This is a genomic window from Amycolatopsis panacis (genome assembly GCF_003600245.1).
GTDB lineage: Bacteria > Actinomycetota > Actinomycetes > Mycobacteriales > Pseudonocardiaceae > Amycolatopsis > Amycolatopsis sulphurea.
The window spans coordinates 1-56,643 of record NZ_QZFV01000090.1 but is presented as its reverse complement, the minus strand read 5'-3'; the positions used below and the strand labels follow the sequence as shown (position 1 = coordinate 56,643).

Sequence of the window (56,643 nt, the reverse complement as noted above, 5' to 3'; positions counted from 1 at the left end):
TGCCTTCGCCGCCGAGTAGTGACGTACCACCGATCACGACGATCGCGATCGCTTCCAGCGCCAAATTCGTACCAAGGCCGCCTTGCCCCACGCCCAGCTGAGAAGCACTGACGACACCCGCAAAGCCGGCCAGGGTCCCGCTGACGACATACGCCCCACCGACGACCACCGTGGTCCTGATGCCGGCGAGCCTGCTCGCTTCGCGGTTGCCGCCTACCGACAGCAGTTGTCGGCCGACTATGGTCCGATTGAGGACGATCCACCCGATCACGAACGTGACTACGACAAAGAGCAGTGGCAACGGAATGCCGGCAATCGTGGACTGCCCGAGGTCGGCGAACGAGGCCTTGTCCACCGTGTAAGGCTGACTGTTGGTTATGAGTAGAATAATTCCGGAGAATACCGTCGATGAGCCCAGCGTCGCGATGAACGGATTTATGTTGAGCTTCGCCACAACGAACCCGTTGATGAGCCCGGCAAACACGCCGGCGGCGACTCCGGCGATCATCCCAACCAGCACGGATCCGTGGATTGAGAGTCCAGCTGCGATCGTACCGGACGCTGCATATACCGATCCGACCGACAGGTCGAAGCCTCCGGCGATAATGACCAAGGTCATCCCTACCGCGACGATACCGAGGGGCGCATTCTGAGTGAGCATAATCTTGATATTGTCCCAGGTCAGAAAGCCATGATAGGCGATCGTCGCCGCGGCTACCACGCCGACGAGAACCGCGTAGATTCCAAAGGCTTGCAGCATTCGGCGAGAACGGCTTCCCGTCGGCGTCTCGACGGTAGGCGCCGACGCGAGGTTGGCCGCGTCTCGAGTGTCGGACCGCGCGGTCATTGTTCAACTCCAAACGCGATATCGAAAATTTCACGTACGGTTGGCTTGTGCTGATGCAGGTCGAAGTGACCGACAACTCGTCCAGCGGAAAGCACCATGATACGGTCGCAAATTTCGAGGAGCTCTTCGGTCTCGGCGCTGGTCACGATCACACCCTTGCCTTGGCCTGCGAACTCACGGATCGCTCGAAGGAGTTCCGCTTTCGCCCCGACGTCAACGCCCCGCGTCGGTTCGTCGACAAGCAGGATCTCGGGGTCGACAACCATGGCGCGCGCGAACGCGACTTTCTGTTGTCCTCCGCCCGAGAGCTGATTCACCGGATACCTACTCACTGTGCGATTGAGATTGAACGCCGCCAAGCGTTCCTGCGCAAAGCCCAGTTGACGCTTCGAGCTGACCAGCCCAGCACGCGAGAACGGGTACAGCCTGGGCAAGGTCACGTTGTCAGGAATACTCATGCCAAGGATCAGGCCTTGCGTTTTCCGATCCTCGGGTAGCAGTGAGATCCCCAGGCGATGCGCTTTGCGCGGCGACACAGGCCAGCTGGCTTCTCGATTATCCCGCAGGTACATGCGCCCTGTCGCCGTGGATTCCGCACCGGCGATCGCGCGCAGAAGGCTGGATCGCCCGGCCCCCACGAGACCGGCTATGCCAAGCACCTCATTGGCGCGCACCTCTAGTGACACGTCGGTGATCGCACCTCCTACGGTGCACCCGGCGATCCGCAGCAGCACCTCGCCGTCCGGGCGCGCGTGGTCCTGTGCAACGAAGTTCGGCATATCCCCGACCATCAGCTTCACCAAGCCAGGCTTGGTATAGCTCCTCGCAGGAGCCGACTGCACAATTTTGGCGTTGCGCATCACCGTCACCGTGTCGCTTACGGCCAGTACCTCGTCGAGGTTGTGTGTCACCAGGACGATCGTCGTTCCGTTGCCCCGAAGACGGCGCATCAGCGTCAAGAGATTCTCACGCTCTCGTTGGGACAGCGCAGCGGTTGGCTCGTCAAGCAGCAGCAGACGGCTGCCACGCTGGACTGCCCGCATGATCTCAATAAGCTGGCCTGCCGCCACGCTAAGATCGCTCGCCCGCGTATGCGGGTCGATATCGACCTCGAGCATGGTGCAAAGCTCGGCATATCGCCGCATCATGGCGCGGTCATCGAGTATTCCTCGTCTCACCCGCTCCGACCCGAGGAATACGTTCGCACAGGCATTCAGATGCGGAACGAGACTCAATTCCTGGTACACGCAGGCGATTCCAGCCGCGTGCGCATCTCGCGGCCGGCCGCCGACGAGGTCGTTGCCGAAGACCTCGATTCGACCGGTGGTCGGTCGCGTGCGGCCGCTCATCATGCCGAGCAGGGTCGACTTACCAGCACCGTTTGCGCCGACCAAGGCGTGAATCGTGCCCTGTTCGATCACCAGACTCAGGGAACGCACCGCCGCTGTTCCCTCATAAATCTTCGAGACATCCACGCATCGCACCGCCACCCCCCGCGGTGCGGCCGTCACGCCGTCCATTGTGCCTCATAGCCGGCCGCGTTCTGCCGGGTCACGTACGGGCCATTTGCAAGTGCGGAGCCCTTCGTCAGGGTGTCGACCTTCGGGTACGGCTTACCCGTCCAGTAGGCCACCAGGTTGTCGACTGACGCCTTACCTTCCGACACTGGCAGCCCGGGGAGAGTCATGGCGACATTGCCGGCCTGGATCTGGCCCACGAGCCAGGTATCGCCTGCCCAGTCATAAACTTTGACTTTTCCGAGAAGCCCGGCTTGCGCCAGGGCTTGCTGCGCGCCGCGGGTGACGACTGAGTAGCTCGACACGATGACCTGTACGTCTGGATGCGCGCGCAGAAGGTCCTGAGTCATCCGAAGCCCATCTTGAGTGCTCCAGTCCGTGTTGAGATAGGACACCAGACTGGCTTGCGGATGATCCCTGAACGCCGTTTCCATCTGTGTTTTCATCGATTGGACCAGGCCAACGGTGGATGGACCTGCGAGAAACGCTACTTTCGCCTGGGAGTTCTGATCGAGGATCGTCTTCCACCACGCGGCTTCAGTCTCCTGGGTCTGCCAGCCCGTAAAACCGACCTGCCCGATATCCGCGCCGTTACACACGTACTGATTGGTCTCCATCACGCGGATGCCGGCGTTGATGGCCGCCTTGACCTGATTGCACACCTTCGCCCCGTCGACCGGCACCACAATCCACGCGTTGTAGGTCTTGCGAGCCACGGCCTGCTGCATCTGGTTGATCTGCGTCTGCAGATCGAGGTTTGAGTCGATCTCGGTGAGCTTCACGCCGGCAGCCTTCGCCGCGGACTGAACCGCGTTGCTGAAGATGGCGGCGTACGGATTCGCAGTCGTGGTCATGAAGAACCCGACATTGAGCTCGGAGAGAGCTTGGGGGCTGGATGGACGGGCCGCCGATGCCGAGGCGGGACCGCCGTCCCTCGAGGGTGAACTGCACCCGACGGCAAGCGCCAGCACGAGTGCCCCAGCGGCTGTAGCTGCAAACGCTTTCAGGAATTTGCTCGCCATTTTGTCCTCTTTGGATCGAGTAGCTGCTTTGCCCTGGTGCCGCGCAGCCGGGGAGGGTGCACGTCGGCCCGATACCCGGAATGCAATCGGTGGCCACATTCACGGCTATGCCATCTAATGGAACGCCGTTCTGTACGTTGGCCTGAAACGATGGCACCGCGGACACAGCACTGTCAAGGTCCGCGCTCGCGCTCGGGGGGCCGTAACCGAAACGTGACGCAGGCGTGTGCGCCTCAGCCTGGAGCCACGGTGTCGCCAGGCCGCCGGCCGGTGGCGCGTAGAGGAACATCCACTGGGCTCCGATGATCGCTGATGCGGGGTGACAATCGTGCAGCGAAGAAGGGCATGGGCCACGTGGCGCAGGGGAATGCGCACGACCGTGGACAAAATGTCGATCTTGCGGGAGTTCGGTTTCAGGCGCCGCATCGAACTCGAGCCGGTCCTGGATACACACGCCAGCCAACTGTGCCCGGAGGTGGATCTGCTGCCACGGCACATCAGCGGGCATTCGGATCCACTACGGGCGTGGGCGGTCGCCCAGGCCACTGACCGCGCGGCCGGAGTCAGCGCCGAGATCCTCGTCCGCAGCTACTGCGGTACGGCACGGACCGTGATCAACGCCGACCACCGCGCGGCGACACGATTGTCGCTGGTATTTACCGAAGACCGCCGTTGGAGAAATCGCCGACGTAAGCGGCACAGCCCATCCGGGTCGGAGTCGAACGTCGTGCCCTCCTCGCAGCTCAACGGAATCGGGCATCAAGCAATCCTCCGCCGACCATGCCGGTGAGTTCGTCAAGCGTCGAAAGCTGCTCGAGCTTCTCGACGAGGGCGACGATCCTGCCGGCGGCCGATGCGCCTAGGACCGGCGTCGTCAAGTCCATGAACTTGGCAACCAGTCGATCCCACTGCCGAGCGATGCCCGCACCCCGCGCCGGGGCACCGGTGTCCACCACCGCGTCGAGGCGCCGCCCGTCGCACAGGGTGATCCGGACCGGTGTGACCATCTGGGAACGCTGCGACTCCCCTTCACGCAGGACGACGCGGCCGGCGAGTTCGCGAATTCCAGGCCGGTGCACGATACCGTCGGTGAACTGCGCCTCGCCTGCCTTCCCTTCGACCAGCGCGATGGCCGCCGCATGCGCGATGCTGAACTTGGCTTCCAGCCCGGTCTCCGGCGCGCTTATCGCGCACGTCGTCCGGTGCACCGGCAGCACCTCGACCTCGATGCTCTCGATGTCGGCCACCGAGAACTTGTGCGTGCGGGCCAATTCCAGCACACCCTCGATGGTGGAATGCGTCAGGTAGCAGGCGGCGTGTGCCTTGAACAGGACCTGACGCACCGCGAAATCCTTTGGCGGCAGCGATGTTCGCCCGCCCGGCGCACCCGGCGTGGTCACATCGAGAAAGCCGCGTGGTATCTCCAGCACGTTCGGTGCGCTCGTCATGCCCCGGGCGGCGAGCGATGCGGCGACATACCCTTGAGCGGCGGCCTTACCGGCGTGAAACGGCTTCCCCATCGTGCCGAACATGCTCTTGAGCCCACCCGCCTGGGTCGCGGCGAGGCCGAATGCCCGGTTCCACGCGTCACGGTCCAAGCCGAGCAACCGGCAGGCGGCGGCGGTCGCGCCGAACGTGCCGAGCGTGGCGGTGGTGTGCCAGCCCCGTTCGTGGTGCTGCGGCTCCACCAGCGCGCCCACCGACGCCTCGACCTGCACACCGGCCACGAACGCCGCGAGCACATCGGCACCGCTGCGCCGGTCGCGCTCGCCCAGTGCGAACGCGACGGGTGCCACCGTGACCGACGGATGTCCCAGCATGATCTCCAGAACGTCGTCGTAATCCTGGCTGTGACTGGCCGCGCCGTTGATGAGACAGGCTTGCGTGGTGTTGACCTTGCCGGGCTGTCCCATGATCGAGCATTCCCGACGCCCGCCGTCGGCGTCGGCCTGGGCCCGCAGTATCTCGGCGATCGGCTCACCGGATCCGGCGACCGCGCAGCCGAGCCAGTCGAGCAGGCAGTGTTTGGCCGCCGTCACGACATCGGGGGGCAGGGTGTCGACCGCGTATTCGCGGACCTGGTCGATGATCGCTGTCGTCAGGGGTGCGGGCATTGTCATACCTTCCGGGGTCGCTCGCGACGCCGGTGCCATGACCGGGGTCGGAGGTTCTGTCAGCGTTGAGTCAGATACACCGTGCGCAGCCGGCTGACGAGCCCGCGTGGCCGGCCCGCGCGGGACGAGGACGGCGGTGACCGAAGATGACCGCGCTGCAGCCACTCGACCTGTTCAGCACATAGCAAAGCAGCACACTCAACGCGGCGCCGATGATCAGCGAGTCCTGGCCGGCGATCGCCGGCGCCAGCAGCACATACAGGCTCATCCTCCTCGCCCTTCTCGCTGTGCGGAACTCGGCGAAACACCTCGGGCGTCCGTACCACTAGCTAGGACGACGTTCTGTTGTACAGTACAACAGAGGTTCGCAGTGCGGTCCGCGCGTGTCAAGACCGCGACTTCCCGCGAGCAGACCGGATCGCGATCGCGGTCCCCGGGTTCGCGACCTTACGAGGCTCCACAGTGGATGGTCGCGGCACAACTGGATTTTCGACCTGGCGGCCGATGACTGCGAGCTGCTTTTGTCCTGGTGTGGATGTGTTGGTGGGTAAGGGATTGCAGATCAGGGGTTGCCGGACAGGCCAGTGGATCGTTGGCGTGTCGCCACCGCGAAGGTGATGAAGCCCTTGGCAGGACAGTCGCGGAGCGCCCGGACACTGCCAACCCGTGCTGCTTGCCGTCCCTGACAGGACAGCCACAGGCCGAGCTCACCCTGGCGAACGAGAGGACACGCGCGGCAGACGGGTGGTCACGCTCCCACGGGCCCGAAACCGGACACTGCGGTCGTCATGAACTCGACGACCCCGAACGGTCGGAGCATCGACACGAACGCGTTGCACTGAGCGGGCGCAGCGGTCAGGTGCAACACCATCACCCCTGCCGTGATCTCGACTGTCTCGGCGTGGAACCACCGGACCAGCTCGCCGACCTGGACCAGATCGGCGCTGTCAGGTCGCAGCCGGACATGGACCGACTGCCTGCGGTGCCCGTCGAGCTCGAGGGTGACGACCCGGAGCACGTCGACGAGCCGGTTCAGACGCTTGGTGAGCAGTTCCAGCCTCTGGGCCGAGGGCAGGGTGTCGGCAAAGTTGGTCGGGGACCCGGCAGTGGGCGATGCGGAGGTGTGTGCGACCACCTCGTGGCGTGCGCCGGACCGGTTTCGGGTCTGTGAAGGGACCCTCCACAGACTCAGAGTCCGTGAAGGGTCCCTTCACGGACCTCTATACCGACTTTGCCGGAACCCTGGGGCCGAGGGGACTCGCACCGTCAGCTGAATCCACCACAGGTCCGACTCCGGCGGATGACTGAATTGCATGCCACTGATCTCGATGTCCGAGGGCATACACAGTCCGGCTACGCGCGCAGGCACCTCGCGTCCCGGCGCCGCGACGACGGCAAGCATGTGCTCCGGCATTCGGATCAGCTCCAGTGGTGAATGGGGTTCCATCTCTTCAATACGATCCGCTGTCGAACGATGCATCGCCCATGTCGAGAACTGGAAGATGCTTGCGACCGGGTATCGAGGACGTCTTTCCGAGCTTCCCAAGGTCACTCGGATCATCACATCGCTCGAATTCTACCCGACTCGGCCGGCGATGAGCACGAATAACGCTCCCTGATCATATCCACCCTGCGTTTCGCCGGAAACGTTGAGCTCTACACGATCCCGTCTTCCGCCGAAGACATTCCGGAAGCCACTGAGGTCTTGACGCTCGCCGAAGATCCCGACGCACTCGTGCGCGTTCGCGCCACGAACATCCACGACTTTGCAGCGAGTGGTCGGCCAGGGTGTCGGCAAAGTTGGTCGGGGACCCGGCAGTGGGCGATGCGGAGGTGTGTGCGACCACCTCGTGGCGTGCGCCGGACCGGTTTCGGGTCTGTGAAGGGTCCCTTCACGGACTCTGAGTCCGTGAAGGGTCCCTTCACGGACCTCTACACCGACTTTGCCGGAACCCTGGAGTGGTCGGCCTGCCGCGCACAAACGGTCAAGTCACCGGAACGAGGATGCTGGTCGTGATGGGTTCCTGGTCCCGGCCGGGTTGAGTCAGGTTTGCGGAGTCAGAGTTTTTGTATCGCCTCGCTGATTTTCGCAGCCGTTTCCAGGGCATGGTCGCCATAAAAGCGGAAGCGTTTACGGTCGAAACGGCTCGATGGAATCGAAATCGCGACCGCCGCGATCGGCCGGCCGGATGACGTGGTGACGGCAGCGGCGATGGCGCTGACGTCAGGGCGCCACATGGATGCGTCGTTGACCGCGTAACCTCGTTTTCGGGTGCGTTCGACCTCGGCGAGCACGCCGGATCGGTCCACCAGCGTTGAGCGGGTGTACTTCTGCAGGTCGGTCCCCAGCACACGATCGAGCTCGTCGTCGCCCATGTGCGCCATCATGGCCAGGCCGGACGCGGTCGCGTGGATGGGAGCCCGGGTACCGATCTCGACGAACGTCCGCACGGGCTGCGGGCTGTCGCGCCGGGCGATGATGATCAGGGAGCCACCGTCACAGACGGTGAGGTGAATGGTTTCCTCCGTGACGTCCCGGAGTTCTTCCAGGAACGGTTGCGCCGCCTCTCGCAGCCCTTCCTCCCCCGCCGCTCGCAGTCCGATACCAAGAGGTTTTGTCGTCACACCCCACCGGGCGCGCTCCGGATCGACCATCCGAAGCCAGCCGACATGCTGCAACGTCATCAGGCACCGCTGCACGCTGCTCTTCGGCATCTCGGTGGCCCGCGCCAGCTCCGAGACTCCGATGGGCTGTCGCCGGGCCACTTCCTCGAGCACGCGGAACGTGTTGAGGACGGCTGCGACCGGCTTGTTCGACTCCGACTGGGCCACGGGACCCCTCTCCTCGCGACAACTCGACCACGACCATTGTTCCACACCGCGAAACGACGTCTCGTTGTGGTCGGACATCCGCGGGCTCAGCTGGTGGTCGACAGGACGACCCTCCCGAAACGATCGGGGGCGTTGAGTCGCTCCTGGGCATCGGCGGCATCGGCGAGCGGGAAGACCGAGTCGACGATCGGCCGCAGCGAGCCGTCGGCGAGAAGCGGCAGGAATTCAGCGATCTCCGGGCGATTGGAGGTGTGGCAGCCGATCAGTGTTACTTCCCGCCGGTAGATGCTCCACAGGTCGAGTTCCGCAACGGAACCGGTGTGCGATCCCATGCCGACCAGGCGCCCGCCATGGCGCGCCGAGAGGATCGACTTCCCGACGGTGGCGCGCCCGACGGTCTCGTGGACGAGGTCCACCCCGAGTCCGCCGGTGAGCTTCCGGACCGCTTCGTGGAAGTCCGGCTCAGCGCGGTAGTTGATCACCTCGTCGGCGCCGAGCGCGCGGACCTGCTGTTCTTTCTGTTCGGTGCTTGTGGTGGCGATGACCGTGGCACCGAGGGCTTTCGCCACCTGCACGGCGGCGCTGGCCACGCCGCTGCCGGCGCCGACGATGAGCACGGTTTCACCCTCCAGCAGCTGACCTCGGGTTTTGAGCATGTGCCATGCCGTCATGTAGGCGACAATGCTCGCCGCGAGCGCCTCGTAGCCGAGGCCTTCGGGCGCCGCGATCATGTTGCGGGCCGGGAGCGCGATGTATTCCGCGTAGGTGCCATCGAAGTGCTCGCCCACGACCTGCAGGCGAGGACACTCGCTGTCGCGGCCCGCGGCGCAAGCCTCACACTCGTCGCAGACCACCATGGGATTGATGACCACCCGATCACCAATGGCGAACCCGGTGACACCATCGCCGACTGCGGCGACCTCGCCGGCGCCTTCCACGCCGAGCACGATCGGCAATGGCGCCTCGGCGAATCTGCCCTCCCGGATATTGAGGTCCGCCCGGTTGAGGCCGGCGGCGTGCAACTTCACCAGGACCTCGCCGGTGGCGGGTCGCGGTGTGGGCACTTCCAGGATTTCCAGGACTTCCGGGCCGCCGAAAGCGCTGATACGTCCTACCTTCATCGATCTCCTTCTGTCGTGCCGGTCCAGCTGAACGGGCCCGCGTCGATCAGCCGGCGCCGGACCTCGTCGTCATGTGCGGCATCGGCGACGGTCCAGGCCAGCGCCAGGCCGCCGTCCCGGACGACCCGGTCACCCTCCGGACCGCATGCGGCGGCGGCGAAAGCGGCGGTGTGGTTGCCCGCCTCCGGCGGGCAGTCGAACGACAGCACGGGGTGGATGGCCGGCATGTGGACCGACACCTCCGCCATGTCGGTCGAGCCGAGGGAACGGTCCGGATAGTCGGGGAAGACCCGGCCCAGCGCTTCCGCATTGGTTTGGAAGAGCGCGGCCAATGCGCTGTCATGTCGGAACCCGTTGAGCGACATAAGCGGTTCGCTGATCTCCATGCGTGCCCCCGCACCGAGCGCACCGGCTTCGAAACACGCGCGAACCCGTGCCCACAGCAGGTCGACCTGGTCGAGAGTGTCGGATCGCACCACGCACTCCACGACGGCCTGGCCGGGGATCACGTTGACCGCCGAGCCGGCTTCCTTGATCACCGTGTGGACCCGGTCGGAGTCCCTGATCTGCTGGCGCAGCAGCCCGATCGCAACCTGGGCGATGGTGACGGCGTCGGCCGCGTTCAACGCGTCGAATGGCCGGGAGGCGTGGCCGGTGCGGCCGTGGTAGGTGATCGACCAGTGCCGCAGCGCCCGGATGTGCGGGGTGGCCATGTCCTTGAGGGTCGGGTGCACCATCATCGCCGCGTGCAGGCCGTCGAAGGCCCCTTCGCGGAGCATGATCGCCTTGCCTGCGCCCCGTTCCTCGGCGGGTGTGCCCAGCAGCCTGACCGTCAGATCGAGGTCATCGGCGACCGCCGCCAGCGCGAGGGCGGCACCGACCGAGGACGCGGCGATGACATTGTGGCCGCACCCGTGCCCGATTCCCGGCAGGGCGTCGAGCTCGGCGCAGAGCCCGATGACGAGTGAGCCTCGGCCCGCCGTGGCGGTGAAGGCCGTATCCAGACCCGCAACGGACTCTTCGATCGCGAACCCACCGTGGGCACGCAGGAGATCGATGATCGCCGCCGCGGTCTTGTGCTCCTCGAACGCCGGCTCGGGTTGTGCGCCGATGCGGCGGGACAGGTCGAGAACCTCGGGTTCGTGCCGCCGGAACTGCGCTGCGATGCGGTCCTTGACCGTGGCGGTCATCGGGACGTCCTCCTTTTCGTGGTCAGGCATGCGGGAGCGCGTCCGGGACGAAGTCCGGGTCGTCGCTACGCGACGGGGCCGGCATGAGGCGGTTTTTGGTCTCCGGCAACGCGACGAGCACGACCACCAGCGCGAGTGCGGCGATGATGGTGATGTACGCGCCAGGGGCGAGCTTCCCGAATTTCGCGGTGATCAGGGCACCGACGAACGGTGCGGTCCCGCCGAACACCGCGTAGCTGATGTTGTAGGTCAGCGCGGTGCTGGTGGCCCGGATCCGTACGGGCACCAGTTCGACCGCGACCATGGTCGCGGTAATGCCGACCACCGCCGCGGGGATGACCAGCAGGATCTCGGCGATGACGGTTGTCGCCAGCGACCCGCCGGCGGCGACCAGGTAGGCGGGCACCGATCCCAGCACGGCGGCGACGACGCCGGCGACGAGCAACGGCTTGCGGCCGAACCGGTCGGCGAGCACGCCGGTCAGCAACGACAGCCCGGTGCACAGGACGAGCGCGATACCGCTCGCGACGAGCACCGTGACCGGAGCCAGCCGCCCGGTGACCGTCAGATAGGTCGGCAGGTACCCCAGGAAGTTCTGCGAAACGAGCGCCAGCAACGCGAAGATCACGAGCAGGAGCAGGAAGACACGCCAGTTCCTCAGCGAGTCGCGCACCGGCGTCGACGTGGTTTCGCCCCGCTCGGCGAGTGTCGTGAAGGCCCGGCTCTCCGCGAGGCGCAGTCGCATGTAAAGCCCAATGAGTGCAATGGCTCCGCCCACGAGGAACGGCACCCGCCAACTCCAGTCCGCGTAGGCTCCCGCGGCGGACAGCTGCAGGCCGAGCAGCAGGAACACCGCCAACGCAGCACCGATGAAGGTCGCGCCGCCGACAGCACTGATCCATCGGCCCCGCCGCGACGGTGGCGCCTGCTCCATGACATAGGAAGCCGCGCTCGTGTACTCCGCGCCCATCGACAATCCTTGCCCGAGCCGGCAGAGCAGCAGGAGCACCGGTGCGACGATCCCGGCGGCCGCGTAGGTGGGCAGCACACCGATAGCCCCGGTCGACACCGCCATGATCAGCACGACGGTGCACAGCGCCGTTCGGCGCCCGAGGCGATCGCCCATGCTCCCGAACACCGCCCCGCCCAACGGGCGCACGATGAAGGCGACGCCGTAGATGGCCAGCGTCGACAGCAGGGCGAGGGCCGGGTTCGCGGAGGGAAAGAAATGCTTGGCGAGAATCGTCGCCGAGTAGCCGTAAATGATGAAGTCGAAGGATTCGACGATGTGTCCGGCCATCGCCGCGCCGAGGGCTTTCTTCTGCATAGCAGTACTCCACAGTGGACGAGCGATGGTGCGATTTTCGGCTGGTTACCAGATCTTCTCGAGCACACGCAGGGCGTTGCCGCCGATCACGGCGGCGATATCCTCGTCGGAATAGCCGTGTGCGACCAGCCAGCGGGTGATGTTCGGGAAGCACTCGCCGGGGTTTTCCAGTCCGGCGACATACTCGACCGGCTCGAACGCGGGCCCGGAAGTGATCGCATCCCGCACGCCGAGTTTCTCGCTCATCGCATGGTGCAGGCCCATGTGGTCGCCGAAGAACGTGTCCGGTCCGAACCCGACGTGCTCGATTCCGACGAGATCCACGCAGTACCGGAAATGGTCCATCACGGACTCGATGGTGTGCCTGCGATGTTCTGGGCTGACCGTGGTGTGCGGGGCTGCCTCGATGCCGATCATGCCACCCGCCTGGGCGCAGGCCCGGATGACTTCGTCGGGCTTCATCCTGGGCGTGTCCCAGAGTCCGCGGGCGCCGGCATGGGTGATCAGCACAGGTTTGTCGCTCGCCTCGATGACGTCCAAGGCGGTGCGGTCACCGGCATGGGAGAGATCGATGGCCATGCCGAGTTGGTTCATGCGCCGGACCGCGCGCCTGCCGAAGGTGGTCAGGCCGCCGTCACGTTTCTCCCGTAGCCCACCACCGAGTGAGTTGGAATCGCTGAAAGCGATGCCCATTTGCCGCACTCCCAGCCCGTACAGCACGTCGATGCGGTCGACCTCGTTCTCGATGAGTGCGGCGCCCTCCAGCCCCGCGACGACGGCGAGCCTGCCCTCGGCGTGCGCGCGACGGATGTCCTCGACCGACTCGGCGCGAATCACGTAGTCCTGGTGGGCGAAATCGCAAAAACGCATGCCCAGGTCGGTGATGACGTCGTCCCACTTCCAGCCCGCGCGTGACTCGCACGCACCCCAGCCGAGGTTGTCGAACACAGCGTCCATGCCGGACCGGCTCAAGCCTGCGTATCCGTAGGCGAGGCGGGCCTCGCGGTTCCACGCCAGCAGTTCGACCTCGGCCTTCTCCGGCAGGCGAACAGGATGGTCATGCAGCGACACGACGATGTTGTCGGCCAGCAGCCGCGCCACACGCGCCTCCTGCTCGGCGGTGAGCCGGAGATCGTGGCCAGGAAGCCGGTCGACGTCCGCAGCCAGCGTGAAGTCCCGGAAGTCCGCTCCCGGCTCCAGATACGAGAAGGATTGATACCCGGAGTAGCGCGTAGATGTCACCTGTACTCCTCCTTGAGCCGATACCGTTCCTCTGTGTGGAATGGCGTCCTGAAGTGTGGCACACATGGTAACGGCTTCCGCGGCGCAAAGCTAGTGCGCCGACGACGCCCCGGCCCTGGCAAAGGCGTAGTCACCGGTGATGAGGGGGTGCGTGGCCAGTGCGGTCACGTCGAAGGAGGCATAAGGGAAGATCGGCAGCGAGCTCAGCACCGTGTGCAACTCGTCGGCATCCCGGGCGGACCAGATCCCGACGTTACGGTGCTTCCCGGGGACCCGCCAGATGCTCTTCAGCGTACCCGCCTTCATCAGGGCGAGACCGGCTCGCTGTTCTCGCGCGACAACCTCCGCGCGCGCCTCGGCCGGCAGCGCGAAGACACCGGCGGTGTCGATCGTGACGAGGAAATCAGACACGGTGTTCTCCCGTCGGAGTCGGTTTTCGGTAGTCAGAAGGAGCGGGGCATACCGAGAACGTGCTCGCCGATGTAGGACAGGATCAGGTTCGATGAGACCGGTGCAATGCGGTAGAGCCGGGTCTCGCGAAACTTGCGCTCGATGTCGTATTCCGCGGCCATGCCGTAGCCGCCGTGGGTCTGCAGTGCGACGTCGGCAGCCTCCCAGGAGGCGTTGGAAGCCAGCAGTTTCGCCATGTTCGCCTCGGCGCCGCAGGGCTGCCGGGCGTCGAACAGGTCAGCGGCCTTCCAACGCATCAGGTCAGCCGCCTCGATGTGCACGTGTGCCTGGGCGATCGGGAACTGGACTCCCTGGTTCCGGCCGATCGGCCGGTCGAACACTTCCCGCTCGGAGGCGTAGCGCGCGGCGCGGCGTACGAACCACCGGCCGTCGCCGACACATTCCGCGGCGATGAGGATGCGTTCCGCGTTCATGCCGTCGAGCACGTACCGGAAACCACGTCCCTCCTCGCCGATCAGGGCGTCGGCGGGAATGTGGACGTCGTTGAAGAAGACCTCGTTGGTCTCGTGGTTGACCATGGTGCGCAGCGGGCGCAGTTCCACCCCGTCGACCTCGCGCAGATCGATGAGGAACAGGGACAGCCCATCGGACTTGCGTTCGACCTCTTCCCGCGGCGTGGTCCGGGCCAGCAGCAGCATCAGATCCGAATGCTGGACCCGGGAGATGAACACCTTCTGCCCGTTGACGACGTATCCGTCCCGCGTGCGCGTCGCGGTGGTCCGGATCTTGGTCGTGTCGCTGCCCGCGGTGGGTTCGGTGATGCCAAATGCCTGCAGCCGGACCTTGCCCGCCGCGATATCGGGGAGGTAGCGCCGCTTCTGCTGGTCGCTCCCGTGGCGCAGCACCGATCCCATCGTGTAGAGCTGGGCGTGAACCGGGCCGGCGTTGCCGCCGTTGGCATTGATGCCTTCGAGCAGCACCGAGGCATCACCGAGGCCGAGCCCGAGCCCCCCGAACTCCTCGGGCACGAGCGCGCCGAGGCATCCGGTACCGGTCAAGGCGTCGACGAACTCCTCCGGGTAGCGACGGGCCTCGTCGACCTCGCGCCAGTAGCTGTCCGGGTAGTCGGCGCAGATGGTGTCGATCAGCTCGCGCAGGTCGCGCCGCAGCTCTGCGCGGTTCTCGCCGGTTGCGGCCGTGGTCATGACGCCGTTTCCTCCGATCGCGGACCGTGCCCGCGCTTGTAGACCAGTAAGGTCCTGCTGAACTCGATCACGGTTTCGCCGCCCTGTTTGACGCCCTCGGTGCGCACCGTGACCACGCCCAGCCCTGGTCGCGAACGGGACTCCCGGGCATCGAGGACGGTGGAGCTCGAATGAATCGTGTCGCCCTCGAAAACCGGCGCGGGCAAGACGATGTCGGTCCAGCCGAGGTTGGCGAAGACGTTTTGCGACACGTCCGTGACGCTTTGCCCGGCCACCAAAGCGAGCGTGAGCGTCGAGTTGACCAGCGGCTTGCCGAACTCGGTCCGCCGGGCATATTCGTGGTCGAAATGCAGCGGCGCCGTGTTCTGCGTCAGGAGGGTGAACCAGATGTTGTCCGTGGTGGTGATCGTGCGGCCAAGCGGATGCTGATAGACGTCACCAACCACGAAGTCCTCGAAGAACCGGCCCTGCCAGCCGAGATGCGTTGTCATCGGGTCTCCCTCCGCCTGTCTGCCAGTTCGGCGAGCACGAATGCGGTGTGCTGGCCCAGGGCCGGGACGGCGCCCCCACCCGCAGTCCGGCCTCCCGGGGTGGCGACAGGGGTCAGCGTGGGAACGTCGCCGGTCGGGGTCGCGGTGGTGAGCCACCGGGCAGGCGACGCCAGTTCCGGGTGCCGCTCCAGGTCGCCGACCTCGTTCAACCGGGCCCACGCGATTCCCGCGGCATCCAGCCTGGTGATCAGTTCAGCCTCGGGCACGGCCCCGCAGGCTCGGTCGAGCCGCTCGTCGAGATAGGAGCGGTTCGCCACGCGCAGCGAATTGGTCGCCAGCCGGGGGTCCCGGACCAACTCGGGAAACCGCACCACGTCCGTACAGAAACGCTGCCATTCTCGGTCGTTCTGCACGGCGATCATCACCCGTGTGCCCTCCCCGGTCGGGACGGCTCCGTAGGGGGCGATGGTCGGATGCGCGGTCCCCATCGGAATCGGGGCGCGACCGCCGTGCGAGGTGTAGTAGAGCGGATAGGCCATCCACTCGGTGAGAGCACCGAAAAGCGGCACATGGACCGGCAGGGCCTCCCCGGTCCGGTCACGATGGCGCAGGGCCGCGAGGACCCCGCTGAACGCGAACGATCCCGCGGCGATGTCGGCGACCGAGATCCCGGTCTTCGCCGGCGCGTCGGCATAGCCTGTCAATGCCATGAGCCCCACCTCGGCCTGGATGAGCGCGTCGTAGGCCTTCTTCTCCGGATGCGGCCCGTCCGGTGCGTATCCGGAGATAGTGCACACGATCAGGTTCGGATGACGTGGTCGAACGGCGTCCGCGTCGAGCCGGAGCGCGGCAAGGGCCCGAGGTGAAAGGTTCGCGACGAGGACGTCCGCGTACGCGAGAATGTCCTCCAGCGCCTCCCAGCCGACGGCGGTCTTGAGATCGAGCTGGACGGACTGCTTGCCCCGGTTCAGCCAGACGAACACACTGGACTGACCCCCGACCACATCGTCGTACGCTCGGGCGAAATCCCCGCCATCGGGATGCTCGACCTTGATCACCCGCGCCCCGAGATCGGCGAGCTGCCGTGTGGCGAGCGGGGCTGCGACGGCCTGTTCCAGACCGACTACCGTGATGTCCTCGAGCGGAAGCCTGTTCATTCCCCCACCTCGGCGAGCAGGGCTTGCGCGCGCGCTACCACCGGCCTGTCCACAAAGGTGCCGTCGGGAAGGCGCAGGCTGCCGGCATTGGATTCGGACGCTTGGACGATCTGCCGTGCGCGGAGGATCTCGTCCGTCGTTGGCGTGTAGGCACGCTCCACAATGTCGATCTGGCGCGGATGCAGGACGACCCGGCCGCTGAATCCCAACGCGCGCGACGCGAGGCTGGTTTCGGCGAGTCCGTCGTCATCGTCGAGGTCCGGATGCGGACCGTCGATCGGTCCGCGAAGCCCTGCGGCTCGTGCGGCGACCGCGACCTGCGCACGCGTATGGTCCAGACCACTTATCGGCGACACGGCGAGCTCGGCGGCCAGGTCGAGAGCACCGAAGATCAGCCCGGCGACCCGAACCGAGGCAGCGATCTCGGGGGCCACGAGCAGACCCGCACACGTCTCGATCACCGGCACGACCTTCAGCGACCCAGGCGCGGACCCGGCCACCCGCTCGAACTCGCCCAGCCTGGCCGCCAGCACCGTGATCTCCTCGCGCGACTCGACCTTCGGCAGGATGATCCCGGTCGTGCGGCCGAGCACCGGGCCGAGCGCGTCGAGGTCCGCGGCATGGTCAGCGGTTCCGGTCGCATTCACGCGCACGAACACCTTGGCACGATCGGTGGTCGACAGCGCGTGTGCGATCGTGGCGCGGCCTCGCGCCTTGGCCTCGCCATCGGCCACGCCGTCTTCGAGGTCGAGGACGACGGTCGCGGCCGACGAGGCCAGTACCCGCTCGACTCGTCGCGAGTGGTCCCCGGGCGAGAACAACAGTGTCCGGCCCAGATTCATCGGGCACCCTCCTGGGTGTTCACCTAGTCGGAACGATGTGCTACACAATAGAACAGAGCCTGACCTGATCGGACGACTTTGTCAAGCAGTGCTCGGACATCGAGAGAAGGACACCGATGAAGCTCGTTGTCACAGGCGGCACAGTGCCGACCAGGAAACCCGATGGCGACCCAGCGGGTCCGCAGCGGGAATGCGCCACGCAGGCGATGGGCCGACGCTGGACGATGCCGATGCCGATGCCGGAACAGTCGTCGAGACGCCTGACGGAAGCAGGCTCATCGTGCTGAGCACCCGCTGCACCCTTCCACCCGGATGCAACGCCGCCTCGGTGCGGCCGGCCATCGCATCCATCCGCGTTGATCAGAGCTTCGCCTTCGACGGCACGACGATGCGGGAACAGCCGGGCACACCCCCGGAACATCCGCACAACCGCGCAGGAGGCACACGTCCGCCGCGCCGAGGCGCGCGTGCGAGCCGCGAAGGCCGCCTCCGATCGCGTCGTGGTGCGCGTTCACTGGGGCGTGCTCTGGTGCTGTCTGCCGGACAACCAGGGCCTGCTCGCGGAATACCGGCAGCCGCTGGGCCGGCGACTGGTCGACGCAGGAGCCGACGTCGTGGCCGGAACGCATCCACACTGCCGGCATCCCGCCCAGATGTGGAACGACGGCCTGATCATCTACTCAGCCGGAAACTTCCTGTCTCACACTGCCGAAATCACAGCCCAAGAGGTCTACTTTGGACTTTCGTACCAGAGTTCCCGCCGGTTCTGCGGCCCCTGGTTCGACAGCGGAGTGTTCGAGATCGACCTCCACGAGAGCGCTACGCCCGCGCTACGGATCACACCGATCACTCTCGATCCCTCGGGCGAACCACTTTTTGACCCCTCCCCCACATTTCACCCGCAGTACCGAACTTGTGTGCACCAGCTTTGCCGGAAAGCATTCGTCTCTGTGAGGAGCCCGATGAGCAGTGCAATGACCAGCCCGCAGAAGGCTGGCGCCGGATTCACAACCTTGCGTGAAGTCGAGAGCCGCGTCTTGTGGCTGTCCTCGGCGATCATCCACCACGCGAACCGTGTCCGGCCGAACCCGTCCGGGCTGAAGGTCGGTGGTCACCAGGCCTCGTCGGCGTCGATGGTCTCTATCATGACCTCGTTGTGGTTCCGGCATCTTCGGCCCGAGGACCGCGTGTCGGTCAAGCCGCACGCCTCGCCTGTACTGCACTCGATCAATTACCTCCTCGGCCGCTTGGACGCGTCCTACCTGCCGCGGCTGCGCGAGTTCGGTGGGCTGCAAAGCTATCCGAGCCGGAGCAAGGATCCCGATCCCGCGGACTACTCCACCGGATCGGTCGGAATCGGCGCGACGGCGCCGATCTGGGGCGCCATTTCGCGGCGTTACGTGGAAGCCCACGGTGGCGGCGCCGGGACCGGACGGCAGTACTCGCTCGTCGGGGACGCGGAGCTGGATGAGGGCGCCGTGTGGGAGGCGGTGCTCGACCCGGCGGTGACGGAGCTTGGTGAGATCGTCTGGATCGTCGATGTGAACCGGCAGTCGCTGGATCGTGTCGTGCCCAATATCGCCGCGGAGAAGCTGCGGGGCATGTTCGGCGCCGCGGGGTGGCAGGTGATCACCCTCAAGTACGGGCAGCTGCTGGAGCGTCTGTTCACCCGCCCCGGTGGAACCGAGCTGCGGCAGCGCATCGACGAGATGACCAACCCGGAATATCAGCGGTTGCTACGCTGCGACGGTCAGGAGTTGCGGCAACGGCTGCCCGGGGCCGGGCCGGGAGCGCCGCGCATCGCCGAACTCGTGGCGGGCCTTGACGACGACATGCTCGCCGAAGCCGTCACCAACCTGGGCGGTCACGATCTGGGGGCGCTGGACACCGCGTTCGAGGGGATCGACGACACCCGCCCGACGGTCATTTTCGCCTACACCGTCAAGGGATACGGGCTGGCGATGAAGGGCCATCCGCAGAACCATTCGGCGCTGCTGACCGACGAGCAGATGCGCGAACTGGCGTCGCGGCTCAGGACAGACCTCGACGATCCGTGGCGGCCCTTCACCGAAGGCAGCCCGGCTCAGCTGCTGTGTGCGCACACCGCGGACAGGCTGAGCCGAGCGGAGAACACCCCGCACCGGCCGCCCGCGCTGCCGGCCGACATCGGGCGCACCCCGTCGGGAACGGCGACCACCCAGGCGGCACTGGGCAGGTTGCTGCTGGATTTGACGCGCGAGGCGCCGGAAGCGGCCCGCCGCGTGGTGACCGTGAGCCCGGACGTCAGCTCGACGACCAACCTCGGTGGCTGGGTCAACAAAGTCGGGGTGTGGTCCTCGGCCGAACGACCGGACTGGTTCGCCGATGACGCGGAGACGATCCTGCACTGGCGGGAAAAACCGACGGGACAGCACATCGAGCTCGGCATCGCCGAGGTGAACCTGGTCAGCCTCATCGGTGAGCTGGGTGCGACCTGGAGCCGGTGGGGCGAGCCCCTGCTGCCGATCGGAGTGCTCTACGACCCGTTCGTCGAGCGGGCACTGGAACCGTGGTCCTACGCGATTTACGCGGGCGGGCAGTCCATTTTGATCGGTACCCCGTCGGGTGTGTCGCTGGCCCCGGAAGGTGGTGCGCACCAGTCGATCAAGACTCCCTCCATCGGGCTGGAGCAACCAGGCTGTGTGACCTACGAACCAGCGTTCGCGATCGACACCGAATGGACACTGCTGGCCAGCCTCGGCCGGCTCGGTCAACCCGGCGGTAGGTCGGCCTACCTGCGACTGTCCACGAAACCGGTCGACCAGTCCCTGGCCGCCGTGCCTGCCGACGCCGCGGCCAGGCAACGCCGGCGCCGCCAGGTCGTGGCGGGCGCCTACCCGCTGCGCCGCGTTCCCGGGGCGCAGGTCACCATCGCCGCGATGGGCGCCGTGGTGCCGGAGGCGCTCGCGGCCGCCGACCGGCTCGCGGCCGCGGGCACCATCGCGGATGTCGTCTGCGTGACAAGCCCCGACCTGCTCTACCGCGCCGTGCGGGCCCGGCAGGGCCACGAAGAGGCGGAGTCGTGGATCCTGGACCAGGTGTTCCCGCAGGAGCGCGCGGCGCCGCTCGTCACTGTCCTCGATGGACACCCGCACACATTGTCTTTCCTGGCCACGATCAACCGCGTTCGCACCACCGCGCTCGGGGTCACCCGCTTCGGCCAGTCCGGATCGCTCGACGAGGTCTACCGCTACCACGGCATCGACACCGACAGCATCATCCGCGCCGCCCTCGACCTCGCCGACTGACGACTGGAGCACCGCACAACATCGACACCGAAGTGCCCGCGCCGTTCGCGGGCACGATCCGCGAAATTCTGGCCCAGGAGAACGAAACCGTTTCGGTGGGGCAGACACCGGCGATCATGGAACCCACCGGAACGCGGGCGCCGCCCCCGTGCGGACATGCCGTCCGCTCCGGCCACGAGCACACCGCCGCCGGTGCCCGCGGCGGGGGCCCGCGCTGACCACGGTGCTTGCTTGAGGCCGGTGTCACGCAGCTCGCGCCTGAGAAGCCGAAGACGAGGCCGCGTACCGCAGTTCGGCCAGGAACTCCTCGCAATCGGCCGAGCTGTCCCGGAACCGCGAGATGTCGATCTGCAGCAGCCGGCCGCCATGGTTCCCGAGCCTAAATCGCCGGGTACGCCCGCCGTCGCGATCTCACATCGCGGACACCGGCGCGGTCGTCGCCGTGCCCGTAGGCCTACGGTCACGGTACTGACAAGGAGGGACGATGGCGGCACGGTCCGGCCTGATTCTGCTCAGCGGCCTTCCCGGCACAGGCAAGTCGACGATAGCGGCGCCACTGGCCCGCGCGCTGCGGGCGGCGTATCTGCGCATCGACACCATCGAGCAGACCCTCGTGGAATCCGGTGAGCTGGCCGCGCCGCCCAGGACAGCTGGGTACCTGACTGGATACGCCCTGGCCGGCGACCAGCTCGGGATCGGCGTCACTGTCGTGGCCGAATGCGTGAATCCCCTGAAGATCACCCGCGACGCCTGGGCCCGGGTCGCCGGCGAGAACGCCGCATGGCTGCTCGAAGTCGAACTGATCTGCTCCGATCCGACCGAACACCGATCGCGAGTCGAGAACCGCCGTATCGACATCCCGGGCCTGACCCCACAGACCTGGCGGCAGGTGCTCGACCGCGAATACGAAGCCTGGGACCGCGAACACCTGATCATCGACACAGCCATCGCGAGCGCGAGACGCGCAGCCGACATCATCGTCGAGCAGGCAGCCGTGAAGGGGCAAACACCACTGTGCGCCGACGACCTGCCGTCTGGTCCGGAGGCGAAGCCCGGATAGCGAACGCTCCGAAGAGATCCGGTGCCCGGCATGAGCCGGGACGGCGCGTTCGTCCAGATGATGAGACATGCTCGACGTTCGAGTATCAAGGTCCTTAACATCGCCGCACCGGCGCCGTCGCGCCGCTCGTTGCCTGGAAGAGGACTACCGTGCCCAGATCGACCGCGACTTTCCCCCGCTCCCGCCGTTTCGCCGCGGGGCTCGCTTCTCTTGTCCTTTTCGGACTGGCCGGCTGCGGGTCCGGTGAGGAGGCCACGACCGCGGCCCCCGCGGGGGTGACCGATCTCTCCCAGCAGGCTCAGCTCCAGCCGTCGTTCTCGCCCGACGACGCGCTGCGCGCCCTGTTGCCGCAGGCCGTTCGCGACTCCGGCGTGGTGAAGACCGCCACCAGTGTGGGGTTGCCGCCGATCAACTTCCCGGGTGCGACAGCGGCCGAGGTCAAGGGGCTCAACGCGGATCTGACGTCGGCCGTGGCGCAGCTGCTGGGCGTGAAGTTCTCCTCCGAAATCTACCCGAGCACCGCCGCTCAGCTGCTGGCGCTCGACTCCGGCCGGATCGACCTCACCACCTCGACCAACGGTGACACCAAGGCCCGGCAGGCGAAGTACGACTTCATCGACACGACACTCTCGCGGAACGTGCTGATGATCAAGTCCGGCAATCCGGCGAAGATCGCCTCGGCAACCGACGTCTGCGGGAAGAAGTTCGGCGAGGTCAAGGGCTCCACCTCGGTGCTGCCGAAGCTGCAGAAGGTCTGCCAGGGCGCCGGCCGTCCGGCACCTGAGCTGTCGAGCTTCGACGACATCCCGTCGATGCAGCTGGCGCTGATCTCCGGTCGCATCGACACCTATGTGGGCAGTGACTTCAACGTGGTCTGGGACAAGTCGCGGGGCAAGCCGGTCGATTCGGTCGCCCTGCCCGAGGCCGGCACGCTCGTGCTCGGCTGGACCCTGCCCAAGGGGCACGACGGACTGCGCGATGCCGTGCTCGGCGCGCTACAGAAGGTGCGGCAGAACGGCTACTACGCGCAGGTCTTCCAGCGTTGGGGAGTGGCGGGCAACCTGCTCGACCCGGGCGTGAACATCGGTGCCAAGGGAACGGGATTCGGCGGGTGAGCGGTCCACTCGCGGGGTTGCGCGTCATCGACTTCACCCGGCTCATCGCCGGGCCGGCCGCGGCCGACCTGCTCGCCGCGATGGGCGCGGACGTGATCAAGGTGGAGGACCGTGCCGGTGACCCGATGCGCAACGCGCGGTCACGCCGTGTCGAGCGCGGGCTGACCGCGCCGTCCTTCGCGGCCTACAACGTGCACAAGCGCTCGGTCGCCGTGGATCTCAAGGCTCCCGAAGGGCTTGCGGCCGCGCTGAGACTATGCGACACGGCCGACGCCGTGCTGTCCTCGTTCCGGCCCGGGGTGATGGAACGGCTCGGGCTGGGCGCGGACGTGCTGCGCGAGCGCAACCCGGACCTCGTCGTCGCCCGCCTGTCCGCGTTCGGCGAGACCGGGCCGGACACCGGGCGCGGTGGCGTGGACATCGTGCTACAGGCCGAGACCGGGCTGATGTCGATCACCGGCGAGGCCGGGGGCAGCCCGGTCAAGGCCGGGATGCCGGTCATCGACGCGGCCTCGGGTTACGTGCTCGCGCTGGGCGTGGTGAGCGCATTGCTGGGCCGCGCTCGCGCCGGCACGGCGGGCGAGGTGGCGGTCTCGATGTTCGACGTCGGCGTGCACCTGCAGGCCCAGCCGATTGCCGAGTTCCTCGACTCCGGGCGGGAACCCGAGCGGGTGGGCAACCGCGCGCCCTACGCGGCACCCGCGGACGTCTTCCGGGCCGCGGACGGCACGCTGGTGCTCTCGGCGCACCTGCCCCAGCACTGGACCCGCCTGTGCGAACTGCTCGACCGTCCACAATGGATCACCGACCCTCGATTCAGTACTGTCGACGCGCGTGTCGCGAACCGCGAGGCGCTGTCCGCGGCGTTGGAAGAGGTGCTCGCCACCGCGTCGGTCGACGATTGGCTGCGGCTGTTCGACGGCGCGGGCCTGACCGCCGGCCGCATCCGCGGCTACCAGGATGTGGTCTCCGCGCGTGGCGCGGACTTCGTGGCCGGGGCGGAGGATCTCGATGGCACCCCGATCCGGGTCGTGCGGTCGCCGCTGCGATTCCACGGCTGGGACGACGCCGCGCCCCGGCGACGCGTACCCGCTGTCGGGGAGCACACGGACGAACTACTCGCCGCGCCCACGGAGGTGCCATGAGGACTGCTTGCAGGTCCGAATCGTCAGTGCCATGCCTGGCCGACGTGGTGCCACCGTCGCGGCTTGCCGCGCCCGTTGAGGAGGCCGCATGAGGACTGCTTGCAGGTCCGAATCATCAACGCCATGCCTGGCCGACGTGCTGTCACCGTCGCGGCTTGCCGCGTCCGTTGAGGAGGCGGCCGCATGACCACCGTGCTCCGTACCGAAAATCCCGAAGCCGGGGTCGTCGTGCTGGAAATGGCGCGCCCGGAGCGGCTCAACGCGATCTCCCGCGAACTGGCCGCTGCGATGGTGTCCGAACTGGACAAGCTTGCCGTGGACGGCAGCACCCGTGCGGTCGTGCTCGCCGGGGCGGGCGAGCGGGCGTTCGGCGCCGGAATCGACGTGAAGGAGCTGGCCGCGCATGCACCGTCCGAAGGGGACGAGCACCGGGAACTGATGCTGCGCCTTCAACGCACCCTGTGCGACTATCCACTGCCGACAGTCGCGGCCGTGCACGGGATCGCCGCCGGCGCGTCATTGCAGCTCGCCCTGCATTGCGACCTGGTCATCGCCGGGCCGGGTGCCCGGCTGGGCATGCCCGAGCTGTCCGCGGGGCTGCCCGGGCTGTTGGGCGGCTGGTTGCTGCACACCCGCGGCGGCCCGCAGCTGGCCGCGGACCTGTTGCTGGGCGGGCGGTGGCTGTCCGGGGAAGAAGCGGTCGCGGCCGGTCTGGCCGCGCGCCTGGTCCCGGCGGGTGAGGAACGCGCGAGCGCGGTCGCCGTCGCGGCGAACATCGCCGGGTACCAGCCCGCCGCGCTGGCCGCGACGCACGCGTGGCTGCGCAGGCTGCGCACACACGGAGCGGTGTCGTTCGAGCAGGCGATCGAAGCCGCGGGCAGCGTCTTGCGCGAGGCCGGGGCATGAGCGGGCTCGACGTCACCGCGGTCCGCGCCGACATCCCGGCACTGAACCGGTTGCTGTACCTCAACACCGGCACCGTCGGCCCACTGCCTGCCCCGGTCCGCGACGCCATGGTCGGTGCGCTCGACCTCGACGTGGCCAAGGGCCGAGCGTCGGGCCGCCGGTTCGCGCGGGCGGCCGAACGGCTGGACGAGACGCGGCACCTGCTCGCCGGGCTAGTCGGCGCGCAGCCGGAGCAACTGGCCCTGACGAGCGGCACCACCGACGGGATCGAGCGGGTTCTCTCGACCCAGCCGTGGCAGCCGGGTGACCGGGTGCTGACCACCGCACTCGAACACCCCGATGTGCTCACGACGATCCGGCATACGGCGGACCGGCACGCGCTCACCGCCGTCGTAGTGAACGCAGACACGGCCGAAGACCTCACCGCGAACCTCGCTCGCGAACTCGCCGCGGGAGCACGCCTGGTCGTCGTCTCGCACGTCACCTTCGGCGCGGGCCTGGTCCTCCCACTGTCGAAGGTGATCGCGGCGGCGCACGCTCAGGGCGCCCGGGTCCTGGTCGACGGCGCGCAGGCGGTCGGCGCGATCGAGATCGACACGCTCGCGCTCGGGGCGGACTTCTACGCCTTCCCGCTGCAGAAATGGTTGCTGGGGCCGGAAGGTGCGGGCGGGCTCGTCGTGCGCGACGGCGCGCGCGAGATCCACAGCGCGACACCGCCTGCCATCTGGGAAGGCGTCCGAGCGGCACTGCTCTGGCGCAAAGGCCATGGACATCAACGGTTTTCCGAGGCAGTGCGGGAGAATGCCGCGCGGCTGCGCGAACTTCTCGTCGGCCTGCCCGGGGTTGAGGTCGTGACGCCCGGGGACCAAGCCGGGCTCGTCGCCGTCCACGTGTCCGGCACCGATCCCCTCGAAGTGGCGAAAGCGCTTGGCAGACAACGGATCGCCACGCGCGGCATCACCGAGATCGGCGCCGTGCGGCTGTCCGCGGGCCCCTTCCTCACCGGCGGCGAGCTGGAGCAGGTTGCCTGCGCCGTCGGGAACCTGGCCTCGGAGAAGGGGGTACTGACATGGTGAACCCGCCACCGGCCGTCGGCGAACCGCTGTTGCGTGACCGCCTCGGCATCGAGGTGCTGTCCGCGACCCCCGACGGGGTCACCGCACGCATGCCGGTGCACGGCAACCGGCAGCCCGCCGGGCTGCTGGCGGGCGGCGCGTCGTGCATGCTCGCCGAAAGCACGGCTTCGCTGGCCGCGCACCTGCACGCCGCCGAGCTCGGCGGCACCGCACTGGGGGTGGAGCTCAACGCCACCCACCACCGGCCGGTCCGCGACGGGTTCGTCACCGCGGTCACCCGCGCGCTGCGCCGGGGCTGCCGCGTCGCGACCTATGAGGTCACGATCACCGACGACACCGGCGCGCTCGTCTGCACCGCCCGCGTCACCTGCCTGGTCACCGGAGTTTCGTCATGAGCGTGTCCGTCGACCCCGGGGTCGAGCGGGAAAGCCCGCGCGCCGGAACACCGCCGCTGGCCGGGCGGCGCCATCCCGCGCGCTGGGTGGCCGGGGCGGTGGCGCTCGCGGTCGTCGGCGCCGCAGTCGCGTCACTGGCGCAGAACCGGGCGATGAGCTGGCCGGTTGTCGCAAGCTATGTCCTGTCCGGACAGATCTTGAGCGGGCTGTGGCTGACCATCTGGCTCACCGCGGTGGTGACCGCCCTGGGCTTCCTCGGCGGCATCCTCGTCGCCGCCATGCGCCTGTCCGCCAACCCGGTGCTGCAGTGGATCGGCTGGGCCTACGTGTGGTTCTTCCGTTCGGTCCCGGTGCTGGTGCAGCTGCTGTTCTGGTTCAACATCGGCTACCTCTACCCCAGCCTGTCGAGCGCGATCAGCGCGATGACGGCCGCCGTGCTCGGGCTGACCCTGCACGAAGCCGCGCTCGCCGGAGAGATCGTCCGGGGTGGCATCCTCGCCGTCGACCCCGGCCAGCTCGAAGCCGGTACGGCGCTCGGGCTGAGCAAGATCCGGATCTTCCGGCGCGTGGTGCTGCCCCAGGCCATGCGCAGCATCGTGCCCGCCGCCGGCAACCTGCTGATCGGCACCCTCAAGGGCACCTCGATGGTCAGCGTGATCGCGGTCAGCGACCTGCTCTACTCCGCGCAGTTCATCTACAACCGCACCTACGAGATCGTGCCGCTGCTGGCCGTGGCCACCCTCTGGTACCTGATCGTGACGTCTGTGCTGTCGGTCGCCCAGTACTACATCGAGCGGTACTTCGCCCGCGGCGCGCGGCGCGCGCTCCCGCCCACTCCGTGGCAACGCCTGCGCGCGCTGGTGAGGAGGCACCCGTGACCGGACCTCCGATGATCCGCGTGACGGACCTGCACAAAAGTTACGCCGCGCACCGCGTCCTGCGCGGTGTGGACCTCGACATCGCCCGCGGTGAGGTGATCTGCCTGCTCGGCGCGTCCGGCTCGGGCAAAAGCACCCTGCTGCGCTGCGTCAACCACCTCGAAACACCCGACGCCGGGTACGTCGAGGTCGACGGCGAGGTCATCGGCTACCGTGCCCAGTCCGGCCGGCTGCGGGCACTGCCGGACCGGGCGATCCGCCGCCAGCGCGCCGATATCGGCATGGTGTTCCAGCAGTTCAACCTGTTCCCCAACCTCACCGCGCTGGAGAACGTGACCGAAGCGCCGATCGCGGTCCGCGGCCTCTCGCGCTCCGAAGCGGCGGACCGGGCGCGGACCCTGCTCGCCGAAGTCGGCCTCGCCGGCCGCGAAGACAGCTATCCCCGCCAGCTGTCCGGCGGGCAGCAGCAACGCGTCGCGATCGCCCGTGCGCTCGCGATGCGCCCGAAGGTCATGCTCTTCGACGAGCCGACCAGCGCGCTCGACCCCGAACTCATCACCGAGGTACTGGCCACCATGCAGCGCCTCGCCGAGCAGGGCATGACGATGCTCGTCGTCACCCACGAGATCGGCTTCGCCCGCGACGTCGCCGACCGGATCGCCTTCGTCGACGACGGCCGCATCCTCGAACTCGGCCCGCCCGATGCGGTGCTCGGCGCCCCGCGACACGACCGCACCCGAGCGTTTCTGGGCCGCCTCACCGGAAACCCCGTCCCGGAAGGACTCTCATGAGGACTGCTTGCAGGTCCGAATCATCAACGCCATGCCTGGCCGACGTGGTGACAGAGTCGCGGCTTGCCGCGTCCGTTGAGGAGGCCGCATGAGGACTGCTTGCAGGTCCGAATCATCAACGCCATGCCTGGCCGACGTGGTGACAGAGTCGCGGCTTGCCGCGTCCGTTGAGGAGGCCGCATGAGGACTGCTTGCAGGTCCGAATCATCAACGCCATGCCTGGCCGACGTGGTGTCACAGTCGCGGCTTGCCGCGTCCGTTGAGGAGGCCGCATGACCGAAGAGCAGCTCTGGTACACCCGCTGCCCCGTGCCCACCGCCTCCGGCATCGCCATCGACACCGGGCGCCTGACCGCGGCCGGGCTGAACGTCGCACCACTGCAGTCCTCCGATGCCGGTGAGGCACATTTCGACCACCAGCTCCCTGCTCTCTTCCGCGAGGGCGGCAACGTGCCGGCACTGTGGGCCCGCTCCCGCGGCGAGCGGACCCGGCTGATCGGACTCACCTGGGTCCCCGAACTGCAGGCCGTCGTGACGCGCCGGGACAGCGGGATCACCAAGCCTCGCGACCTGCCTGGGGCGCGGTTCATCCTGCCCACGCACGGCGGTGAGCGCGTGGATTTCTTCCGCGCCATGGCCTTGCGCGGGTTCGACTCGGCACTGCGGTCCCTCGGCCTCAGCCTGGACGACGTGCGGCTCATCGACGCCCCCGCCCCGCTGCCGCAGACCACCGACGTTGGCGCCGACGGTTTCTACGGCGCGACCGTCGCCGCTCTCCGGAGGGGACTCGGCGACGTCGCCTATGTCAAGGGCGCACCCGGCGCGGACGTGCTCGCCCAGGAAAACCTGCGCGTCGTGCTCGACCTGACCACACTCGACGATCCTCGGTGGCAGATCAACAACGGCACCCCGCGCACCCTGACCGTCAGCGAAGAACTGCTGGCCCACCGGCCGGACGCCGTCGCCCGCTACGTCGCCGCCCTGCGCGACGCGGCTCGATGGGCCGGCACGAACCCGGCGGAGACCACGCGCATCGTCGCCGCCGAAACCGGTTCGTCGGCCACGGGCGTCACCCGCGCCTACGGGCACACGCTCGCCCACCGCCTCGAACCCGAGCTCCGTCCAGAATGGATAGATCATCTCGAAGACCAGAAACAGTTCCTGCTCCGCCACGGCGTGCTGCCCGAGGACTTCTCGATCTCCGACTGGATCGACCCCGCCCCGCTCGCCGCGTCCAGCTCCCTTCTCGGCACCCCGGAGGTCCACTCATGACCATCAGCATCGGCACCCACCCCAACAACCTCGCCACCTGGATTCTCAGCCACGTCGAAGAACTCCAGAAACCCTTGCTCCAGGTGGCCGGGGACGTGACGTTCACCCGCTACGACGACGGCCGCCGCACGGTCGGCCTGCTCACCGGTGGCACCATCGACGTCGGCGCCACCGGGTCCACCCCGCCGATCGTCGCGCAGGCCCAGGATCTCGACGTCGTGTACCTCGCCGCGTCCGAACCCCACCCGGACCCCGGCGGCATCGTCGTCCCGGCGGACTCGCCGATCCGTGACCTGGCCGGGTTACGCGGGCGCAGCATCGCCTTCACCGTCGGCTCCTGGCAGACCCACGCCCTCGCCGTCGCCGTCGACCGCGCCGGCCTGGCGTGGCAGGACGTCACCGTCACCGACGTTGCCGCCACCGCACAGGGACAGGACTTCCTCGACGCCGGCACCGACAGCTGGCTCGTCGTCGACCCCGCATACAGCCAGCTGCGCGCACTCACCGATATCCGTGTCCTCGCCCCCACCGAAGAACTGGTACGCAACCGCTCGGTGTTCTTCGGCCGCGGCGACTGGGTACGCGACCACCCCAGCGAGGCACAGGCGTTCGTCGACGCCGTCTCAGCCACCGAACGCTGGGCAGCCGGCCACCTCGAGGAGGTCGCGGCCCTGCTGGCGCGCAGCAGCCGCGGGGGCACACCGGAAACCTGGCTTCCCGCGCTGACGAAACGGCACTGGGGCGTGCACGCCGTGGACGAGGAGTTCCTCGCCGAACAGCAGTACGGCGCCGATCTCTTCCACCGCTTCGGAGTCATCCCCCGCGCGATCACGGTGGTCGCCGCGGCGCCCGCACGGTGACGGTAACCTGCCCTGGTGCCTCAGGCCAAACTCACCGAAGCAGAGAACGAAACCCCGCCACAGCTCCGGCTCCTCTATGCGATCGGGCGACTCGACCGGGGCATCACGCGGGAACTGCAGCAGGGCCTCAAACCGCTCGGGCTCTCCCCGCACCAGTACGCCACCCTGACCGTGCTGCGCAGCCGCAGCGGGCTCAGCAACGCCCAGCTCGCCCGCCGCGCCTACGTCACCCCGCAGGCGATGAACCAGGTCATCTCCTCCCTCATCGCCGAAGGGCTGATCACCCGCAAACCCTCAGGCACCAACCAGCGAATCCTCGAAACCCGGCTCACCCCCAAAGGCCGCCGCCTCACGGCCCGCTGCGACCGGGTCGCCGAGGAGATCGAGGACCGCATGCTCGACGGCGTGCCACCGCCGCAGCGAGCGGAGCTGCTCGACGCCATCCGCGCCTGCGTCCGCCGCATCAATGCCGGCTTTCCCGGCGGCTGAAGCCGTCAGGTCCGCCAGGCCGGACCCGGATGTCCCGCCGCGGCACCGGGGGCTTCGCAGTGCTGCTTGCCCGTCGCCGTCGGCGTGCAGGTGCAGGACCTGGTGGCCGGACCGCTCGGCGGATCGGCGAGATTCGCGCGGCGATATGCGATATGGCTGAGCACCACCGGCGGCGAAGACGACAGGAACCTCACGATGACCATCGTCCGCCCACGGACGACCAGTGGCGGGCTCACACCATGCGGTCAGCGCAGCTCGAACCCCTGTCGCCGGAAGGCGTCGCGCAGCTTGTCGCGGCCCCGTAGGCCGGCGACGCTGCCGAAGCGGTTCGCGACCCGGCGCGTCCAGCTGGGCGGGAGACCAGCGCCGGTGTAGAAGTCCGCAATGAGCCTCTCGTAGCGCAGCACCTCCTCGGACACCTCGTCCGGCTCGTATCGCTCGTGATGCAGCACGGCCCGCTGCGCCAGCCGTGGTTTGACCTCGGTGGGGCGGGCCGGATCGGGATGGCCGACGAGAAGGCCGAACACCGGAAACACATGCCGCGGCAACGCGAGCTCCGCGGCGACCGCGAGCGGGTCGTTGCGTAACGCGCCGATGAACACCGTGCCCAAGCCCAGTGATTCCGCGGCCAACGCGGCATTCTGGGCCGCGAGCGCTGCGTCGACCACCGCGACGAGCGCGCTCTCCAGGTAGTCGGCGCCCTCGGTCGCCGCCGCCAGGTCCTCGGTGACGCGCCGGGCCCTGTACAGGTCGGCGAGCCACACCAGCAGCAGTGGCGCCTCGACCATATGCTGCTGCCCGCCAGCGATCTCCGCCAGCCGTGCCCGCCGGTCGGGGTCGCGGACGGCGACCACGCTCCATAGTTGCAGGTTGCCCGATGTCGACGCGGACTGTGCTGCGGCGACCAGCGTCGTGATCGTGGTCTCCGGCACGGGGTCGGGCAAGTAGGCACGCACGGAACGGTGAGCCAGTTGAGTGGACAGCACGTCGCTCCACCGGCTCAGCGCGCCCACGGGCGCCCCGTTCCCGTAGCGGCCACGATAGAGGTCGTCGTCCTGCGGCGTCATCGGGCTCCACTTCGGATAGAGATGCGGCGTGAACTTTCCGGTAACGACCTACGGTATCCGGGATATTCCGTGTTCCACACCGTGGAACTCGCTGCCACCGCCCGGCCCGCGGCCGTACTGTGGCGCCGAACCACGTTGGTCCATACCAGCTTTCCTGTTCTCAGAGGGTTGTGTCCACCTAGGACACTCCCCGCCCGAACTCCGGAGAAACCACGCCGGGGCAAGGGATTCTTCGCCGGCATCCAGCGAGTTCGGCCAAGGCGCCGAAACGCTCCCTGTCCCCCCGTGGCGAAAGCGGAGCTGCTCCGGCTCGGGCACCCCGGAACCGAGGCCGGCCAGTCCTCGCGCCGGCGCCCGAAAGAATCCATTCACCGTCACCCCCGCCCGAAGTCCGGCGTCGGCGACGCCGCTTGGAAGTGGCCGCGCAGGGTGTCTGTTTCGTACTCGTTCCGGTACAGCCCGCGCTTGCGGAGTATGGGTACCAGCTCGTCGGCGATCACCTCGAGTCCGTCGACGAGTACGTCGGGCTGGAGGTTGAACCCGTCGATGGCGCCAGAGTGGAACCAGTCCTCGATGTGGTCGGCCAGCTGCTCCGGTGTTCCCACGAACCCGGCGTGGCCCGAGCCGATGTAGCGGGTCTGCTTCAAATACTCCCGCACTGTGGGGTTGGTTCGGCGGATCTGTGCGACGATCGACTCGCGGAAGCCCATGCTGCCCTGGAACGTCTGCGGATCGGCCGGTGCGGCGAGTACGTCCTCGGGGAACGGCTCGTCGAGTTCGAGCTTCGAGGCGTCGTAGCCGATCGACTGCGACAGCCATTGCACCGAATACGACGCCGGTCCCGCGTCGTGCAGTTCGTCGCTGCGCCGCCGGGCCTCCTCCTCCGTGCTGCCCAGGCTCAGCAGCAGGCCAGGCAGGATCTTGACATCGTCGGGTGAGCGGCCGTTGTCGCGTGCAAGGCGCTTCACGAGCCGGTAGTGCTCGATCGCCTTGGCCTTGGTGAGTTCCGCCGCGAACACGCCGTCGGCCACCCGGCCGGCCAGCGCCCGCCCTTTGGGCGAGCCACCGGCCTGCAGGAGCACCGGGCGCTCCTGCCGGGACGGCGGCACCCGTAGCCGGCCCTCGATGTCAAAGAACTCGCCATGGTGGCTGATGTCGTGGCCGATGGCTGCTGAGCGCCACAACGCCAGCGCCACGTCGACGAACTCCGAGGCGCGGTCGTACCGATCGTCGCGCAGCGGCACGTCCGGCAGGCCGAAGTTACGCGCGGCCGGGACGCCGCGCGTGGTCACGATGTTCCACCCCGCGCGACCACCGGAAAGGTAGTCCCAGGCCAACAGCCGTTCGGCGAGCTCGAACGGGTCGTTGAAGGTGGTGGAAGCCGTTGCCACGAGCCCGATCCGTTCGGTGACGGCGGCGACGTAGCCCCAATTCACAGTGGGTTCCAGGCGGATCGGGTTCGCGTCGTACGCCGGGTCGCCCAGCAGCGGCCCGTCGGCGAGGAAGATCGCGTCGAGCGTGCCCCGCTCCGCGGTGCGGCCGATGTTCGCCCAGTATTCAGGGTCCACGAAGGAGTCCTTCTTCAGCAGCGGCGACTGCCAGGCGGCCGGAAGGTATCCCAGGACAAGAACATTGACGCCCAGAATCACGTGTCCCGTGCGACGGTCGGTCATGGCGTGCTCCTCGGTCTCTCACAGGGACGGGTTCGGTTGCGGCGCTGGAAAGGCGGCGCGCCCGTCCGCCCTGCGCGGCGGAGCCGCCAGGCCTAGCGCCGCACGGAGCGATCCACCGGGGGCGACGGCACTGAAGCCCTCCGCCAGCAGCCGCTCGGCGCCGGTCAGCAGCTCGTCAACCGTGTGATCGAGCGTTGGCTGCAGCAGCACTCCCGTGGTGTCCGTGGGCGGCCGCTCGCCGAGCGTGGTGACGACCACCGCGCCGGTCCCGATGACCAGGTCCACCGGTGGCGAGCCGACGGCGGCGCCCGGGCCGTACCACGCGATGACCGACGCGCCGGTGGCCGGTTCGGGGATGTTGAGCGGGCCCGCGATCGGAAAGGCTCCGTTCAAGTCGACATGGGCGATCTGGTTCGACCGCACCAGGATCCCGGTCTCGCGGTCGCCGACGATCGAGTCGTAGGGCCAGCTCTGTTCCAGCGCCCGGACCGCGCGGGCCGCGTCATACGCCCTTGCCGCGGTGGCTTCGGCGGGCGCGGCGTAACCGTCCCGGATGCCCATCAGCAGGCCACTGCGGCCTCGCGACAGGTGCCCGAGGGAGGCCACGCGCCGGGCGAGGTTGTAGGGGTGATCGCGCTGCGGGGTCGCGGCGATCAGAAAGCGTCCCCGCGTGGTGCGCGCGGCCAGTAGGGCGCCGGCGGCACTGCTGTCGAGGGTCACCGGATTCGGTGCGCCGCCGTCGACACGGTCGATCCCGAGGACCGTGAAGGCGATGGGTAGCGCGTCCCAGCGGCCGAGAAGCTCGCCGCTGCCCACCAGTTCGCCGAGATGTGGTCCGGTGAGCGCGAGCGCGAGATAGGCCATCTGTCTCCCTTTCCTGGTCACCAATGCACTGCTCCGGGTCGCCAGCCGATCGCCGGCCCGATTTCCGTCGCCAGGCTGTGCACGCGTGCCCTCGCACTCGCGGCGTCGAACTCGTCTCGGTAGGAGAAGTTGGCGACGAAGTCCGTCGCGCCCGCAGTGATCGCGGGATCGGTCGCGACACGCTCGGCGATGTCGTCCGGTGAGCCGTAGAACGGCACCAGGTCAAGGTATTCCCGCACACTCAGCCCGCGCAGCTTCAGGTTGCCACCGGTCGCCGCTCGCTCGGCCAGCGCGGGCAACCGGGGCCCCAGCACGGGTTCCACCTGTCTGAGCACCGTCTCCTTGTCGCGTCCCGAGTAGACGAACCGGAAGACGGCGACGCGCGGCGTTGCACCGGGATGGCTTCGTTCCAACGCTTCGAGATACGCCTCCACCTTCGGCGCCTGCCCGGTGTCCGCCGGGTCGAAGAAAGCCCCTTGCTGCAGGCCGTCACTCGCGGCCCCTGCCGCGGTCGCGGACGCGATACTGGTGGCCGCCTGCCACAGCTGCCGCCGCACGCGGGATCCCGGTGGATACAGGTGAGGGCCGTCCGCTCCGTCCACCAAGGACTTTCCGTCGAGCGCGGCGTGCAGCTTGGCCACCTTCTGCGCGAACAGCGCATGTCGTTGCTCGGAGCGCAGTCCGAAAGCGGCAAAGCCGTCGAGATTGGCGCCGCCGGTGCCGAGTCCGAGGTGGACTCGGCCACCCGTCAGGGCGTCGACGACCGCGGCGTCCTCGGCCAGCCGCAGCGGATCCTCGAAAGGGACCGTCGTGATGCCGGTGCCGAGCGTGATGCGGGACGTACGGTTGGCCGCGGCGACGAGAAACGGCAGTGGCGAGGCGAACGGGCCGTCGGTGTTGTCGAAATGGTGCTGGCCCACCCACACACTGTCGATCCCGAGTTCATCGGCGTAGGCGATGGTCTCGAGCACCTCCTCGTAGACCCGGGCCACGTCCTCGATGTCTCGGGAGGAGGTGCGGAAGTTCAGCGCGAACCCGATCCGCAGTGACTGCGCCGGCATGGTGGTCAGTCGCCCTGGCCGCCGCGACCGAACCTGGTCAGGTCGGGCACCGGATCCTTGCCGTTGACCAGCCAGTCACCCAGGATGCGCGCCTTGTAGACGCGCGGATTGTGCGACGCCAGCGTGCGCGCGTTACGCCAATGCCGGTCCAGCGACAGGTTCTCGGACACTCCGGAGGCGCCGAGGGCGTCGAAGACGGTGGTGGTCGCCTGCAGTGCGGCCTCGATGATCGCCAGCTGTGCTTGCGCCGTCGCGACTTCCGCTTCCAGCACACGCTGTTTCCGGGCCACCTCGTCGCCGGCGGCGTGCGCCGCGGCGATCAGATCCAGCGTGCGCGACGAGGCGCGGAGCGCGGCGTCCGCGGCGAACGCGTGGACCGAGACCTGGCCGATCACCTGCAACAGCTGAGCATCCGCGGCCGGCTCCGGGTCGAGCGCATGCGGGTAGTTGCGGCCCCGGGCCTTGAGCGCGCTGATCCCGTCCCGCCGCACCGCCCGTGTGATGCCGGCCAGCACCGAGAGCATCGCCGTCTGGTAGAAGTGCCCCTGGTACACGAACCGTTCCGCTGCCGGGAAGACATCCCCGTCCTCCGCGGGAACGTCGGTGTAGCCGGCACTCCCGCTCGCGGTGGTGCGCTGCCCGAACCCGGTCCAGTCGTCGACGAGCCGTACGCCCGGATGGTTGCGGCGCACGAGGGCCGTCAGCACGGCGTCCCCGTCGCCCTTGCCGAGCACGTCGAGCCAGTCGGCGTAGAGGCTGCCGGTGGCGTAGAACTTCGCCCCGTTGACCAGCCAGCGGCCATCGACTTTCCGCACGGTGGTCTTCAGGCTCGCGAAGGTCCCGTTGTTGGCTTCGGTCCACCCTCCCCCGACGAACTCGCCGTCGAGGAATCGCTGGATCCAGCGGTTGTTGGATTCCGACGGTTTCGCGTTGAGGCGGTCTTCGACGAAAGCGAGATGGTTACGCCAGATATGCGCGACGTTCGCGTCCGCCTCGGCGAGATCGGCCAGCAGCACGAAAGTCTGCTCCAGTGAGGCGCCGAAACCACCGAACTCGACCGGGACGCGCACGCGCCCGAGGCCGGCGTCCTTGAGCCACCGCACCTGCTCGTGCGGGAGGACGCGGTTCCGCTCGCGCGTGACGCTTCCCTCGGCGACGCGGTCGAAGACCGGTTGGAACCGTGCGGAGAGTTCGGCATCGGTCGCGGTCGCGGGGCGCAGGTAGGTTGGTGCGGTGTGTACGTTGGTCGCGGTCATAGTGCCTTCCCGTCCCAGTCGGCTGCCGTGGCCGGCAGTGTCTGATCGAAGTCCCGGCCGCCGACCGGCAGCACGGCGTCGAGCAGCGCCCGGGTGGCCGGGTGCCGCTCGGGCGCGAACAGCTCGCCGGCCGGGAAGGTCTCCACGAGCGAACCGTGGCGCAGCACGCCGATCCGGTCGCAGACGAACTCGATGATCGCCAGGTTGTGCCCGATGAACACGTAGGTCAGATCGAGCTCGTCTTTCAGATCCAGCAGCAGGTTGAGGATGGTCGCCTGCGTGGAGACGTCGAGCGCCGAGGTCGGCTCGTCGAGGATCAGCAGATCCGGCTCCAGCGCGATGGCCCGCGCGATCCCGACCCGCTGACGCTGACCGCCGGAGAACTCGCGGGGATAACGGTCCGCGTAGCCGGAGTTGAGCCCCACCAGGTCGAGCGCCCGGTTCGTCAGTTCGGCGGCTTCCTTGCGGTTGGCCGCTTTCCCGAGCCGCACCAGCGGGCGGGCGATCTGCTCCCCCGCGGTGATGCGGGGGTTCAGCGCGGTGGCGGCGTCCTGGAAGACGTACTGGAACCGCCTCCGCAGTTCCCGCCTGCCCCGCTTTCCTGCCTCCGCGACGTCGGTGCCGTTGAAGGTCACTGTGCCCGCCGTCAAGGGAAGCAGGGCCCCGGAGAGCCGGGCGAGGGTCGACTTCCCCGACCCGGATTCCCCGATGAGACCGAAGATCTCGCCGCGCCGCACGGTGAGCGACACGTCGTCGACCGCCCGCACAGTGGACTTGTGCCGACCTGTGCCGAGACCGCCGAGCACGAATTCCTTGGTCACGTGCCGCAGTTCCAGGAGCGGGCCGTCCCCGGCCAGCCGCGAGGACTCGGCACGCGGGCTGAGGTGAACGCGCCGGGTGACGGGCGTACCGCCGAGCAGACGGCGTTCGCCCTGCCGGTGGCGCCGGCCGATCTCCGGCACCGAGTCGATGAGCGCGCGGGTGTAGGGATGCTCCGGCACGGTCAGCACCCGCGGCGTGCTACCCACCTCGACGATGGTGCCTTCGCGCATGACCGCGACGCGGGAACTGGTGTGCGAGACCACGCCGAAGTCGTGCGTGATGAGCAGGACCGCCGTCTTCGTCTCGTCGGCGAGCGTCAGCAGCAGTTCCAGGATCTGCTTCTGCACGGTAGCGTCGAGTGCGGTGGTCGGCTCGTCGGCGATCAGCAGTTGCGGGCCGGACAGGCTCGCCAGGGCGATCATGACGCGCTGACGCATGCCGCCGGACAGCTCGTGCGGATACGACCGCAGCACCCGATCGGGCTCGCGGATGCCCACACGGTCCAGCCAGGTGTGCGCCACCTCGCGAGCCTCGTCGCGGGAGAGCCCGAGGTGCAGCCGGGCGGTATCGCCGAGTTGGCTGCCGATCGTGAACGACGGATCCAGCGAGGTCACCGGGTTCTGGAAGATCATCCCGATCCCGGACCCGCGGAAGACGTTGAGCTGCCGATCCCCCAGCCCGACCAGCTCGGTGTCGCCGAACCGAATACTGCCGCTCGCGATGCGCGCGTTGCGCGGCAGCAGGCCGAGCACGGCCGCCGCGGTGACGCTCTTGCCGGAACCGGATTCACCGACAAGCGCCAGCACCTCCCCGGTCCGCACCTCGAGATCGACGCCACGCACAGCGTGCACGACCGCGCCGGGCAGGGCGAAGTCGACGCTGAGGTCGCGAACGGTAAGTACGGCTGTCATCGGATCACCTGCACGCTCACGGGTTGAGGACGTCACGCAGACCGTCGCCGAGCCAGTTGAAGGCCAGCGCGACGAGGAGGATGGCGGCCGCGGGGAAGGTGGCGACGCCGGGGTTGCCGGTCACCAGGACCTTGGCGCCCTCGGAGATCATCCGGCCCCAGTCGGGATTGGGCGGCTGGATACCCAAGCCGAGCGCGCTCAGGCTCGCGGTGAACACGATGTTGACGCCGACCAGGCTGGTCCCGTAGATCCCCACCGTCGAAGCCAGGTTGGGCAGGACCTCGCCGAACACGACGGCCGGTTCGGAAGCGCCCAGGGACCGCGCCGCCTCCACGTAGTCCTTCTCCCGCTCGATCTTCGCCTCGGCGAACACGACCCGGGTCACGTACGGCACCGCCCCGAACACGACGGTCCCGATCAGCACCCAGGAGCCGGGCTGGACGATCGCGGCCAGCGACAGCGCGACGAGGATGACCGGGAACGCGAACATCAGGTCGATCACCCGCATGAGCAGGCCGGAGCCCCGGCGGCCGGCGAAGGCCCCGGCGAGCCCCAGAGCGGTGCCGACCACGACGGCGACCGTCACCGAGGAGATCGAGACCACCAGCGCACCCCGACCGCCGTAGAGCACCCGGCTCAGCACGTCGCGGCCCTGGTCGTCGGTGCCCAGCAGATGACCGGGCGCGCCGAGCGGGGCGAGCACGTTTCCCGCGTCAGCGGCGTTCGGGTCGTCAGGCGCGAGCCATGGCGCCGCCACGGACAACACGATGATGATGAGCAGCACCGCGAAACCGAGCATCGCCTCACGGTTGCGCACGAACCGGGAGACAGCCGATCGCCGCAGGCGTGGTGGACTCTGTACGGCCGTTGTCATGCAGCCTCCCAAGACGATTCGGACCTGCAAGCAGTCCTCATGCGGCCGCCTCCTCAACGGACGCGGCAAGCCGCGACTCTGTCACCACGTCGGCCAGGCATGGCGTCGATGATTCGGACCTGCAAGCAGTCCTCATGCGCCACCGTGCCGCAGTCGCGGGTTCAACAGGTCCAGCAGTACGTCGGTGATCAGGTTGACGCCGACGAACGTGGCGGCGACCAGGAGGATCCCCGACTGGATCACCGGATAGTCCGAGCCCGCGATCGCGTTCAGCAGCACGCTGCCGATCCCCGGCCAGGAGAAGATCGTCTCGACGAAGACCACACCGGTGATCACCGAGCCGATGGTGAGACCGGTGGTGTTCACGATGGGCGACAGGATGTTGCGGCCGATGTGCTTTCCGAGGACCGCCGCCCTGCCGAAGCCCTGCGAGCGGTAGGTCCTGATGTAGTCGGATCCATCGCTCTCGATCACGGCGGCCCGCACGAACCGGGCGATGATCAGCATCGAGACGAGCGACGCCGCGAAGGCCGGCGCGATCAGGTGCAGCAGCAGATCACCTGCCCCGCCGCCGCCGCGCAGGTCGTGCATTCCCCCGGGCGGCAACACCTTCCACTGCACCGCGGTGAGCCAGATGATGACGAGCCCGAACCAGTAGATCGGCAGGTTGCTGCCGACCTGGACGAACAGCATGACGACGCGGTCGGTCAGCCGGCCGTGCCGGATCCCCGACACGAAACCGATCGCCACCCCGAGGACGACGGTCACCACCGTGGCCGCCGCCCCGAGGATCAGCGTGTTGACGAAGGCGGGGAACACGATCCCCGAGACCGGGCTGCGGAGGCTGAGCGAGATGCCGCCTCCGTGGGTGACCATGTCCCCGACCCAGCTCAGGTACTGCTGCCACGCGGGACGATCCAGGCCGTACGCTTCGCGGATCTGCTGGATCTGCTCGGGCGACATCTTCTGGCTCAGCACATCCTTGACCGGGTCCGCCGGACCGGCCTGCGCGATGAAGAACACCAGCAGGCTGATCACGAACAGCAGTGGCACAAGGCCCGCGAGCCGCCACAGGATCCGCCGCGCCATCCTCAGTTCGCCACCCAGACCCGGGACAGGTCGTAGTGGTTCTGCTGCGGCCAGACGAACCCGCCGACGCGCGGGGAGACCGCGTAGTAGCGGTTGAACGACAGCAGCGGGAAGACCGTCGCGTCGCCCGCCCACGCCTTGGCCGCGGCCTGCCACAGCTGCGCCGCCCTGGCCGGGTCGGAGTTGTTCGCCGCCGCCTCGATCGCCTGCTTCGTCGCATCACTCTCGTAGGAGTCCCCACTGCGTGACACGACGCTGTACTTGTGGGCGATCTGGACCCAGTTGGCAGCCACGTAACCCCACTCCCCGAGGTACAGACCATCTTCAGGTTTGAGGTTGGCCGAGCGGGTGCCGTAGGTGATCCACTCGAACGACTGCACCGAGGCGTCGATCCCGACCGCCTTCAGCGACTGCTGCAGGTACTCCGCCGTCGGCTGACCGGTGGTGTCCGACAGGATGTTGAACTTCACCTGGCCTGGCTGGTATCCGGCTTCGGCCAGCAGCTTCTTCGCCGCTGCGGGGTCATAGGGGTAGTCGACCGCGGAGGGGTCATGCGCCTCGTTCCCCTGGTTCAGGATCGAGGTGGCTGCTTCGGCGTAGCCCTTGTAGATGTTCGCGGCGAGTTGCTTGCGGTCGACGGCCTTGATGATCGCCTGGCGGACTCGCTTGTCCTGCAGGTACTTGTTGGCGAAGTTGAAGTTGTAGTAGATGATCTGTGGCACGCCCTTGTTCTCGGGCACCGAGAACCCGCCCTTTTCCAGTGTCGCCACGGAATCCGGTGCCACCCGGCTGATCAGATCGACGGTGCCGGTCTGCAGCGCGGCGCCCCGGCTCTGGTCGTCGCCGATCGGTTTGAAGATGACCTTGTCCAGATGCGGGCGCTGTCCCCAGTAGGCGGGGTTGCGATCCAGTGTGGTGTGGTCGCCGCGGACGCGTTCGGTGAACGTGAACGGCCCGGTGCCGACCGGGTGGTCCGCCAGCCCGTCCTGGCCGTACTTCTTCAGCGCCTCCGGGCTGAAGAAGCCCGAGGCCGCGTTCCCGCTGTTCGGGATCTGCCGCAGGAAATCGAGGAACGGGTGCTTGAAGGTGTATTGCACCGTGAAGTTGTCGAGCACCTTGAACGACGCCAGATCCCCGTAGACCATGGACATCGTCGCCGCGCTGACCTTGTCGTAGTACTCGAAGGCCGGGTCGGTGAAGCGGCGCACATTGAACTGCACCGCGGCGGCGTCGAACGGGGTGCCGTCGGTGAACTTCACTCCCTGGCGCAGCTGGAAGGTGTAGGTGGTCGCGTCCGGGCTGACCGTCCACGAGGTCGCGAGCTTCGGGATGATCTTCGGCACCCCGGTCGGCTGCGACAGGTCCTCGTCGACGAGCGTCTCGTAGATGTTGCGGTCGATCCGCCAGGTCTCCCAGGAGTACTGGCGGTTCGGGTCGAACTGCGTGACCTCCTGGTACTGGCCGACGATCAGGGTGCCGCCGTCCCGGGGCTGGGAGCCCGCGACCGCACCGCTACTGGACCCGCAGCCGGACAGCAGCAGGACAACGCTCGTGATCGCTGCGGTCCACACAAGAAACGCGCGCTTCGATGAGGTCATGATGAATGAGTTTCTTTCATTGCAGGTAAGGCGATTGGACTGTCCACAACAGACTCGTGGCCCGGGTGGCACCCGGCCGTAGCGTCAAACTTAACTTCTCGAAGTGAGTTCTCCGAGCGTGTTCACGAGGTGAGATGGGAGCGAAGCGTTTCCCCCTTGTACTCGTGGCGGTATAGGCCGCGACGGCGCAGGATCGGCACGACGTGGTCGACGAACACCTCGAGCTGTCCCGGTATCCCGGACGGGCTGAGGATGAAACCGTCGGCAGCGCCGCCGGTGAACCAGCGCTCGATCTCGTCCGCGATCCGTTCCGGGGAACCGGCGACGCGAGCGCCGAAGGCGGTCACGGTGCGGAACAGGAACTCACGCACAGTCGGATTGCCTTGGGTGGCAAGGGCTCGGTAGCCGGCGAGCGCGGTCTGGTGTGTCTCGGTCGACTCGGCGAACGCCGCCGGCGGCACCGGCCCATCGAGGTCCGCTCCGGTCAGGTCGATGTCAACCTCCTGGAGCCAGCCGATCTGGTACTCGGGAATGAACTGCTCGAAGATGGTCTGCTCGATCGCCCTGGCCTCCTCCTCAGTGGACCCGACGACGAAGCCGAGCGACGGGGTCACCAGGGGCGCGGTGCCCCGGCCGGACGAGCCCGCCTCCTGGTGGATCTGCTCGACGAAGCTCCGCCCGCGGTCGAAGTCCCCCTGACCGGTGAAGATCACTTCGGCGTTGCGGGCCGCGAAGGCGCGTCCCGCCGTCGAAGACCCGGCCTGAAAGATCACCGGATGTCCCTGCCGCGACGGCGAGGCGCCCAGCGGCCCCCGTACGCTGAAGAACTCGCCCTTGTGTCCGGGCACGCGGATCTTGGTGCGGTCGTTGTAGATCCCGGCGTCCCGGTCCTCGACGATTGTGTCCGGGCCCCAGGAATCCCACAGCTTCCGCACCACCTCCAAGGTCTCGGCCGCGACGCGATAACGCTCGTCGTGCGCGAGCACACCGGCGTCGCCGAAGTTGTCCGCGGCTGCCTTGGCGAAACTGGTCACGACGTTCCAGCCGGCCCGGCCGCCACTGAGGTGATCGAGCGAGATGAGCTGGCGCGCGAGATGGTACGGCGCCTGGAAGGTCGCCGAACCGGTCACCACGAGGCCCAACCGCTCGGTCTCTCTGGCCAGCGCGGCCGCCGTCGTGAACGGCTCGAAGTCCTCCGTGGACTTGTGTGGCCAGGTGGCGTCGGGACCGAAGTTGAGTGTGTCGGCGAAGAAGATGGCGTCGAACGTGCCCCGTTCCGCCGTTTTCGCCGCGTCGACGATGGATTCGAGGACGGCCGCCGGCCCGTTCACCACGCCGGGAAAGCGCCAGGCGTTGCCGAATCGCGGATTTCCCAGGAGCAGCAGATGCAGCTGACGAGTCATCGATGGTCTCCCTCAGAAGACGGTGCCGGAAAACGGAAGTGATGCGGTGCCGAACAGCTCGTCGAGGCGCCGGGCCGCATCCGGATCGTGTACGCCGACCCGGCCGGTCGCGGCCAGGTGCTGCCAGCGCGTGCCCCCCAGGTACGCGGCGGCCAGAGTCTCGACGCCGACGCTCAGGTCCGCCGGCACGCTGGTGCGCGTCACCGATTTCGGGGTCACCTCGAACCTGCCGTTATTGGCGGGCAGCAGCGCGTCATTCACCTCTAGCACGACCGAGTCCCCGTCACCAAAGACCCGCGCCCGCAACGCCGCCTCGACATCGACGAGGCGAAGCCACGTCTCGTCCCGGACAGGACCCAGTTCGACCGCTCGGCGATCCACGACGGCGAGCGGCAGCGCGTCGTCGAGGGCCACCGATTCGAAGACGAGGACATCCACCAGGTCCAGGGAGAGCAGGTGCCGCCACAGCCCGGCTCGCGCGGAGTCGGTAAGCGCGACGAAATCGGTGACGCTGACGGTCTTTTCCGTGCTGGTGAACCACCCGACGGTGTCCTCCGGATGGTAGGCCGCGTACCCGTCGTCGACCCCGTCCGTGCTGTGGACGACGACATACTGGCTGACCGGGTGGGTTTTCCGGAGTAGTTCCTGGAGTTTCCACCATCCGGCCGGGCGGCCGATGGCGCCCGGCCACACCGCCTGGTCGTGGATTCCGGCGAGCAGCGCGGTGTCCGCCGCCGCGTCGACCAGCCGGATCCGGCCGCCTGGCGGAACCTCAGGACGAAGCGCCGCGCGGCGAAGGACGACGCGCGCGGACTGTGCCGAACTGGCGACCCCGTACCCGAACCGCTCGTAGATGACCGCTTCCGACGCCCGCAGCGACGCGACCACCTCACCGCGCTCGGCGATGTCCGCCAGCTGCCGCGCGATGAGCCGGCTGAGGATGCGCTGCCGCCGATGGGTCGGCAGGACCCCGACATGGGTGACCGCCGCGTGGGGCACGCGTGCGCCACCGGGCACGACCAGCCAGCTGCCGTAGGAGTCGGCACCGCCGACGACGTCAGTATCGTCCAGCGCGCCGAGGTAACGGCCCGGGTCGGTCACCTCCACGGCGTCCACGTCGCCCAGCGGCAACCCGACCATGGCGCGGAGGAACACGCGGAAGCCGGCGTTGACCTCTTCGCTGGTCTTGAGCGTCCGGATCTCGACACTCACGAGTGCCTCCTACGGGAACAGGTGGACGGCTGTGCGGCCGATGATCTCGAGCACCGCGTCGGTGTTGGGCGGGTGCAGGCTGCCGGTGCGGACATCGCGGTAGAGCCGCTCCAATTCGTTGGTACGGCTTACCGAGGAGGCCCCGACGACCTGGATCGCTATGTCCACGACTTGTTTCGCCGTGCTGACGGTGAATTCCTTGACAGCGAACAGTCTTGGCGTCCACCACTCGCCGTGGTCGACACCGGCTTCGATATCGGCGGTTGCCTTCTCCAGCAACGACCAGGCCGCGTCGAGCAGGATCTCGCCCTGCGCCAGTTGCCGCTGGACGGCCGGTTTGTGCGCGTGCGTCTTTCCCGGCAGGGCAAGTGATGCGCGCTGCTGCGTGGTCAACTCGGCAAGGTCGAGCGCGCGGCGCGCGATGCCGAAGTACACATTGGACAGCAGCGGCAGGTACCACTGGAGGATGCCGAGGACGTAGGGCGGGTACGGCTGTCCGATCTCGGCACTGCCGACCACCCGGCCGGCGGGAACGCGAACGCTCTCGAGAACGGTGTCATCGCTCGCGGTGGCGCGAACCCCGAGGGCGTCCCAGGTCTTTTCGGTGGACACCCCGTCGGCCGTGCGATCGAGGAACAGATGCACGATGCGCGGATGATCGACATCGGAGTCGTCCCGGGCGTGGATGCCGAGCTTGTCCCACACCGGCGAAAGCGAGGTGAAGGTCTTGTGCCCGGTCACGACGTACGAGCCATCGGCCTGCGGGACCGCCTTGGTGACCGAGTCGTCGAGACCCAGGTCGTTCCCGACCTCACCATGCCCGGCCGCGAACACCTGCCCGTCCGCGACGGCGCGCAGCAACCAGGTCAGATCCTGGACACCGGTATTAGTAAGTGCCGCGGCCGGGCCCGTCCAGTAGAGGTGCATGTTGGTCGCCAGCGCCGTCGCGGGCGCCCAATAGGCCAGGCGACGCTGCTCACGCGAGAGCGCACCGACGCTGAGACCGCCGCCGCCGAACTCCTTGGGAATGGCCGCCTTGAGATAGCCGGACGACACGAGTTCCGCGAAGTCCTCGTCGAAGAACCGGTTCTCCCGGTCGTAACCGGCGGCGCGGTCATGGAACCGCCGGTAGTCCTCGTCGGTGAAGTAGGCCGACGGCTCGGCTTTCTCGAACAGTGGCGAGGTCGCGCTGGCGATCTTCGGCTCTGTCATGGGTTTACTCCCTTCTCGGTCGGCGCGACGAGGCCACGACGGCGCAGCTCGGCCCCAGCGCCTTCGGCGAAGTAGTAGGCCTCCTCCAGATGCGGCTGCCCGGAGAGGATGAAGTGATCGATGCCGAGGTTGTGGTATTCCTCGATGCGGTCGGCGACCTCCTCGTGACTGCCCACGATCGCCGTTCCGGCACCACCGCGGACGAGGCCATACCCGGCCCAGATATTGGGATATATCTCGAGATTCCGCCGATCGCCGCCATGCAGGGCCACCATCTGCTGCTGGCCCACCGACTCGCTGGCGGCGAGCGTGCGCTGCGTCTCGGCGATCCGGTCGTCGCCGACGCGCCCCAGCAGGCGGTCGGCTTCAGCCCATGCCTGCGCCGAGGTGTCCCGGCTCAGCACATGGAAACGGATGCCGAACGACACCGACCGCCCGGCCTCGGCGGCCAGTTTGCGAACCTGCGCCAGCCGTTCGGCGATCCGCGCGGGCGGCTCACCCCACGCGAGGTAGGTGTCGACGGTTCGCGCCGCGACCTGTTGCGCGGCCGTGCTCGCGCCGCCGAAGAAGATCGCCGGTGGTTCGTAAGGGGCGAACGGGATCGCGGCCTGCTCGATGTCGTAGTACTTGCCGGCGAAGTCGAAGGGCGTCACCGCATCACTCACACCGCGCAGCACCGTCAGGAACTCCTCGGTCCGGGCGTAGCGCTCGTCGTGGTCGAGGCGGTCGCCGAAGCGTCGCTGCTCGACGGGGTCGCCGCCGGTGACGATGTTCAGCAGCAGGCGGCCACCCGAGACCCGCTGGAACGTCGCTGCCTGGTGGGCGGCCAGCGTCGGCGAGATGAACCCGGGCCGGAAAGCGACCAGGAACTTCAGCCTGGTGGTGACGCCCGACAGCGCCGCCGTGGTGATCCAAGCGTCCTCACACCACGTGCCGGTCGGGGTGAGCACGGCTTCGAAACCCAGCTGCTCGGCGGCGCGGGCGATAGTGCCCAGGTACTCGATCGACGGCTGCCGGAAGCCCGGCCGCACCGCGCCGAGCGTCTTCTGCGAGCCGTCACCGGAGCCGACGATGTCGCGGTTGTCACCGTTGGTGGGCAGATACCAATGCAGATGGATCGGCATGGCTCACACGCGTTCCAGGACGAAGTCGCGGACGGCGTTGGCTGCCTCCACATGGTCGACATCGTTGAGCACGTTGTGGCGGCCGTCCCGGATCTCGACGAGCCGTGCGTGCGGCAAGGTGTCGCGCCAGTACCGCGCGTCCTCGATCGGCGCCAGCGCGTCCTTGGTGCCGTTGATCAGCAACACGGGAAGCGTCGTCGTGGCGAAGGCGGTCGCGAGGTCCTCCGCGGCCGAGGCGAGCGCGGCCGCGGTCACCTCGGGTTCGGGGAGCACGAGCTGCACGAGCGGGTCCTTCTCCAGCTCCTCCAGGTAATCCGGATCCGCCGCCAGCGCCGAGGTGTCGAACCGGAAACTGTCCCCTGTGGACGATTCATCGAGGGCCGTGCGGCCACGCAGGCTCGCACCCGTCAGGACCGCACCCGCGAACGGTGCCGGGTTCTTGGCGACCACCAGCGCCGTGGTCCAGCCACCGAGGGAATGCCCGCCGATGACCAGCGGCAGCTCCGGGCGGCGCCCGCGAACGATGTCGACCAGGCTGGCGGTGTCACGGGCCAGGAGGTCGAGGGAGCGCACCACCCCGCGCTCGCCGCCGGAGATGCCGTGGCCCTGGTGGTCGATCGCCCAGACGTCGATGCCGGCGGTGTTGAGGCGGGACGCCAGGCGGCTGAACTGTCCCGAGTGTTCCCCGCCGCCGTGCAGGAACACGAACCCGGCGACCGGCCGGTCGACCTCCCAGGCACGGTAGTAGAGGCGGGCGTCGGGGCTGTCGAAGAACGGCATGTCGTGTCCTCTCATGTCTCTCAGTGGACGGTTCGGTGGTGCGCGCCGAGAATGCCGAGCTCAGCCAGCCGTGCCTGCTCGGTCTCCGACAGCGTCTGGATCGACCCCACCCTGGCCGCGACCTCCGGCCGTCTCACCCGTAACCACAGGAACCGGATCAGCCCGGCGAGCAGCAGCGCCACGAACACGTACGGCAGGTAGCGGTATGCGCCCTCGGGAACCGGCACCAGGTTCTTGAAGATCACGTACAGGATGCCGGCGGCGGCCAGCACCGACACCACGAAGCTCACCGGCGACAGCGCCTTGATCTTCCTGAGCCAGAGCGGTGTCGCGATCGCCACCAGCAGGTAGGCGAACAAGTACGCGTAGCTGGACACGATGCCGACATACACGTCCCACTGGAACCGCCCGACCGGGTTCACCGTCCCGATCAGCCCGACCACGAACCCGACCAGGCCGACGAACGCGATCGCGATATGCGGCGTCCGGAAGTTCGCGTGCACGCGGCCGAGCGAGCGCGGCAGCGCGCCCTCGCGGGAAAGCGTGAACAGGCTGCGTGCGCCAGAATTGATGACCGCTGAGGAGAACACGATCATGGCGGTGCCGAGCGAGAGATCGACGACGTAGGTGACCCAGCCGACCCCGGCGTTCGACGCGACCACGGGCAGCGGCGTACTGTCGGGGTCGAGCGATTTCGGGCCCTGGAAGCCGAGCACCTCAGGATAGGTGGCGAGCAGGTAGAGGACCGCCAAGCCGATCACCAACCGCAGGATCGCGCGCGGCACGGTGCGGTGGGCGTCGCGCGCTTCGTGCCCGAGCGACGCGGCGCTTTCGAAGCCGGCATAGGAGCCGACCGCCATGACCGCGGCGATCAAAGTGCTGTTCCCCAAATTGCTCAGGCTGAACTGACCGCCGTCGAGGCGCGCGCCGTAGGTGACGTATGAGGCGATCAGAATGACCGCGATCGCCGCCAGTGACACGACTTCGAACCACAGGCCGAACTTCACCGACACGTTGACCCCGCGGAACGGGATGTACAGCGCCGCGGCCGTGGCCAGCACCAGCAGCAGGATCTTGATCACCAGATGGTCGGTGTGCAGCCCGATCTCCTGCAGGAAGGAGTTGAAGTACAGGACGGCTCCGAGCACGCCGCCGGCCGCGAACCCGATGTAGCCGATGATCAGCGCCCACCCGGTGACGAACGCCGCCACCGGTCCGAGACCGTTGCCCGCGTATGTGCCAAGCGAACCGGACGACACCGTGCGCCGTGCCTGCAGCGCGATCACGGTGGCGACGAGGTACACGATGACGCCGCCCACGATCGCCGCCCACAGGGCGCCTTTGCCGGTGACGAGGAACAGCGAACCCGGCACACTCGCGATCGCCACGCTGGGCGCCGCCGCGGCCAGACCCTGGGCGAAGACGCCCAGCCCCGACACCGCATCGGAGCGAAGTTCCCCCGCCTCGCTGGGAAGAACCGCCGGGGCGCTTCCCGGAACCGACCCTTCTACGGTCATGACTGCCCGAACCTTTCGATGGGGAAATCGGAAAAGGAGAATCCGGCGGGGATCCCGCCGGGCACGGCGAAGCGCTGGAAAACGCGCGGAAGGAACGACTGTCGGCCGGCCACGCGGCCGGCCGGGTATGGGACGATCAGCGACAGAGCGAACCGAACAGCCGGCACAGGTCGATGTATCGCCTGCTGGACAAGGAGACAGCCTGGGTCACGACCGCGACGGTAATTGAACGCTGAAGGATTCACCAGCCTTCCCACATGGCGACCATCCACTGAGACAGAGGTACCGGCGCCAGGATGATCCCTTGTGGACTCGCGAGTCGCGGACCGTGGAACAGGGGTCCCGTCGCCGCGCGGGCGAACTCCTCGATCAGCCTGCTCTTCCCGCCGCCAGGCTCACCGAAAACGGTCACCACGCGCGGCCGTCACACGTCGTCCAGCATCTGGGACAGCAGAGCGAACTCACGGCCGTGTACGTGCCGTTGCCCGCGGCGCCGCATGTGGAATGGGACGAGCGCGCGCTACGCGCGGGGCCGCATGTGCTCGCTGAGAAACCCCTTGCCATCACAGCGAAGGACGCCGCAGTCCTCGTTGCACTGGCCGCCACACGGGGCTGGTGCTGATCGAGAACTTCATGTTCCCGCGCCATTCGCAGCACGCCACGGTGCGGGAACTCGTGGCCGGCGGCGTGATCGGCACACCGAGGACGCTCACCGCGGATTTCGCCTTCCCCTCCACCGGCGACGACAACGACATCCGGTACCAGCCCGACATGGGTGCGGCGCGTTGACCGACGTCGCGTTTGCCCGGTCCCTACCGCGCTGCCCTTTCTCGGCGACGGGATCGGGATGGCTGGTGCAACGCTGAACCTCGACTGACTCAGAGCTCAAGTCGCATACCGGCCCTCGGCCACTGGTCAAGGCCGTGCGCGGCCTCTGCCGCACGGATACTGCGCAGGCCGGGCGTGAGCTCCGCGTCGGTCAGATAGCGAAACCCACACCGTTCGTAGTACGGACCATTCCATTTCACTTCGACGTAGGTGGTCAGGGTCACGGCGGGCAAACCCCGCGCGCGGGCCCAGTCCATCATGTGTTCCATCAGCGACCATCCGATACGCCTGTTCGCGTAGTCAGGATGCACCGATACCTGGTCCAGGTGCGCGCAGCCGTCCACGACGGCGGCCATGAGGTAGGCCACCGGGTGGTCGTAGGCATCGACCCGGACCCAAAGCCGGCCGTCCAACTGGAACTCGCGAAGCGTCTCGACCGACGGCGGCTCGTCCTCGGCAACGAACGACATGCCGATATCAGCGAAGCACGTTCCGGCCGCCCGTTCAATGTCCCGCAGAACGGGCAGATCACCCTCTCGGGCAAGGCGGATCAGGTCGCGCATTTGATGAACCCCTCTGCAGCACAGTAGTCCACAACGCACTGATCGGACCGAAAGCCACCAAACTCGGCGACAGCCGGCCAGCTACTCGACCAACCACCTTACTGGCCGATCGCATCCATGCGCTGCCACATACCGAGCCCGAACATCAGGTCAGCGGCCGGCGAACCGAGCGCGGCCGGTTCCATCAGCCACGAAACCCGTTCATCCTCGTCAGCCGATCCTCGGTGGCGAACAACCCGGCGAACGGTGGCCGCTCCACGGTCGATCGCCGCCTTCGCGGCCCACAGCGCGACGACGGGTCCCGCCGCGAGGCGACGAGCGATCCCCATCGCTTCGGAGAACACGTCGTCTGTGTCGATCACCTGGTCCACCAGGCCGATTCGCTCAGAAGCTACCCGACCCCGCTGCGCCGACTCCGCCGCCCGTTGACCGGCCCAAGCCGAGGCGGGCACGACACTCGACGCCGATCAGGTCCAGGAACTCATCGCCGGTTACGAGACCGGGGCGACGGTGTACGAGTTGGGTGCCAGGTTCGGCATCGAACGACGGACGGTCAGCAGCATCCTCCACCGGCGCGAGGTGCCGATGCGGCGGCGCGGACTCGCCCCGAGCAGGTCGACGACGCCGTCCACCTCTACTGCCTTGGCTGGTCCCTGGCGCGAGTCGGCAGGCATCTGGGCGTCGACCACACCACCGTGCTGACCAAACTCCGCGAACGCGGCGTCCCCACCCGAGACAGCCACGGCCGACCCCGAATGTGACCGAGATCCGGTCGGGCAGGAAGTGACCCCGCGCCCGGTGAGCCGTGCCGTACCTGCCAGCTCAGCGATCATGGGACCAGCGGTTGTCGGCGAGGGGTGTTGCGGGGGTCCGAAGCACGTCTTGACCTGAGCTCTCGGACTCAGCAGGTGAGTCGCGAGTGAGGCGGAAGATGGGCCAGCCGATCTCGGTGCGCCATCGGTCGGGCACGTCGGTGTCGCGGGGGCCTACCACGTAGGTTTCGTGAATGGGTCCGGCCACGGTCAGGGTGTGCGTGGTGGTCCAGCTGCCCAGGCGGCCGTAGGTGACGTCGATGTCGTCGTGCGGTCCGGTGTGGACGGTGACGGCGAGTTCGACCGCCGGCAGGTCGAGGATCTCGATCCGCCCGGTCGCTCGGGGTTGCCGCACGGGATGGAACACGGTCATCTCACCGGAGCCGTGGGTGAACAGTTCGTTGGCGTAGCGGCCGGCGGGGGGCCCGGTGCGTTCGCCGGCCGGGAACGCGGCGTCGAGTTCGGCCATGGCGGCGTCGTACCAGTGGTGGACGTCGTCCACGCCGACCGTGCCGCGAATGGCGGCGACCGCGCGCGCCGGTATCGAGCGCAGGTCCACCGGCAACTCCTCGGTGTCGGTGCGCAGGAGAGAGCGCAGGGACACGACAGCGGCGCGGGTGGCCTCCAGGGTGTCTTCCAACCGACGCAGGTGCGCGGTGACCAAGTCGGTGCGCCGCAGGGGGTCGTCGGTGGCCAGGATCTGCTTCACCTCGGCCAGCGGCACGTCGAGCTGGCGCAGCCGGTGGATTACCTGCGCGGACGGGATCTGCGCCGCGGTGTAGTACCGGTAACCGGTGCTCGCGTCCACAGTCGTGGGCACCAGCAGGCCGGATTCGTGGTAGCGGCGCAGCGTGCGCACGCTCAGGTGGGTGAGGGTGGCGAAATCTCCGATGGTCAGCCCGGCTCGCATGCCCCCACTGTGCACCCTCCCGCGGGGAGAGGCTCCAGGACTTGACTCTCTCCCGGCGAGAGAGTCCAGGTTGGGCGACATGGAACCGTTCGATTGGACCTGGGTGAGCCAGATCGCCCCGGACGATCTCCCTGACCGGATCACCACCTACCTGGCCGCGCACCAGACCCGCGACCTCGACACCGCGATCGCGCAGTACACCCCCGACGCCGTGGTGACCGACGAGGGCCACGACCACGACGGGCCGTCGGCGATCCGTGCCTGGCTGGCCCGCTCGGCCACCGAGTACACCTACACGACCACGCTCACCGCCGCCTACCGCGCCGACCAGCACCATTTCGACGTCCTGCACCGCCTGCAGGGCAACTTTCCCGGCGGCGTCGCCGACCTGCACTACCGCTTCACGCTGCGCGACGGCCACATCGCCCGGCTGGTCATCGAACCCTGACAGACCCCACGACACCAGGAGCAGAGAACGTGAGGACATGGTTCATCACCGGCGGCACGCCAGGTGGATTCGGCATGGCCTACGCCCAGGGCGCACTCGACATCGGCGACCGGGTCGTCCTGACCACCCGCCGGGCCGACACGGTGGCCGACTGGGCACATCGCTACGCCGATCGCGTACTGGTGTTGCCGCTGGACGTCGCCGACCCCGGAGAGGTGCGATCGGCCGTGGCCACGGCCGAGGAGCATTTCGGCGGGATCGATGTGCTGGTCAACAACGCCGGGCGTGGCTGGCACGGATCGGTCGAAGGAATGGCCGAAACCGCGGTCCGCGCGGTGTTCGAGCTGAACTTCTTCGCCGTCCTGTCGGTCACCCGCGCTGTGCTACCCGGCATGCGCGCCCGCGGCAGCGGCTGGATCATCACGATGTCCTCGGCCGCCGGACTGCGGCCGGTGCCAGGATTCGGCTACTACAGCGCAGCCAAACACGCGATCGAAGCCATCACCACTGCCCTGCGCAGCGAGGTGGCCGGCCTCGGCATCCGCGTCCTGACCGTCGAACCCGGCCCGTTCCGCACTCGCGCCTACGCCGGCTTCGCCACCGAACCAACCCAGGAGACCGTCGCCGAGTACCACGCGATCGTGGAGTCGGTCCGCTCCGCCATGATCCACCAAGACGGACGTCAACCCGGCGACCCGAGACGGGGCGTGCAGGCGGTGCTCGCGGCCATGACGCAACCGACGCCGCCGCACCGGCTCATCCTCGGAAACACCGCATTCGACACGATCACCGAAACCCTCGAACACACCCTCGCCGACATCCGAGCCAACGAGGGACTCTCCCGCAGCGGTGACTACCCAGACCACAGACCATCAACTGCGTGATCAACCTGCCCGTCGACAAGCCCCCTTGGCGCTCGCCAGCACATCGAGCTGCGGTACCCAGGGGTGCACCTCGACGTTCGGCGGCAGCTCGCCGAGTTCGGCCGGGTCGAAGAACCGCCCGATCGACATCACCACCCGCCAGCCGGTGCCCTCGAACGCCGCCGCGCACGCGGAGAAGAACTCAGGCCGTTTGTTGTAGGCCGAGCCGAGCGAGACAAGCACCACCGGCCAGTCGTCCGGCGCCGTCCATGTCCCGTCGACCCGCCGGGGCGACACGATCGGCCCGACGAACTGACAGCCGCCGCCGACCCGGTCGGCGTGGAGCTGGACCGAGCGGGGAATCGTGACCACACAAGGCTTCCGGCGCAGCCCGAGCCGCCGGTCGCCGAGTGCGACGGTGGCACCGGTCTCGGCTTCGACCCCGTCGTAGAACACATGGGTCGGCGAAATCTGTACCTCCGGCACACCCCAGGCCGCGGCCAGGACCGGCGCGTGGGCGGCGACCGTGTCATAGACGACGAGATCGGGTTCGTCCCCGGCATAAGCGGTTTCAAGCTGCGGCAGCACGCTCACGAACTCGTCGCGGAACACCTTCGCGGCCTGCGCCGCGTCGTGCCCGGCTTCGAGCCACCCGCGCTCGGGTGAGCTCGACGACGGGAACGTGGACTCGTAAAGCACCACCGACGCGCCCGCGTCCTTCGCGAGCGACGCGAAGTCGTCATTGATCGCGAAGCTCACGCGGTGGCCGCGAGCCACGAGTTCGGTGACCATGCCGAGCAACGGGTTCACATGCCCGTGCAGCGGGACGGTCATAAAAGTGATGTGCGCGGATTCGGACAACATTCCCCCAGCGCGGATCGGTCTACCCCGACGACGCGAGGTCGGCGATACGGCGTAGTTCGGCCAGGTGACCGGCGAGCGCGGCCCGGCCCGGCGGGGTGAGCGCCAGCCAGGTGCGGGTGCGGGAGTCACGCGCCGACTTGGTCAGGGTGAGGTACCCGGCGCCCTGCAGGATCTTCACCTGCTTGCTGAGTACGGAATCGCTCACCCCGAGTACCTCACGGACGGTCGAGAACTCCACCGAATCGGCCGCCGCGAGCATCGCGCAGATCTGCAGCCGGTTCGGCGCGTGAATGATCTCGTCGAAGACAGGGCCGCTCATGTGCCGCTTCGCGCATCCCGGACCAGCGCCGCCTCGATCCGCCGCCCGAAGTAGACAGTGAGCACGAAGACGAGCGCACCGCAGCCCGCCATCGCCCACCGGAGGTCCGCACCCCATTGCAGTGCGATGCCGGCACCCGCGAGCACCACGAAGAGCAGCGCGTAGACCAGCACCGACCAGCGCGCGCTCGGCGTGCTCCGGTAGCGGTCGATCGAAACGCCGGTAACGCGGCGCGCGACCGTGGTCAGCACGGTCGGTAGCAGCGTCAGCCCGATGATGACGCCATAGGGGATGTACTCCCACCCGATGGTGGCCGACGCGAAGGCCAATCCGAATGAGAGCCCGATCCCGGGGTGATACCACCACGGGCTGGTGAGCCGCGAAGCCATCTGCCGCCTGGCCGCGTCGACGTTGTCCAAGGCCGCTCGCGCGGCCGCTGACTGGGAGGATTCGCTACTTGCCATGTTGGAAAGTCTAGCGTCGACTTTCCAACATGGCAAGTCGTTGGCCGAGCGGTTCATCCACCTCGCCTGCCACGGCCACGAGCATCGGGCGCGGGGCGAACAGGTCCTCCCCGGCCTTGGAGACGTCGTCTACGGAGACCGTGGCGAGCCGCGAGGGCATCCGTTCCAGCCAGGTGGGCTCGCGGCCGGACGCCACGGACTGCCGCAGCAGGTCCGCCATCGTGGACGGAGCGTCGAAGACCCCGAGCAACTGCCCGGAGCAGAACCCGCGTGCGGGCTCCACTTCGGACGGTGTCAGTGGTTTGCCCGCCATCCGGCCCAGTTCGGCCTCGATGGCGGAAACCGCCGCCACGGCGAGTTCCTTCGGCATGCGCGCTTTGAGGTAGACCCGCTCGAAGTCGAGGAACAGCTCACGTCCGGTCAAGACCTCGAAACCGGCACCCAGCTCGGCCCAGCGCGCGGCAAGCCTCGACCGTTGGTAGCCGCCGAAGACAGCCGTCGCCAGGTAGCGTGCCGGGTCGCCGGAGTCCCCCGCGGGTTCCGGCCAGCACAGGGTCAGATAGACCTCCGAAGCATGCACGGCGGGAAGCACCAGCCTGCCTGGTGTCAGCCGCGCCGATGACTTCGGTTCGCTGGCGCCCATCCAAGCCGCGAACGAAGACGCCGCCCGGCCGGCGAAACCGTCAGGATCGAGATCGCCCACCGCGATGAGCGTCGCACCGGCCGGGCTGAGGATCCGACGGGGATCCGCCAGGCCACCGGATTCCGGCAGGCACGCCCGCCGCAGAGCTTGCTCGATGTCCTGGCCAGCATCACGGAGCGGCGACAGTTCGCCGTAGCCGTCGTAGGTCAAGACCTCGGCCGACGCGGCGAGCCAGCCGTCCGCTTCGGACGATTCGACATGACCGGTCACGTCCAGCCATTGACCGTCCGAGGACACCCGGAGCTCTCCGCCGGGCGCCCGCACACGGACAGCCGCCTCGCCGAGCTTGTGCACCAGCGTGGCAACTTCGGCCGCGCGTCCCCAGCCGCCGGCACCGAGTGGCATCCGAAGCCGGAGTTCCACGAGCGGCGCGCGCGCGTCCCGCACGGCGACCACCCGCAAACCATTGTCCAGGCGTACATCCGCGAGCCCGGCGACGCGTGGTTCCGGCTGTATACCGGGCAGAGGTGGCTGTCGAGGCCCTTCGGGCGTGGTCGCGAGCTCCGCTGCAGTGGGACGCGACGGGTTCGCGACGGCGAGCGGGGCGGCACGCACCGGTTCGGGGCGCGTCCGCACCTCTCCGGGTTCCACCACGAGCACGGCTTTGCGCGCGTCACGGAGCACGCGAGCGGCGGTGGCAACCTCTTCCGGATGAGGTTCACCCCGAACGGTGGACAGGGGCTTATGAGGTTTCAGGCAGCCATGCGGAGTGACTGCTCGAAGGTGTCGGGACTGAGCATCCCGATCGAGGAGTGCCGCCGCACACTGTTGTAGAACTTCACCCAATTGTCAACCGCAGCAACGAGTTCCGACTT

The 56,643-nt window shown here is 68.0% G+C and carries 58 protein-coding genes and 1 pseudogene (1 of these 59 only partly in view); 18 read left to right on the top strand and 41 right to left on the bottom strand.

Going from position 1 to position 56,643, the window contains the following annotated elements; all coding sequences use genetic code 11:
- The 6 genes from D5S19_RS18615 to D5S19_RS18590 all read right to left on the bottom strand — a co-directional run.
- A protein-coding gene (locus D5S19_RS18615; RefSeq protein WP_120024617.1) for an ABC transporter permease crosses the window boundary here: on the bottom strand, window positions 1–847 show its 5' portion. Its footprint begins 158 nt before the window's first position; only the first 847 of its 1,005 coding nucleotides appear in the window; its start codon is at window positions 845–847; the stop codon falls past the left edge of the window.
- On the bottom strand, window positions 844–2,358 hold the full coding sequence (locus D5S19_RS18610) for a sugar ABC transporter ATP-binding protein (protein ID WP_158605570.1): 1,515 nt from the start codon (window positions 2,356–2,358) through the stop codon (window positions 844–846). Before D5S19_RS18610 ends, D5S19_RS18615 begins: the two co-directional genes overlap by 4 nt.
- Window positions 2,355–3,386, bottom strand: a complete 1,032-nt coding sequence (locus D5S19_RS18605; RefSeq protein ID WP_158605569.1) for a sugar ABC transporter substrate-binding protein — start codon at window positions 3,384–3,386, stop codon at window positions 2,355–2,357. The genes D5S19_RS18610 and D5S19_RS18605 overlap by 4 nt, the downstream gene beginning before the upstream one ends.
- Before the next feature lie 743 nt (window positions 3,387–4,129).
- A complete protein-coding gene (locus D5S19_RS18600) occupies window positions 4,130–5,500 on the bottom strand; it encodes an MmgE/PrpD family protein (RefSeq protein WP_158605568.1) in 1,371 nt (456 codons plus the stop codon).
- 70 nt (window positions 5,501–5,570) lie between these two features.
- A complete protein-coding gene (locus tag D5S19_RS18595; protein WP_120024613.1) occupies window positions 5,571–5,768 on the bottom strand; it encodes a hypothetical protein in 198 nt (65 codons plus the stop codon).
- A gap of 480 nt (window positions 5,769–6,248) precedes the next feature.
- Window positions 6,249–6,635, bottom strand: a complete 387-nt coding sequence (locus D5S19_RS18590; RefSeq protein WP_158605567.1) for an acetolactate synthase small subunit — start codon at window positions 6,633–6,635, stop codon at window positions 6,249–6,251.
- A gap of 165 nt (window positions 6,636–6,800) precedes the next feature.
- On the opposite strand from D5S19_RS18590, the gene D5S19_RS33585 reads away from it, so the two are divergent.
- Window positions 6,801–6,935, top strand: a complete 135-nt coding sequence (locus tag D5S19_RS33585; RefSeq protein WP_267901132.1) for a hypothetical protein — start codon at window positions 6,801–6,803, stop codon at window positions 6,933–6,935.
- A gap of 623 nt (window positions 6,936–7,558) precedes the next feature.
- Here D5S19_RS33585 and D5S19_RS18580 read toward each other — a convergent pair.
- The 10 genes from D5S19_RS18580 to D5S19_RS18535 all read right to left on the bottom strand — a co-directional run bounded on the left by D5S19_RS18580 (window position 7,559) and on the right by D5S19_RS18535 (window position 17,318).
- Entirely contained in the window at window positions 7,559–8,332 is a 774-nt protein-coding gene (locus tag D5S19_RS18580; RefSeq protein WP_233574023.1) for an IclR family transcriptional regulator, read from the bottom strand.
- A gap of 86 nt (window positions 8,333–8,418) precedes the next feature.
- The gene (locus tag D5S19_RS18575; protein WP_158605566.1) at window positions 8,419–9,360 is read right to left on the bottom strand and encodes a zinc-binding dehydrogenase; all 942 of its coding nucleotides are present in this window, start codon (window positions 9,358–9,360) and stop codon (window positions 8,419–8,421) included.
- Window positions 9,361–9,449: 89 nt separating this feature from the next.
- Window positions 9,450–10,643, bottom strand: coding sequence for a M20 family metallopeptidase (locus tag D5S19_RS18570; RefSeq protein WP_120024623.1), 1,194 nt, complete (start codon window positions 10,641–10,643; stop codon window positions 9,450–9,452).
- 22 nt (window positions 10,644–10,665) lie between these two features.
- Entirely contained in the window at window positions 10,666–11,970 is a 1,305-nt protein-coding gene (locus tag D5S19_RS18565) for an MFS transporter (protein ID WP_120024608.1), read from the bottom strand.
- A 45-nt stretch (window positions 11,971–12,015) separates the two neighbouring features.
- On the bottom strand, window positions 12,016–13,071 hold the full coding sequence (locus D5S19_RS18560; RefSeq protein ID WP_233574022.1) for a dipeptidase: 1,056 nt from the start codon (window positions 13,069–13,071) through the stop codon (window positions 12,016–12,018).
- Window positions 13,072–13,302: 231 nt separating this feature from the next.
- Window positions 13,303–13,623, bottom strand: coding sequence for a muconolactone Delta-isomerase family protein (locus D5S19_RS18555; RefSeq protein WP_199730560.1), 321 nt, complete (start codon window positions 13,621–13,623; stop codon window positions 13,303–13,305).
- A 32-nt stretch (window positions 13,624–13,655) separates the two neighbouring features.
- A complete protein-coding gene (locus tag D5S19_RS18550) occupies window positions 13,656–14,828 on the bottom strand; it encodes an acyl-CoA dehydrogenase family protein (protein ID WP_120024606.1) in 1,173 nt (390 codons plus the stop codon).
- A complete protein-coding gene (locus D5S19_RS18545; protein WP_120024605.1) occupies window positions 14,825–15,319 on the bottom strand; it encodes a MaoC family dehydratase in 495 nt (164 codons plus the stop codon). Before D5S19_RS18545 ends, D5S19_RS18550 begins: the two co-directional genes overlap by 4 nt.
- On the bottom strand, window positions 15,316–16,476 hold the full coding sequence (locus tag D5S19_RS18540) for a CaiB/BaiF CoA transferase family protein (protein WP_120024604.1): 1,161 nt from the start codon (window positions 16,474–16,476) through the stop codon (window positions 15,316–15,318). The genes D5S19_RS18545 and D5S19_RS18540 overlap by 4 nt, the downstream gene beginning before the upstream one ends.
- Window positions 16,473–17,318: an HpcH/HpaI aldolase/citrate lyase family protein gene (locus D5S19_RS18535; protein ID WP_120024603.1), complete on the bottom strand. Its 846-nt coding sequence runs from the start codon at window positions 17,316–17,318 to the stop codon at window positions 16,473–16,475. The genes D5S19_RS18540 and D5S19_RS18535 overlap by 4 nt, the downstream gene beginning before the upstream one ends.
- Before the next feature lie 356 nt (window positions 17,319–17,674).
- On the opposite strand from D5S19_RS18535, the pseudogene D5S19_RS34185 reads away from it, so the two are divergent.
- The 13 genes and pseudogenes from D5S19_RS34185 to D5S19_RS18470 all read left to right on the top strand — a co-directional run.
- Window positions 17,675–18,010: pseudogene (locus tag D5S19_RS34185) on the top strand (CapA family protein); the annotation flags it as partial.
- A 270-nt stretch (window positions 18,011–18,280) separates the two neighbouring features.
- A complete protein-coding gene (locus tag D5S19_RS18530; protein ID WP_233574021.1) occupies window positions 18,281–20,605 on the top strand; it encodes a transketolase-like TK C-terminal-containing protein in 2,325 nt (774 codons plus the stop codon).
- 484 nt (window positions 20,606–21,089) lie between these two features.
- Window positions 21,090–21,665: an AAA family ATPase gene (locus D5S19_RS18520; protein ID WP_120024600.1), complete on the top strand. Its 576-nt coding sequence runs from the start codon at window positions 21,090–21,092 to the stop codon at window positions 21,663–21,665.
- 149 nt (window positions 21,666–21,814) lie between these two features.
- A complete protein-coding gene (locus D5S19_RS18515; RefSeq protein ID WP_120024599.1) occupies window positions 21,815–22,780 on the top strand; it encodes a transporter substrate-binding domain-containing protein in 966 nt (321 codons plus the stop codon).
- The gene (locus tag D5S19_RS18510) at window positions 22,777–23,925 is read left to right on the top strand and encodes a CaiB/BaiF CoA transferase family protein (protein ID WP_158605565.1); all 1,149 of its coding nucleotides are present in this window, start codon (window positions 22,777–22,779) and stop codon (window positions 23,923–23,925) included. Before D5S19_RS18515 ends, D5S19_RS18510 begins: the two co-directional genes overlap by 4 nt.
- Window positions 23,926–24,108: 183 nt before the next feature.
- A complete protein-coding gene (locus D5S19_RS18505) occupies window positions 24,109–24,831 on the top strand; it encodes an enoyl-CoA hydratase/isomerase family protein (RefSeq protein ID WP_120024597.1) in 723 nt (240 codons plus the stop codon).
- Window positions 24,828–25,907 (top strand): aminotransferase class V-fold PLP-dependent enzyme, encoded by a 1,080-nt coding sequence (locus D5S19_RS18500; protein WP_120024596.1) that lies wholly within the window; start codon window positions 24,828–24,830, stop codon window positions 25,905–25,907. Before D5S19_RS18505 ends, D5S19_RS18500 begins: the two co-directional genes overlap by 4 nt.
- Window positions 25,901–26,302 (top strand): PaaI family thioesterase, encoded by a 402-nt coding sequence (locus D5S19_RS18495; RefSeq protein WP_120024595.1) that lies wholly within the window; start codon window positions 25,901–25,903, stop codon window positions 26,300–26,302. The genes D5S19_RS18500 and D5S19_RS18495 overlap by 7 nt, the downstream gene beginning before the upstream one ends.
- Window positions 26,299–27,180 carry an amino acid ABC transporter permease gene (locus D5S19_RS18490; protein WP_120024594.1) on the top strand — a complete coding sequence of 294 codons (882 nt, stop codon included), beginning with the start codon at window positions 26,299–26,301 and terminating at the stop codon, window positions 27,178–27,180. The genes D5S19_RS18495 and D5S19_RS18490 overlap by 4 nt, the downstream gene beginning before the upstream one ends.
- 11 nt (window positions 27,181–27,191) lie before the next feature.
- A complete protein-coding gene (locus D5S19_RS18485) occupies window positions 27,192–27,971 on the top strand; it encodes an amino acid ABC transporter ATP-binding protein (protein ID WP_120024621.1) in 780 nt (259 codons plus the stop codon).
- A gap of 272 nt (window positions 27,972–28,243) precedes the next feature.
- On the top strand, window positions 28,244–29,242 hold the full coding sequence (locus tag D5S19_RS18480) for an ABC transporter substrate-binding protein (RefSeq protein WP_120024593.1): 999 nt from the start codon (window positions 28,244–28,246) through the stop codon (window positions 29,240–29,242).
- Window positions 29,239–30,102 (top strand): ABC transporter substrate-binding protein, encoded by an 864-nt coding sequence (locus tag D5S19_RS18475; protein WP_158605564.1) that lies wholly within the window; start codon window positions 29,239–29,241, stop codon window positions 30,100–30,102. Before D5S19_RS18480 ends, D5S19_RS18475 begins: the two co-directional genes overlap by 4 nt.
- A gap of 15 nt (window positions 30,103–30,117) precedes the next feature.
- On the top strand, window positions 30,118–30,591 hold the full coding sequence (locus D5S19_RS18470) for a MarR family winged helix-turn-helix transcriptional regulator (RefSeq protein ID WP_158605563.1): 474 nt from the start codon (window positions 30,118–30,120) through the stop codon (window positions 30,589–30,591).
- Window positions 30,592–30,836: 245 nt separating this feature from the next.
- On the opposite strand, the gene D5S19_RS18465 is transcribed toward D5S19_RS18470, so the two are convergent.
- The 16 genes from D5S19_RS18465 to D5S19_RS34180 form a co-directional block, all read right to left on the bottom strand.
- Window positions 30,837–31,658 carry an NADPH-dependent oxidoreductase gene (locus D5S19_RS18465; RefSeq protein WP_120024590.1) on the bottom strand — a complete coding sequence of 274 codons (822 nt, stop codon included), beginning with the start codon at window positions 31,656–31,658 and terminating at the stop codon, window positions 30,837–30,839.
- 374 nt (window positions 31,659–32,032) lie between these two features.
- The gene (locus D5S19_RS18460; protein ID WP_120024589.1) at window positions 32,033–33,331 is read right to left on the bottom strand and encodes an NtaA/DmoA family FMN-dependent monooxygenase; all 1,299 of its coding nucleotides are present in this window, start codon (window positions 33,329–33,331) and stop codon (window positions 32,033–32,035) included.
- An 18-nt stretch (window positions 33,332–33,349) separates the two neighbouring features.
- Window positions 33,350–34,195 (bottom strand): LLM class flavin-dependent oxidoreductase, encoded by an 846-nt coding sequence (locus D5S19_RS18455; protein ID WP_120024588.1) that lies wholly within the window; start codon window positions 34,193–34,195, stop codon window positions 33,350–33,352.
- A gap of 17 nt (window positions 34,196–34,212) precedes the next feature.
- On the bottom strand, window positions 34,213–35,256 hold the full coding sequence (locus tag D5S19_RS18450) for an LLM class flavin-dependent oxidoreductase (RefSeq protein ID WP_120024587.1): 1,044 nt from the start codon (window positions 35,254–35,256) through the stop codon (window positions 34,213–34,215).
- Window positions 35,257–35,261: 5 nt separating this feature from the next.
- On the bottom strand, window positions 35,262–36,512 hold the full coding sequence (locus D5S19_RS18445) for an acyl-CoA dehydrogenase family protein (protein WP_120024586.1): 1,251 nt from the start codon (window positions 36,510–36,512) through the stop codon (window positions 35,262–35,264).
- Complete coding sequence (locus tag D5S19_RS18440) at window positions 36,509–38,245, bottom strand: dipeptide ABC transporter ATP-binding protein (protein ID WP_120024585.1); 1,737 nt, start codon at window positions 38,243–38,245, stop codon at window positions 36,509–36,511. Before D5S19_RS18440 ends, D5S19_RS18445 begins: the two co-directional genes overlap by 4 nt.
- 16 nt (window positions 38,246–38,261) lie before the next feature.
- Window positions 38,262–39,119, bottom strand: a complete 858-nt coding sequence (locus tag D5S19_RS18435; RefSeq protein WP_120024584.1) for an ABC transporter permease — start codon at window positions 39,117–39,119, stop codon at window positions 38,262–38,264.
- A gap of 132 nt (window positions 39,120–39,251) precedes the next feature.
- Entirely contained in the window at window positions 39,252–40,208 is a 957-nt protein-coding gene (locus D5S19_RS18430) for an ABC transporter permease (protein WP_199730559.1), read from the bottom strand.
- A gap of 2 nt (window positions 40,209–40,210) precedes the next feature.
- A complete protein-coding gene (locus D5S19_RS18425) occupies window positions 40,211–41,806 on the bottom strand; it encodes an ABC transporter substrate-binding protein (RefSeq protein WP_120024583.1) in 1,596 nt (531 codons plus the stop codon).
- Window positions 41,807–41,928: 122 nt separating this feature from the next.
- Window positions 41,929–43,209 carry an NtaA/DmoA family FMN-dependent monooxygenase gene (locus tag D5S19_RS18420; RefSeq protein WP_120024582.1) on the bottom strand — a complete coding sequence of 427 codons (1,281 nt, stop codon included), beginning with the start codon at window positions 43,207–43,209 and terminating at the stop codon, window positions 41,929–41,931.
- A gap of 12 nt (window positions 43,210–43,221) precedes the next feature.
- A complete protein-coding gene (locus tag D5S19_RS18415; RefSeq protein ID WP_120024581.1) occupies window positions 43,222–44,421 on the bottom strand; it encodes a GNAT family N-acetyltransferase in 1,200 nt (399 codons plus the stop codon).
- Between the two features lie 9 nt (window positions 44,422–44,430).
- Window positions 44,431–45,633, bottom strand: a complete 1,203-nt coding sequence (locus D5S19_RS18410; protein ID WP_120024580.1) for an acyl-CoA dehydrogenase family protein — start codon at window positions 45,631–45,633, stop codon at window positions 44,431–44,433.
- On the bottom strand, window positions 45,630–46,757 hold the full coding sequence (locus D5S19_RS18405; protein WP_120024579.1) for an LLM class flavin-dependent oxidoreductase: 1,128 nt from the start codon (window positions 46,755–46,757) through the stop codon (window positions 45,630–45,632). The genes D5S19_RS18410 and D5S19_RS18405 overlap by 4 nt, the downstream gene beginning before the upstream one ends.
- A gap of 3 nt (window positions 46,758–46,760) precedes the next feature.
- A complete protein-coding gene (locus tag D5S19_RS18400) occupies window positions 46,761–47,552 on the bottom strand; it encodes an alpha/beta hydrolase (protein WP_120024578.1) in 792 nt (263 codons plus the stop codon).
- 5 nt (window positions 47,553–47,557) lie between these two features.
- Entirely contained in the window at window positions 47,558–49,054 is a 1,497-nt protein-coding gene (locus D5S19_RS18395; RefSeq protein ID WP_120024577.1) for an APC family permease, read from the bottom strand.
- Window positions 49,055–49,190: 136 nt separating this feature from the next.
- On the bottom strand, window positions 49,191–49,265 hold the full coding sequence (locus D5S19_RS34180) for a putative leader peptide (RefSeq protein WP_407641759.1): 75 nt from the start codon (window positions 49,263–49,265) through the stop codon (window positions 49,191–49,193).
- 93 nt (window positions 49,266–49,358) lie between these two features.
- Here D5S19_RS34180 and D5S19_RS18390 point away from each other — a divergent pair, with 93 nt between their 5' ends.
- Together D5S19_RS18390 and D5S19_RS32045 are read left to right on the top strand one after the other, a co-directional pair.
- On the top strand, window positions 49,359–49,676 hold the full coding sequence (locus tag D5S19_RS18390; RefSeq protein ID WP_199730558.1) for a Gfo/Idh/MocA family oxidoreductase: 318 nt from the start codon (window positions 49,359–49,361) through the stop codon (window positions 49,674–49,676).
- Window positions 49,670–49,843, top strand: a complete 174-nt coding sequence (locus D5S19_RS32045; RefSeq protein WP_158605562.1) for a hypothetical protein — start codon at window positions 49,670–49,672, stop codon at window positions 49,841–49,843. The genes D5S19_RS18390 and D5S19_RS32045 overlap by 7 nt, the downstream gene beginning before the upstream one ends.
- A gap of 89 nt (window positions 49,844–49,932) precedes the next feature.
- On the opposite strand, the gene D5S19_RS18385 is transcribed toward D5S19_RS32045, so the two are convergent.
- The 4 genes from D5S19_RS18385 to D5S19_RS18370 all read right to left on the bottom strand — a co-directional run bounded on the left by D5S19_RS18385 (window position 49,933) and on the right by D5S19_RS18370 (window position 52,167).
- Window positions 49,933–50,436: a GNAT family N-acetyltransferase gene (locus D5S19_RS18385; RefSeq protein ID WP_199730562.1), complete on the bottom strand. Its 504-nt coding sequence runs from the start codon at window positions 50,434–50,436 to the stop codon at window positions 49,933–49,935.
- A 107-nt stretch (window positions 50,437–50,543) separates the two neighbouring features.
- Window positions 50,544–50,816 (bottom strand): hypothetical protein, encoded by a 273-nt coding sequence (locus tag D5S19_RS18380; protein ID WP_120024574.1) that lies wholly within the window; start codon window positions 50,814–50,816, stop codon window positions 50,544–50,546.
- 120 nt (window positions 50,817–50,936) lie between these two features.
- A complete protein-coding gene (locus D5S19_RS33820; RefSeq protein ID WP_158605561.1) occupies window positions 50,937–51,188 on the bottom strand; it encodes a hypothetical protein in 252 nt (83 codons plus the stop codon).
- 79 nt (window positions 51,189–51,267) lie between these two features.
- Window positions 51,268–52,167: a MerR family transcriptional regulator gene (locus D5S19_RS18370; protein WP_120024573.1), complete on the bottom strand. Its 900-nt coding sequence runs from the start codon at window positions 52,165–52,167 to the stop codon at window positions 51,268–51,270.
- A 79-nt stretch (window positions 52,168–52,246) separates the two neighbouring features.
- On the opposite strand from D5S19_RS18370, the gene D5S19_RS18365 reads away from it, so the two are divergent.
- Both D5S19_RS18365 and D5S19_RS18360 read left to right on the top strand, forming a co-directional pair.
- Window positions 52,247–52,615, top strand: a complete 369-nt coding sequence (locus D5S19_RS18365; protein ID WP_120024572.1) for a nuclear transport factor 2 family protein — start codon at window positions 52,247–52,249, stop codon at window positions 52,613–52,615.
- A 29-nt stretch (window positions 52,616–52,644) separates the two neighbouring features.
- Window positions 52,645–53,499 (top strand): SDR family NAD(P)-dependent oxidoreductase, encoded by an 855-nt coding sequence (locus tag D5S19_RS18360; RefSeq protein WP_120024571.1) that lies wholly within the window; start codon window positions 52,645–52,647, stop codon window positions 53,497–53,499.
- Here the strand turns inward: D5S19_RS18360 and D5S19_RS18355 are convergent, their stop codons facing one another.
- From D5S19_RS18355 to D5S19_RS34175, 5 genes are all read right to left on the bottom strand, one after another.
- Window positions 53,500–54,312 carry a glycosyltransferase gene (locus D5S19_RS18355; protein ID WP_158605560.1) on the bottom strand — a complete coding sequence of 271 codons (813 nt, stop codon included), beginning with the start codon at window positions 54,310–54,312 and terminating at the stop codon, window positions 53,500–53,502.
- A 49-nt stretch (window positions 54,313–54,361) separates the two neighbouring features.
- A complete protein-coding gene (locus tag D5S19_RS18350; protein WP_120024569.1) occupies window positions 54,362–54,661 on the bottom strand; it encodes a transcriptional regulator in 300 nt (99 codons plus the stop codon).
- On the bottom strand, window positions 54,658–55,125 hold the full coding sequence (locus tag D5S19_RS18345; RefSeq protein WP_147397442.1) for a hypothetical protein: 468 nt from the start codon (window positions 55,123–55,125) through the stop codon (window positions 54,658–54,660). Before D5S19_RS18345 ends, D5S19_RS18350 begins: the two co-directional genes overlap by 4 nt.
- Window positions 55,126–55,135: 10 nt before the next feature.
- Complete coding sequence (locus D5S19_RS18340; RefSeq protein ID WP_120024567.1) at window positions 55,136–56,452, bottom strand: insulinase family protein; 1,317 nt, start codon at window positions 56,450–56,452, stop codon at window positions 55,136–55,138.
- Window positions 56,453–56,520: 68 nt separating this feature from the next.
- Window positions 56,521–56,643: integrase core domain-containing protein (locus D5S19_RS34175; RefSeq protein WP_147397357.1), on the bottom strand; the 123-nt coding region annotated here is incomplete at its 5' end.

Excerpts from the sequence above, each read along its gene's own strand:
- D5S19_RS18465 (WP_120024590.1), bottom strand. The coding sequence starts at position 31,658 with ATGACGCCGCAGGACGACGACCTCTATCGTGGCCGCTACGGGAACGGG.
- D5S19_RS18500 (WP_120024596.1), top strand. The coding sequence starts at position 24,828 with ATGAGCGGGCTCGACGTCACCGCGGTCCGCGCCGACATCCCGGCACTG.
- D5S19_RS18475 (WP_158605564.1), top strand. The coding sequence starts at position 29,239 with ATGACCATCAGCATCGGCACCCACCCCAACAACCTCGCCACCTGGATT.
- D5S19_RS18495 (WP_120024595.1), top strand. The coding sequence starts at position 25,901 with ATGGTGAACCCGCCACCGGCCGTCGGCGAACCGCTGTTGCGTGACCGC.
- D5S19_RS18350 (WP_120024569.1), bottom strand. The coding sequence starts at position 54,661 with ATGAGCGGCCCTGTCTTCGACGAGATCATTCACGCGCCGAACCGGCTG.
- D5S19_RS18365 (WP_120024572.1), top strand. The coding sequence starts at position 52,247 with ATGGAACCGTTCGATTGGACCTGGGTGAGCCAGATCGCCCCGGACGAT.
- D5S19_RS18370 (WP_120024573.1), bottom strand. The coding sequence starts at position 52,167 with ATGCGAGCCGGGCTGACCATCGGAGATTTCGCCACCCTCACCCACCTG.
- D5S19_RS18540 (WP_120024604.1), bottom strand. The coding sequence starts at position 16,476 with ATGAACAGGCTTCCGCTCGAGGACATCACGGTAGTCGGTCTGGAACAG.
- D5S19_RS18605 (WP_158605569.1), bottom strand. The coding sequence starts at position 3,386 with ATGGCGAGCAAATTCCTGAAAGCGTTTGCAGCTACAGCCGCTGGGGCA.
- D5S19_RS18440 (WP_120024585.1), bottom strand. The coding sequence starts at position 38,245 with ATGACAGCCGTACTTACCGTTCGCGACCTCAGCGTCGACTTCGCCCTG.
- D5S19_RS18395 (WP_120024577.1), bottom strand. The coding sequence starts at position 49,054 with ATGACCGTAGAAGGGTCGGTTCCGGGAAGCGCCCCGGCGGTTCTTCCC.
- D5S19_RS18490 (WP_120024594.1), top strand. The coding sequence starts at position 26,299 with ATGAGCGTGTCCGTCGACCCCGGGGTCGAGCGGGAAAGCCCGCGCGCC.
- D5S19_RS18480 (WP_120024593.1), top strand. The coding sequence starts at position 28,244 with ATGACCGAAGAGCAGCTCTGGTACACCCGCTGCCCCGTGCCCACCGCC.
- D5S19_RS18345 (WP_147397442.1), bottom strand. The coding sequence starts at position 55,125 with ATGGCAAGTAGCGAATCCTCCCAGTCAGCGGCCGCGCGAGCGGCCTTG.
- D5S19_RS18550 (WP_120024606.1), bottom strand. The coding sequence starts at position 14,828 with ATGACCACGGCCGCAACCGGCGAGAACCGCGCAGAGCTGCGGCGCGAC.
- D5S19_RS18520 (WP_120024600.1), top strand. The coding sequence starts at position 21,090 with ATGGCGGCACGGTCCGGCCTGATTCTGCTCAGCGGCCTTCCCGGCACA.
- D5S19_RS18505 (WP_120024597.1), top strand. The coding sequence starts at position 24,109 with ATGACCACCGTGCTCCGTACCGAAAATCCCGAAGCCGGGGTCGTCGTG.
- D5S19_RS18570 (WP_120024623.1), bottom strand. The coding sequence starts at position 10,643 with ATGACCGCCACGGTCAAGGACCGCATCGCAGCGCAGTTCCGGCGGCAC.
- D5S19_RS18600 (WP_158605568.1), bottom strand. The coding sequence starts at position 5,500 with ATGCCCGCACCCCTGACGACAGCGATCATCGACCAGGTCCGCGAATAC.
- D5S19_RS18535 (WP_120024603.1), bottom strand. The coding sequence starts at position 17,318 with ATGAATCTGGGCCGGACACTGTTGTTCTCGCCCGGGGACCACTCGCGA.
- D5S19_RS18430 (WP_199730559.1), bottom strand. The coding sequence starts at position 40,208 with ATGGCGCGGCGGATCCTGTGGCGGCTCGCGGGCCTTGTGCCACTGCTG.
- D5S19_RS18445 (WP_120024586.1), bottom strand. The coding sequence starts at position 36,512 with ATGACCGCGACCAACGTACACACCGCACCAACCTACCTGCGCCCCGCG.
- D5S19_RS18595 (WP_120024613.1), bottom strand. The coding sequence starts at position 5,768 with ATGAGCCTGTATGTGCTGCTGGCGCCGGCGATCGCCGGCCAGGACTCG.
- D5S19_RS18565 (WP_120024608.1), bottom strand. The coding sequence starts at position 11,970 with ATGCAGAAGAAAGCCCTCGGCGCGGCGATGGCCGGACACATCGTCGAA.
- D5S19_RS18450 (WP_120024587.1), bottom strand. The coding sequence starts at position 35,256 with ATGCCGGCGCAGTCACTGCGGATCGGGTTCGCGCTGAACTTCCGCACC.
- D5S19_RS18355 (WP_158605560.1), bottom strand. The coding sequence starts at position 54,312 with ATGACCGTCCCGCTGCACGGGCATGTGAACCCGTTGCTCGGCATGGTC.
- D5S19_RS18460 (WP_120024589.1), bottom strand. The coding sequence starts at position 33,331 with ATGACCGACCGTCGCACGGGACACGTGATTCTGGGCGTCAATGTTCTT.
- D5S19_RS18455 (WP_120024588.1), bottom strand. The coding sequence starts at position 34,195 with ATGGCCTATCTCGCGCTCGCGCTCACCGGACCACATCTCGGCGAACTG.
- D5S19_RS18410 (WP_120024580.1), bottom strand. The coding sequence starts at position 45,633 with ATGACAGAGCCGAAGATCGCCAGCGCGACCTCGCCACTGTTCGAGAAA.
- D5S19_RS18420 (WP_120024582.1), bottom strand. The coding sequence starts at position 43,209 with ATGACTCGTCAGCTGCATCTGCTGCTCCTGGGAAATCCGCGATTCGGC.
- D5S19_RS18545 (WP_120024605.1), bottom strand. The coding sequence starts at position 15,319 with ATGACAACGCATCTCGGCTGGCAGGGCCGGTTCTTCGAGGACTTCGTG.
- D5S19_RS18485 (WP_120024621.1), top strand. The coding sequence starts at position 27,192 with ATGATCCGCGTGACGGACCTGCACAAAAGTTACGCCGCGCACCGCGTC.
- D5S19_RS18435 (WP_120024584.1), bottom strand. The coding sequence starts at position 39,119 with ATGACAACGGCCGTACAGAGTCCACCACGCCTGCGGCGATCGGCTGTC.
- D5S19_RS18425 (WP_120024583.1), bottom strand. The coding sequence starts at position 41,806 with ATGACCTCATCGAAGCGCGCGTTTCTTGTGTGGACCGCAGCGATCACG.
- D5S19_RS33585 (WP_267901132.1), top strand. The coding sequence starts at position 6,801 with ATGACTGAATTGCATGCCACTGATCTCGATGTCCGAGGGCATACACAG.
- D5S19_RS18400 (WP_120024578.1), bottom strand. The coding sequence starts at position 47,552 with ATGAGAGGACACGACATGCCGTTCTTCGACAGCCCCGACGCCCGCCTC.
- D5S19_RS18405 (WP_120024579.1), bottom strand. The coding sequence starts at position 46,757 with ATGCCGATCCATCTGCATTGGTATCTGCCCACCAACGGTGACAACCGC.
- D5S19_RS18530 (WP_233574021.1), top strand. The coding sequence starts at position 18,281 with ATGAGCAGTGCAATGACCAGCCCGCAGAAGGCTGGCGCCGGATTCACA.